General features: G+C 64.1%; 50 protein-coding genes and 2 pseudogenes (1 of these 52 only partly in view). 28 read left to right on the top strand and 24 right to left on the bottom strand.

The window, feature by feature from the left end; genetic code table 11:
* Positions 1–452 carry the 3' portion of a GFA family protein gene (locus BRA1253DRAFT_RS19265; RefSeq protein WP_007597039.1) on the top strand. Its footprint begins 52 nt before the window's first position, so the window shows 452 of its 504 coding nt (coding positions 53–504); its start codon lies beyond the left edge, outside the window; the stop codon is at positions 450–452.
* Between the two features lie 105 nt (positions 453–557).
* Positions 558–2,219 carry a thiamine pyrophosphate-binding protein gene (locus BRA1253DRAFT_RS19260; RefSeq protein WP_007597037.1) on the top strand — a complete coding sequence of 554 codons (1,662 nt, stop codon included), beginning with the start codon at positions 558–560 and terminating at the stop codon, positions 2,217–2,219.
* A gap of 161 nt (positions 2,220–2,380) precedes the next feature.
* On the opposite strand, the gene BRA1253DRAFT_RS19255 is transcribed toward BRA1253DRAFT_RS19260, so the two are convergent.
* The gene (locus BRA1253DRAFT_RS19255) at positions 2,381–3,760 is read right to left on the bottom strand and encodes an LLM class flavin-dependent oxidoreductase (protein WP_007597036.1); all 1,380 of its coding nucleotides are present in this window, start codon (positions 3,758–3,760) and stop codon (positions 2,381–2,383) included.
* Positions 3,761–4,001: 241 nt separating this feature from the next.
* On the opposite strand from BRA1253DRAFT_RS19255, the gene BRA1253DRAFT_RS19250 reads away from it, so the two are divergent.
* From BRA1253DRAFT_RS19250 to BRA1253DRAFT_RS19225, 6 genes are all read left to right on the top strand, one after another.
* Positions 4,002–5,411 carry a M20 family metallopeptidase gene (locus BRA1253DRAFT_RS19250; protein ID WP_007597034.1) on the top strand — a complete coding sequence of 470 codons (1,410 nt, stop codon included), beginning with the start codon at positions 4,002–4,004 and terminating at the stop codon, positions 5,409–5,411.
* 99 nt (positions 5,412–5,510) lie between these two features.
* Positions 5,511–6,422, top strand: a complete 912-nt coding sequence (locus BRA1253DRAFT_RS19245) for an amino acid ABC transporter substrate-binding protein (protein ID WP_035995282.1) — start codon at positions 5,511–5,513, stop codon at positions 6,420–6,422.
* A gap of 115 nt (positions 6,423–6,537) precedes the next feature.
* Complete coding sequence (locus tag BRA1253DRAFT_RS19240; RefSeq protein ID WP_007597031.1) at positions 6,538–7,269, top strand: amino acid ABC transporter permease; 732 nt, start codon at positions 6,538–6,540, stop codon at positions 7,267–7,269.
* 4 nt (positions 7,270–7,273) lie between these two features.
* Positions 7,274–7,966, top strand: coding sequence for an amino acid ABC transporter permease (locus BRA1253DRAFT_RS19235; RefSeq protein WP_007597029.1), 693 nt, complete (start codon positions 7,274–7,276; stop codon positions 7,964–7,966).
* An 8-nt stretch (positions 7,967–7,974) separates the two neighbouring features.
* Entirely contained in the window at positions 7,975–8,706 is a 732-nt protein-coding gene (locus BRA1253DRAFT_RS19230) for an amino acid ABC transporter ATP-binding protein (protein ID WP_007597027.1), read from the top strand.
* A gap of 187 nt (positions 8,707–8,893) precedes the next feature.
* The gene (locus tag BRA1253DRAFT_RS19225) at positions 8,894–9,754 is read left to right on the top strand and encodes a D-amino-acid transaminase (RefSeq protein ID WP_007597025.1); all 861 of its coding nucleotides are present in this window, start codon (positions 8,894–8,896) and stop codon (positions 9,752–9,754) included.
* Between the two features lie 156 nt (positions 9,755–9,910).
* Here the strand turns inward: BRA1253DRAFT_RS19225 and BRA1253DRAFT_RS19220 are convergent, their stop codons facing one another.
* From BRA1253DRAFT_RS19220 to BRA1253DRAFT_RS19210, 3 genes are all read right to left on the bottom strand, one after another.
* Complete coding sequence (locus BRA1253DRAFT_RS19220; RefSeq protein WP_007597023.1) at positions 9,911–10,372, bottom strand: carboxymuconolactone decarboxylase family protein; 462 nt, start codon at positions 10,370–10,372, stop codon at positions 9,911–9,913.
* A 29-nt stretch (positions 10,373–10,401) separates the two neighbouring features.
* Positions 10,402–12,021 (bottom strand): MDR family MFS transporter, encoded by a 1,620-nt coding sequence (locus BRA1253DRAFT_RS19215; protein WP_007597022.1) that lies wholly within the window; start codon positions 12,019–12,021, stop codon positions 10,402–10,404.
* A 117-nt stretch (positions 12,022–12,138) separates the two neighbouring features.
* A complete protein-coding gene (locus tag BRA1253DRAFT_RS19210; protein WP_007597019.1) occupies positions 12,139–13,320 on the bottom strand; it encodes an HlyD family secretion protein in 1,182 nt (393 codons plus the stop codon).
* Between the two features lie 274 nt (positions 13,321–13,594).
* Between BRA1253DRAFT_RS19210 and BRA1253DRAFT_RS19205 the strand changes: the two genes are divergently transcribed.
* Positions 13,595–14,506: a LysR family transcriptional regulator gene (locus BRA1253DRAFT_RS19205; RefSeq protein ID WP_007597018.1), complete on the top strand. Its 912-nt coding sequence runs from the start codon at positions 13,595–13,597 to the stop codon at positions 14,504–14,506.
* On the opposite strand, the gene iaaH is transcribed toward BRA1253DRAFT_RS19205, so the two are convergent.
* Together iaaH and BRA1253DRAFT_RS19195 are read right to left on the bottom strand one after the other, a co-directional pair.
* Entirely contained in the window at positions 14,501–15,925 is a 1,425-nt protein-coding gene (iaaH, locus tag BRA1253DRAFT_RS19200; RefSeq protein WP_007597017.1) for an indoleacetamide hydrolase, read from the bottom strand. The two genes, BRA1253DRAFT_RS19205 and iaaH, sit on opposite strands and share 6 nt — an antisense overlap.
* A 74-nt stretch (positions 15,926–15,999) precedes the next feature.
* Entirely contained in the window at positions 16,000–19,449 is a 3,450-nt protein-coding gene (locus BRA1253DRAFT_RS19195) for an indolepyruvate ferredoxin oxidoreductase family protein (RefSeq protein ID WP_007597015.1), read from the bottom strand.
* 152 nt (positions 19,450–19,601) lie between these two features.
* Here BRA1253DRAFT_RS19195 and BRA1253DRAFT_RS19190 point away from each other — a divergent pair, with 152 nt between their 5' ends.
* Entirely contained in the window at positions 19,602–20,057 is a 456-nt protein-coding gene (locus tag BRA1253DRAFT_RS19190; RefSeq protein WP_007597013.1) for an Lrp/AsnC family transcriptional regulator, read from the top strand.
* A gap of 154 nt (positions 20,058–20,211) precedes the next feature.
* On the opposite strand, the gene BRA1253DRAFT_RS19185 is transcribed toward BRA1253DRAFT_RS19190, so the two are convergent.
* From BRA1253DRAFT_RS19185 to BRA1253DRAFT_RS46230, 3 genes and pseudogenes are all read right to left on the bottom strand, one after another.
* On the bottom strand, positions 20,212–20,997 hold the full coding sequence (locus tag BRA1253DRAFT_RS19185) for a fumarylacetoacetate hydrolase family protein (protein ID WP_007597011.1): 786 nt from the start codon (positions 20,995–20,997) through the stop codon (positions 20,212–20,214).
* A gap of 15 nt (positions 20,998–21,012) precedes the next feature.
* Positions 21,013–22,380, bottom strand: a complete 1,368-nt coding sequence (locus tag BRA1253DRAFT_RS19180) for an LLM class flavin-dependent oxidoreductase (RefSeq protein ID WP_007597009.1) — start codon at positions 22,378–22,380, stop codon at positions 21,013–21,015.
* A 76-nt stretch (positions 22,381–22,456) separates the two neighbouring features.
* Positions 22,457–22,795 (bottom strand): annotated as a pseudogene (locus BRA1253DRAFT_RS46230) (Ldh family oxidoreductase); the annotation flags it as partial.
* Positions 22,796–23,088: 293 nt separating this feature from the next.
* Between BRA1253DRAFT_RS46230 and BRA1253DRAFT_RS19170 the strand changes: the two are divergent.
* The gene (locus BRA1253DRAFT_RS19170) at positions 23,089–27,204 is read left to right on the top strand and encodes a GAF domain-containing protein (RefSeq protein WP_007597008.1); all 4,116 of its coding nucleotides are present in this window, start codon (positions 23,089–23,091) and stop codon (positions 27,202–27,204) included.
* On the opposite strand, the gene BRA1253DRAFT_RS19165 is transcribed toward BRA1253DRAFT_RS19170, so the two are convergent.
* The 4 genes from BRA1253DRAFT_RS19165 to BRA1253DRAFT_RS19150 all read right to left on the bottom strand — a co-directional run bounded on the left by BRA1253DRAFT_RS19165 (position 27,178) and on the right by BRA1253DRAFT_RS19150 (position 32,068).
* Positions 27,178–27,519 (bottom strand): hypothetical protein, encoded by a 342-nt coding sequence (locus BRA1253DRAFT_RS19165; protein ID WP_007597007.1) that lies wholly within the window; start codon positions 27,517–27,519, stop codon positions 27,178–27,180. The two genes, BRA1253DRAFT_RS19170 and BRA1253DRAFT_RS19165, sit on opposite strands and share 27 nt — an antisense overlap.
* A gap of 282 nt (positions 27,520–27,801) precedes the next feature.
* The gene (locus BRA1253DRAFT_RS19160) at positions 27,802–28,608 is read right to left on the bottom strand and encodes a WecB/TagA/CpsF family glycosyltransferase (RefSeq protein ID WP_007597006.1); all 807 of its coding nucleotides are present in this window, start codon (positions 28,606–28,608) and stop codon (positions 27,802–27,804) included.
* Positions 28,601–30,976: an exopolysaccharide transport family protein gene (locus tag BRA1253DRAFT_RS19155; RefSeq protein WP_007597005.1), complete on the bottom strand. Its 2,376-nt coding sequence runs from the start codon at positions 30,974–30,976 to the stop codon at positions 28,601–28,603. Before BRA1253DRAFT_RS19155 ends, BRA1253DRAFT_RS19160 begins: the two co-directional genes overlap by 8 nt.
* Positions 30,977–31,267: 291 nt before the next feature.
* A complete protein-coding gene (locus BRA1253DRAFT_RS19150) occupies positions 31,268–32,068 on the bottom strand; it encodes a methyltransferase (RefSeq protein WP_007597004.1) in 801 nt (266 codons plus the stop codon).
* A gap of 390 nt (positions 32,069–32,458) precedes the next feature.
* Between BRA1253DRAFT_RS19150 and BRA1253DRAFT_RS19145 the strand changes: the two genes are divergently transcribed.
* Positions 32,459–33,487 (top strand): glycosyltransferase family 2 protein, encoded by a 1,029-nt coding sequence (locus BRA1253DRAFT_RS19145; protein WP_007597003.1) that lies wholly within the window; start codon positions 32,459–32,461, stop codon positions 33,485–33,487.
* Between the two features lie 15 nt (positions 33,488–33,502).
* On the opposite strand, the gene BRA1253DRAFT_RS19140 is transcribed toward BRA1253DRAFT_RS19145, so the two are convergent.
* A complete protein-coding gene (locus BRA1253DRAFT_RS19140) occupies positions 33,503–34,489 on the bottom strand; it encodes a glycosyltransferase (RefSeq protein WP_007597002.1) in 987 nt (328 codons plus the stop codon).
* Between the two features lie 248 nt (positions 34,490–34,737).
* On the opposite strand from BRA1253DRAFT_RS19140, the gene BRA1253DRAFT_RS19135 reads away from it, so the two are divergent.
* The 4 genes from BRA1253DRAFT_RS19135 to BRA1253DRAFT_RS19120 all read left to right on the top strand — a co-directional run bounded on the left by BRA1253DRAFT_RS19135 (position 34,738) and on the right by BRA1253DRAFT_RS19120 (position 39,411).
* Positions 34,738–35,805: a glycosyltransferase gene (locus BRA1253DRAFT_RS19135; protein ID WP_035995280.1), complete on the top strand. Its 1,068-nt coding sequence runs from the start codon at positions 34,738–34,740 to the stop codon at positions 35,803–35,805.
* A gap of 40 nt (positions 35,806–35,845) precedes the next feature.
* The gene (locus tag BRA1253DRAFT_RS19130) at positions 35,846–37,240 is read left to right on the top strand and encodes an O-antigen ligase (protein ID WP_007597000.1); all 1,395 of its coding nucleotides are present in this window, start codon (positions 35,846–35,848) and stop codon (positions 37,238–37,240) included.
* A 65-nt stretch (positions 37,241–37,305) separates the two neighbouring features.
* Positions 37,306–38,451 (top strand): GNAT family N-acetyltransferase, encoded by a 1,146-nt coding sequence (locus tag BRA1253DRAFT_RS44530; RefSeq protein ID WP_007596999.1) that lies wholly within the window; start codon positions 37,306–37,308, stop codon positions 38,449–38,451.
* A gap of 75 nt (positions 38,452–38,526) precedes the next feature.
* Complete coding sequence (locus BRA1253DRAFT_RS19120; RefSeq protein ID WP_007596998.1) at positions 38,527–39,411, top strand: protein-L-isoaspartate O-methyltransferase; 885 nt, start codon at positions 38,527–38,529, stop codon at positions 39,409–39,411.
* A gap of 255 nt (positions 39,412–39,666) precedes the next feature.
* On the opposite strand, the gene wrbA is transcribed toward BRA1253DRAFT_RS19120, so the two are convergent.
* The 3 genes from wrbA to BRA1253DRAFT_RS19105 form a co-directional block, all read right to left on the bottom strand.
* Positions 39,667–40,266 (bottom strand): NAD(P)H:quinone oxidoreductase, encoded by a 600-nt coding sequence (gene wrbA, locus BRA1253DRAFT_RS19115; RefSeq protein ID WP_007596996.1) that lies wholly within the window; start codon positions 40,264–40,266, stop codon positions 39,667–39,669.
* An 80-nt stretch (positions 40,267–40,346) separates the two neighbouring features.
* On the bottom strand, positions 40,347–41,045 hold the full coding sequence (locus BRA1253DRAFT_RS19110; RefSeq protein ID WP_007596995.1) for a pirin family protein: 699 nt from the start codon (positions 41,043–41,045) through the stop codon (positions 40,347–40,349).
* A 36-nt stretch (positions 41,046–41,081) separates the two neighbouring features.
* Entirely contained in the window at positions 41,082–41,834 is a 753-nt protein-coding gene (locus BRA1253DRAFT_RS19105; protein WP_007596994.1) for an SDR family NAD(P)-dependent oxidoreductase, read from the bottom strand.
* Between the two features lie 113 nt (positions 41,835–41,947).
* Here BRA1253DRAFT_RS19105 and BRA1253DRAFT_RS19100 point away from each other — a divergent pair, with 113 nt between their 5' ends.
* A complete protein-coding gene (locus BRA1253DRAFT_RS19100; protein WP_007596993.1) occupies positions 41,948–42,883 on the top strand; it encodes a LysR family transcriptional regulator in 936 nt (311 codons plus the stop codon).
* An 86-nt stretch (positions 42,884–42,969) separates the two neighbouring features.
* Positions 42,970–43,461, top strand: a pseudogene (locus tag BRA1253DRAFT_RS45295) (transposase).
* 104 nt (positions 43,462–43,565) lie between these two features.
* Here BRA1253DRAFT_RS45295 and BRA1253DRAFT_RS19090 read toward each other — a convergent pair.
* Positions 43,566–43,823, bottom strand: a complete 258-nt coding sequence (locus tag BRA1253DRAFT_RS19090; protein ID WP_007596992.1) for a hypothetical protein — start codon at positions 43,821–43,823, stop codon at positions 43,566–43,568.
* Positions 43,824–43,975: 152 nt separating this feature from the next.
* On the opposite strand from BRA1253DRAFT_RS19090, the gene BRA1253DRAFT_RS19085 reads away from it, so the two are divergent.
* A complete protein-coding gene (locus BRA1253DRAFT_RS19085) occupies positions 43,976–44,959 on the top strand; it encodes a tripartite tricarboxylate transporter substrate binding protein (RefSeq protein WP_007596990.1) in 984 nt (327 codons plus the stop codon).
* Between the two features lie 95 nt (positions 44,960–45,054).
* Positions 45,055–45,405, top strand: a complete 351-nt coding sequence (locus tag BRA1253DRAFT_RS19080; RefSeq protein WP_007596988.1) for a hypothetical protein — start codon at positions 45,055–45,057, stop codon at positions 45,403–45,405.
* Here BRA1253DRAFT_RS19080 and BRA1253DRAFT_RS19075 read toward each other — a convergent pair.
* The 3 genes from BRA1253DRAFT_RS19075 to BRA1253DRAFT_RS19065 form a co-directional block, all read right to left on the bottom strand.
* The gene (locus tag BRA1253DRAFT_RS19075; protein WP_007596986.1) at positions 45,402–45,878 is read right to left on the bottom strand and encodes a YbaK/EbsC family protein; all 477 of its coding nucleotides are present in this window, start codon (positions 45,876–45,878) and stop codon (positions 45,402–45,404) included. The two genes, BRA1253DRAFT_RS19080 and BRA1253DRAFT_RS19075, sit on opposite strands and share 4 nt — an antisense overlap.
* A gap of 41 nt (positions 45,879–45,919) precedes the next feature.
* Positions 45,920–46,651 (bottom strand): haloacid dehalogenase type II, encoded by a 732-nt coding sequence (locus BRA1253DRAFT_RS19070; protein ID WP_007596984.1) that lies wholly within the window; start codon positions 46,649–46,651, stop codon positions 45,920–45,922.
* A gap of 93 nt (positions 46,652–46,744) precedes the next feature.
* Complete coding sequence (locus BRA1253DRAFT_RS19065) at positions 46,745–47,755, bottom strand: NAD(P)-dependent alcohol dehydrogenase (RefSeq protein ID WP_007596983.1); 1,011 nt, start codon at positions 47,753–47,755, stop codon at positions 46,745–46,747.
* 84 nt (positions 47,756–47,839) lie between these two features.
* On the opposite strand from BRA1253DRAFT_RS19065, the gene BRA1253DRAFT_RS19060 reads away from it, so the two are divergent.
* Positions 47,840–48,187: a MerR family transcriptional regulator gene (locus BRA1253DRAFT_RS19060; protein ID WP_007596982.1), complete on the top strand. Its 348-nt coding sequence runs from the start codon at positions 47,840–47,842 to the stop codon at positions 48,185–48,187.
* Between the two features lie 172 nt (positions 48,188–48,359).
* Here the strand turns inward: BRA1253DRAFT_RS19060 and BRA1253DRAFT_RS19055 are convergent, their stop codons facing one another.
* On the bottom strand, positions 48,360–49,244 hold the full coding sequence (locus BRA1253DRAFT_RS19055; protein WP_007596981.1) for a 4-hydroxyphenyl-beta-ketoacyl-CoA hydrolase: 885 nt from the start codon (positions 49,242–49,244) through the stop codon (positions 48,360–48,362).
* 323 nt (positions 49,245–49,567) lie between these two features.
* Between BRA1253DRAFT_RS19055 and ykgO the strand changes: the two genes are divergently transcribed.
* The 3 genes from ykgO to BRA1253DRAFT_RS19040 all read left to right on the top strand — a co-directional run bounded on the left by ykgO (position 49,568) and on the right by BRA1253DRAFT_RS19040 (position 50,827).
* The gene (gene ykgO / locus BRA1253DRAFT_RS19050; RefSeq protein WP_006611362.1) at positions 49,568–49,693 is read left to right on the top strand and encodes a type B 50S ribosomal protein L36; all 126 of its coding nucleotides are present in this window, start codon (positions 49,568–49,570) and stop codon (positions 49,691–49,693) included.
* 107 nt (positions 49,694–49,800) lie between these two features.
* The gene (locus tag BRA1253DRAFT_RS19045; RefSeq protein ID WP_007596972.1) at positions 49,801–50,442 is read left to right on the top strand and encodes a tetratricopeptide repeat protein; all 642 of its coding nucleotides are present in this window, start codon (positions 49,801–49,803) and stop codon (positions 50,440–50,442) included.
* A 124-nt stretch (positions 50,443–50,566) separates the two neighbouring features.
* Positions 50,567–50,827, top strand: a complete 261-nt coding sequence (locus BRA1253DRAFT_RS19040) for a hypothetical protein (protein ID WP_007596971.1) — start codon at positions 50,567–50,569, stop codon at positions 50,825–50,827.
* 12 nt (positions 50,828–50,839) lie between these two features.
* Here BRA1253DRAFT_RS19040 and BRA1253DRAFT_RS19035 read toward each other — a convergent pair whose 3' ends face one another.
* Positions 50,840–51,022, bottom strand: coding sequence for a hypothetical protein (locus tag BRA1253DRAFT_RS19035; RefSeq protein ID WP_007596968.1), 183 nt, complete (start codon positions 51,020–51,022; stop codon positions 50,840–50,842).
* Positions 51,023–51,348: 326 nt separating this feature from the next.
* On the opposite strand from BRA1253DRAFT_RS19035, the gene BRA1253DRAFT_RS19030 reads away from it, so the two are divergent.
* Complete coding sequence (locus tag BRA1253DRAFT_RS19030) at positions 51,349–52,305, top strand: alpha/beta fold hydrolase (RefSeq protein ID WP_007596967.1); 957 nt, start codon at positions 51,349–51,351, stop codon at positions 52,303–52,305.
* An 18-nt stretch (positions 52,306–52,323) separates the two neighbouring features.
* Here BRA1253DRAFT_RS19030 and cycA read toward each other — a convergent pair whose 3' ends face one another.
* The gene (gene cycA, locus BRA1253DRAFT_RS19025) at positions 52,324–52,719 is read right to left on the bottom strand and encodes a cytochrome c-550 CycA (protein ID WP_007596966.1); all 396 of its coding nucleotides are present in this window, start codon (positions 52,717–52,719) and stop codon (positions 52,324–52,326) included.
* Between the two features lie 273 nt (positions 52,720–52,992).
* On the opposite strand from cycA, the gene BRA1253DRAFT_RS19020 reads away from it, so the two are divergent.
* The 3 genes from BRA1253DRAFT_RS19020 to BRA1253DRAFT_RS19010 form a co-directional block, all read left to right on the top strand.
* The gene (locus tag BRA1253DRAFT_RS19020; protein ID WP_007596965.1) at positions 52,993–54,486 is read left to right on the top strand and encodes an FAD-linked oxidase C-terminal domain-containing protein; all 1,494 of its coding nucleotides are present in this window, start codon (positions 52,993–52,995) and stop codon (positions 54,484–54,486) included.
* A gap of 63 nt (positions 54,487–54,549) precedes the next feature.
* Positions 54,550–55,788 (top strand): FAD-binding protein, encoded by a 1,239-nt coding sequence (locus BRA1253DRAFT_RS19015; protein WP_007596964.1) that lies wholly within the window; start codon positions 54,550–54,552, stop codon positions 55,786–55,788.
* A partial coding sequence (locus BRA1253DRAFT_RS19010) for a 4Fe-4S dicluster domain-containing protein (RefSeq protein WP_007603760.1) occupies positions 55,785–56,237 on the top strand: 453 nt, incomplete at its 3' end. The genes BRA1253DRAFT_RS19015 and BRA1253DRAFT_RS19010, both read left to right, overlap by 4 nt.

Below are 56,237 nucleotides of genomic sequence, written 5' to 3'. Positions count from 1 at the left end.
GCAAGGTCACCTTCGAGATCGACGTGCCCGCACGCTGGGCCTGGCACGATCACTCCGCCGCCAGCCGTCGCGCCCACGGCGCCGCCTATGCAACCTATGTCGGAAGCTGGAAGAAGCGGTTTCGCATCACCGCAGGCAAGACGGCGCTGACCCGCTACGAGGACAAGGCAACGAAGACCGCGCGCAGCTTCTGCGCGCATTGCGGCACGCCGATCACGTACGAGCGCCCGCGCGGGCCGCATATGGTCAACATCCCCCGTGCGCTGTTCAGGGAACGCACCGGCCGCCAGCCGCTCTATCACATCGCCATCGAAGAGCTGCAGGAATGGGCCTATACCGGCGAGCCGCTGGTGCCGTTGAAAGGTTTTCCCGGTGTGGTCTGGCAGCGCTCGAAAAAGAAGAAGCGGGCGGGCGGGGAGGATCCGTTCGAGCTGGGGCGCGAGGAGATGTAGCGCCCGCCCACGCAACGCAGCCATGACTGCGCTTCCTTGCGCGCCTCCCGCGATTTCGGCCATCATGCGCCCGTCCTTGCGGCAACGTCCGCCTCTGGAGGAAGCATGAAGAACAAGATCACCGGCCGCTCCGCCTTTCTCGCGTTGCTCAAGGACGAGGGCATCACGCATCTGTTCGGCAATCCCGGCACCACCGAGCTACCGATCATGCATGCGCTGAAGGACCATCCTGATCTCACCTATGTGATGGCGATGCAGGAGAGTCTGGTGGTGGCGATCGCGGATGGCTACAGCCGCGCCTCCGGAAAGCTCGTCGCCTGCAACGTCCATGTTGCGCCCGGCCTCGGCAACGCGATGGGCTCGCTCTACAACGCCCAGTTCACGGGCACGCCGATGATCCTGACCGCGGGTCAGCAGGAGCAGGGCCACGGCCTGATGGAGCCGGTGCTGTACGGACCGCTGGTCCGCATGGCCGAGCCGCTGGTGAAATGGGCGGTCGAGGTGACGCGCCTCGAGGATCTGCCGCGCATCGTGCGCCGCGCCGCCAAAGTCGCGACCACGCCGCCGACCGGGCCGGTGTTCATTTCGTTGCCCGGCGACATCCTCAACAGCGAGGCCGGGATCGATCTCGGCCGCTCCACCCGCATTGATGCCCGCACAAGGCCATCGGATGAGGCACTAAACGCGTTCGCCGCGCGGCTGCTCAGGGCCGAGCGTCCCGTGATCGTCACCATGGACGAGGTGGTGAAGAGCGACGCGCTGAAGGAGGCCGCCGAACTCGCCGAGGTGCTCGGTGCGGCTGCCTACCAATCCTCGACGCCCTATGGCTCGCACTTCCTCTCGGAGAGCCCGAGCTTCGTCGGCACGTTGGCACGTGTCCAGAAAGTCGCGCGCGACACACTTGCGGCCTACGACCTCTTGATCGCGCTCGGCGGCGATCCCTTGCGAATGTCGGTCTACAGCGAGGTCGATGCGCTGCCGGAGGGCCTTGGCATCGTGCAGATCGGCCTCGGCGATTGGGAGATCGCCAAGAATTACGGTGCCGAGATCGCGCTGAAGGCGGATTTGAAGGAAACGCTGCGCGCGCTGATCCCGGTGCTGAAGGAGATGGGCGGCGCTGCCCTGGCGCAACGTGCGAAGCAACGTCTCGCCGAGCTTGCGCCGAAGAACTGGACCGCGCGGCGCACCGCGCTGGTCGAGCAGATCGGCAAGGCCGCGGACCGCAGCCCCATCGATCCGGACTGGCTGGTGCTGCAAATGGTGGAGGCCATGCCCGCCAATGCCATCCTCGTCGACGAAGGCCTCACCTCGAGCCGCCAGATCACGGCGCTCCGTGCGCACCGCGACCGCTTTGGCTATCATGGCCTTGCCTCGGGCGGCATTGGCTGGGGCCTGCCGGCCTCCGTCGGCGCCAGCATCGCCAATCCCGATCGCCCCGTGGTCTGCTTCTCCGGCGACGGCAGCGCGATGTATTCAATCCAGTCGCTGTGGACGGCAGCGCATCACAAGCTGCCGCTCAATGTGGTCATTGCCAACAATGGCGGCTATCGCATCATCAAGCAGCGTCTGCTCGCCTTCCATGGCGACGACAATTACGTCGGCATGGATTTTGTCGATCCGCCGGTGGATTTCGCGGGCGTGGCGAAGGCACTGGGATGCGAGGCGATCAAGGTCAGCGATCCCCGCGAGTTGAAGGCGACGCTGGCGTCGGCGTTTGGCCGGCCGGGGACGAAACTGATCGAGGTGATGGTGGACGGGAAGGTGTGAGGCAGCGTCACTTGCGGCGCTGATGCCCGCCACGTTCTCAGTCGTCATCACCCGCGAAGGCGGGTGATCCAGTATTCCAGAGGCGGCGGTGATTGAGTCGAGACGCTGCGGCGTACTGGATGCCCCGGTCAAGCCGGGGCATGACAGCGTACCTTAAGACGCTACCCCTTCCTCCCCACCCTGAACCCCGCCGCCGGATGCGGCGCCCCCAGCCTTGCACGCCCGTCACCGAACAGCTTCTCGCGCAGTGTGCCCGGCGCGTACTCCGCCTTGTACCGCCCACGGCGCGTCAGCTCCGGCACCAGCATATCGGCGATGTCCTCGAAATCGCCAGGTGAGATCGCGAAGGCGACGTTGAGACCGTCGACATCGGTCGCCTCGAACCACGCCTCGATCTTGTCCGCGACCATCTCCGGCGTGCCGACCACGACGGGGCCGGCGCCGCCGACGCCGACATGCTCGATGACGTCGCGCACGGTCCAGACGCGATCGGGATCGGCGCGGGTGACGTTATCGAGTGCGCTGCGACCGGCGTCGTTCTGGACATGACGCACCTGCTGGTCGAGCTCGTAGCCGGAGAAGTCGATTCCGGTCCATCCCGACATCAGCGCCAGCGCGCCCTCCGGGCTGATGTGGCGGCGATAGTCGGCATATTTTTCGTTCGCCTCGGCCTCCGTCCGCCCGAGGATGATCGTCATCATCGAGAACATCAGGATTTCCGCCGGATTGCGGCCGAACGCGGCGGCCTCCTGACGGATCGCCGACACGCGCGGCGCGATCACCTTGGCCGACGGTCCCGACATGAACACGCATTCGGCGTGCTGTGCTGCGAACTTCCGTCCGCGCGGCGAGGTGCCGGCCTGGTACAGCACCGGCGTGCGCTGCGGCGACGGTTCGCTGAGATGAATGGTGTTGTTGATGCGCCAGTTCGCGCCCTCGTGGTTGACGCGATGAACTTTTGAGGGATCGGTGAAGATGCCGCGCGTGCGGTCGCGCAGCACGGCGTCGTCTTCCCAGCTCCCTTCCCAGAGCTTGTAGACGACCTCCATATATTCGTCCGCGATCTCGTAGCGGTCGTCGTGCCCGATCTGCTTGTCCTTGCCGGCGCCGCGCGCGGCGCTGTCGAGATAGCCGGTGACGACATTCCAGCCGATACGTCCCTCGGTGAGATGATCGAGCGTCGACATCCGCCGCGCGAACGGATAGGGCGGCTCGAAGGAGAGATTGCTGGTGACGCCGAAGCCGAGATTCTGCGTCACCGCAGCCATTGCCGACAGCAGCAGCAGCGGATCGTTCGAGGGCGACTGGGCCGCGTTGCGCAAGGCTGCGTCAGGACTGTTGCCGTAGACGTCATAGACGCCGAGCACGTCGGCCAGGAACAGCCCGTCGAAACGGCCGCGCTCCAGCGTTTTGGCAAGATCGATCCAGTAGGGCAGGCGGGTATATTCGGCAGTGCGGTCGCGCGGATGGGTCCAAAGGCCCGGTGACTGGTGCGCGACGCAATTCATCGCAAATGCATTGAGCCTGATCTGCTTGGCCATGATGGTCCCCCGGCGCCCTGTACCGGGCACTCTTCGAATGATAGAGCTGCGCCCGAACTTGGCGAAGTTCTTGCATATAGCGCGACGTTGGCAAGGCCAAAATCAGCGGCGCTGCCGCGCTTGGCAAGCCAATCTCAAGAGAGCAAGAACGAAATCCCAAGACTATCGAAGTCCCCGCCACTTTCGGAGGCCTGCCCGTATCGGGTATGCTCCTTCGTCTCGCAACCTAAAAAAGAAAATAATGACCAGAGCCGATGCCATCGCCCGCGCCCGTGACGATTTCAAATCCGGCGCGTTCCTCGCTGAACTCGACCGTCGCGTCGCCTATCGGACCGAGAGCCAGAATCCGAACCGGAGCGTCGAGCTGCGCGCCTATCTGGAACAGGAGATGGTGCCCGCTTTCGCCGCGCTCGATTTCGAAAGCCGGATGATCGAATCTCCCAGCGGCAAGGCGCCGTTCCTGTTCGCCGAACACCGCGAGAGCGAGACGGCGCCGACCGTGCTGATCTACGGCCATGGCGACGTCGTCGACGGCATGGAAGGCGAGTGGCGTGATGGCCGCGATCCCTGGCGCACCACGGTTTCGGGCACGCGTCTTTACGGTCGCGGCACCGCCGACAACAAGGGCCAGCACAGTATCAACATGGCCGCACTCCGCGCGGTGCGCGAGGCCCGCGGCGGCAAGCTCGGCTTCAACGCCAAGTTCATCCTCGAGATGGGCGAGGAGATCGGCTCGCCGGATCTCGGCAAGGTCTGCGATCTCAATCGCGATGCGCTCAAGGCCGATCTGTTCATGGCCTCCGACGGGCCGCGCCTGTCCGCCGACCGTCCGACCCTGTTCCTCGGCTGCCGTGGCGGCATCCGCATTCATCTCGATGTGAACCTTCGCGACGGCGGCCATCACTCCGGCAATTGGGGCGGCGTGCTCGCCAACCCCGCGACCATTCTGGTCAACGCGATCTCGACGCTGGTCGACGGCCACGGCCGCCTTCAGCTGGACGCGCTGAAGCCGCCGCGCCTCACCAACCAGATCCGCAGCTATCTTGCGGACGTGCAGGTGGTGCCGACCGAGGACGAGCCGGCGTTAGCCGAGAACTGGGGCGAGGAGGGTCTTTCGGCGGCCGAGCGGCTCTATGCCTGGAACACGCTCGAAGTGCTGGCGATGTCGTCGGGCAATATCGAGAAGCCGGCCAACGCCATTCCCGGCCACGCCAATGCCGTGCTGCAACTGCGTTTCGTGGTCGGCACCAAGATCGATGGGCTGATCGAGGCGGTTCGCGCGCACCTGGTGCAGAAGGGCTTTCCGATGGTCGAGGTCCGGGCGGCGCAGAGCTTTGCCGCCTCGCGCACGGATTTCGACAGCCCTTGGATCACATGGGCGGCGGATTCGGTGCGCCAGACCACCGGCAAAGCGCCGGCGGTGCTGCCGAATTTCGGCGGCTCGTTGCCCAACGACGTGTTCTCCGAGATATTGGGCCTGCCGACGATCTGGGTGCCGCACTCCTATCCCGGCTGCTCCCAGCATGCGCCCAATGAGCACATCCTGCTGCCATTGACCGAAGAGGCCTTGACGGTGATGGCCGGCCTGTTCTGGGATCTCGGGGAATTGCCAAGCGCGCTAACAAGACCGCTAACGCGCCCGCCGGCCTGAGCCGTTAACCGGAGCCGCGATCCAGCCAAAAGTCACATTCTATTCCAACCCAATTTGTGCTTGCATCCCGCCGGCATCATCCTGAAAGGGGACCAAAAAGTGAAACATTTCCGTAGCATCGGCCTCGCGCTCGCCGCGACCTTCGCTGTCAGCCAGGCCGGGGCCGAGGAGCTCACCGGCACGCTGAAGAACATCAAGGACACCGGCGCCATTACGCTCGGCTTCCGCGACTCCTCGATCCCGTTCTCCTATCTCGACGACAACCAGAAGCCCATCGGGTTCGCGATGGACATCTGCTACAAGATCGTCGACGCCGTGAAGAAGGAGCTCAAGCTCGACAAGCTCGAGGTCAAGCTCAACCCGGTGACTTCGGCGACCCGTATTCCGCTGATGGCGAACGGCACCATCGACCTCGAATGCGGTTCGACCACCAACAACGCCGAGCGCCAGAAGCAGGTCGCCTTCACCAACACCCATTATTTGACCGCCAGCCGCTACGTCTTCAAGAAGTCGAGCGGCCTGAAGTCGATCGACGATCTCAAGGGCAAGACCGTGGTCTCGACCGCCGGCACCACCAACATCAAACAGCTCACCGAAGCCAATGTTGCGAAAGGCCTCGGCGCCAACATCATCCCGGCCAAGGACCACGCCGAATCCTTCCTGATGGTCGAGACCGATCGTGCCGTCGCCTTCGTGATGGACGACATCCTGCTCGCGAGCCTCGTAGCCGGCTCGAAGTCGCCCGACGACTACGTCATCTCCAAGGACGCGTTCTCCAAGCCTGAGCCCTACGGCATCATGCTGCGCAAGGACGACGCGCCGTTCAAGAAGGTGGTCGATGCGGCGACCGCCGCGCTCTACACCTCTGGCGAAGGCCAGAAGATCTACGACAAGTGGTTTACCCAGAAGATCCCGCCGAAGGGTCTGAATCTCAACACCCCGATCTCGGCCGAGCTGAAGAACGAGTTCGCCAAGCCAACCGACTCGCCGAACCCGGACGATTATAAGTAAGCTATAACCGCGATCTTTCGATCCGGATCGTGTCCGGCCATCTTGACTCCAAGGTGGCCGGACATTTGCATAGGCGCCGGGACATCCATGACTGGCGCGTTCGCGCGGGGGACACGTGAACTACCACTGGAACTGGGGAATTTTCTTCGAGCCCAACCCGATGGGGACCGGCACCTATCTCGACATGCTGTTGTCGGGCCTGGTGCTGACCCTCAAGACGGGTGCGCTCGCATGGATCATCGCGCTGATCATGGGCTCGATCGTCGGCGTGATGCGCACGCTGCCGTCGAAGGGAGCGTACTGGTTCGGCTTTGCTTATGTCGAATTCTTCCGCAACATGCCGCTGCTGGTGCAGCTCTTCCTGTGGTTCTTCGTGCTGCCGGAACTGCTGCCGAGATCTGCCGGCCTCTGGCTGAAGCAGCTGCCCAATGCGCCGTTCTGGACGGCGGCGATCGGCATCGGCTTCTTCATGTCGGCGCGCGTCGCCGTGCAGTTGCAGGCCGGCATCGGATCGCTCCCGCGCGGCCAGAAGATGGCGGCGACCGCGCTCGGCCTGACGACCTTGCAGGCTTATCGCTACATTTTGCTGCCGATGGCGTTCCGCATCATCCTGCCGCCGCTGACGTCCGAGTTCCTCAACACCATCAAGAACACGGCTGTGGCCATCACCATCGGCTTGCTTGAGTTGACCGGGCAGGCGCGCTCCATGCAGGAATTCTCGTTCCAGGTGTTCGAGGCCTTCACCGCCGCGACCCTTCTCTATCTCCTCGTCAACGCCGTCGTCGTGACCGCAATGCGCTTCCTCGAGCGCTACGTCGCGATCCCCGGCTACATCACGGGGAAATAACACCATGTTCAGCAATTTCGATTTCGAGGTCATCCGTCGCGCACTGCCCTATCTGTTTTACGAGGGCATGACGTTCACGCTGATGCTTACGGGTCTTGCGGCGCTCGGCGGCCTGATCTTTGGCACGGCCATCGCGCTGATGCGGCTGTCTGGCTTCAAGATCCTGGGCCGAATCGCCGGGGTCTATGTCGACTTCATGCGATCGCTGCCGCTGGTGCTGGTGATCTTCTGGTTCTACTTCCTGGTGCCCTATATCGGGCAGTGGGTGACCGGCGCGTCGCGCCCGATCAGCGTCGGCGCGTTCGCATCCTCGCTCATCACCTTCATCATGTTCGAGGCCGCGTACTTCTCCGAGATCATGCGTGCCGGCATCCAGTCGATCTCGCGCGGCCAGCCGGCCGCAGCCAACGCCCTTGGCCTGACTTACGCCCAGACCATGCGCTACGTCGTGCTGCCGCAGGCCTTCCGTAACATGCTGCCGGTGCTGATCACGCAGACCATAGTGCTGTTCCAGGACACCTCCCTGGTCTACGTGCTGTCGATCACCGATTTCCTCGGTGCGGCAAGCAAGGTCGCGCAGCGCGACGGCCGTCTGGTCGAAATGTATCTGTTCGCAGCAATCGTCTACTTCACCATTTCCTGTGTTGCGTCCTTCGGCGTTCGCCGCCTGCAGGCGCGCATCGCCATCATTCGATAGAGTCTGTCATGATCGAGATCAGCCACGTCGACAAATGGTACAGCCCGAGCTTCCAGGTGCTGACCGACTGCACCACCAGCGTCACCAAGGGCGAGGTGGTCGTGGTCTGCGGCCCGTCGGGATCAGGTAAGTCGACGCTGATCAAATGCGTCAACGCCCTGGAGCCGTTCCAGAAAGGCGACATCAGCGTCGATGGCACCAAGGTCAACGATCCCAAGACCAATCTGCCCAAGCTGCGCTCGCGTGTCGGCATGGTGTTTCAGCACTTCGAGCTGTTTCCGCATCTGAAGATCATCGACAATCTCTGCCTCGCACAGCAGAAGGTGCTCGACCGGTCGCGCGACAAGGCGATGGCGAAAGGCATGCAGCTGCTGGAGCGCGTCGGCCTGAAGGAACAGGCGCAAAAGTATCCCGCGAACCTGTCCGGTGGCCAGCAGCAGCGGGTGGCGATCGCTCGCGCGCTCGCGATGGATCCCATTGTCATGCTGTTCGACGAGCCGACCTCGGCGCTCGACCCCGAAATGGTGAGCGAGGTGCTCGACGTCATGGTGGACCTCGCCCATGAGGGCATGACCATGATGGTCGTGACGCACGAGATGGGCTTTGCCCGCAAGGTTGCCAACCGCGTGATCTTCATGGATCGCGGCGAGATCGTCGAGGACGCCCCGAAGGACGATTTCTTCGGCAAGCCCCGCAGCGACCGCGCGCAGAAGTTCTTGTCGAAGATTCTCTCCCACTAACTCCGCCGTCATTCCGGGGCGCGACGTAGTCGCGAGCCCGGAATCCATCGGGCGGCATTGTACGAGGCGAAATGGATTCCGGGCTCATTCGCTGCGCGAATGCCCCGGAATGACGAATAGAGGGGTGATCGCCGCCCCCATTTCACGTATAAGCGCGCCAAATCCCTTCCTCCCCAGGAGACCTGCCTTGGATCCGATCGCCTATGTCAACGGCTCATTCGTCCCGCTCTCGGACGCCAAAATTTCGGTCCTCGATCGCGGCTTCCTGTTCGCCGACGGCATCTATGAGGTCTCGGCCGTGCTCGACGGCAAGCTGATCGACAATGCCTCGCATCTGGCGCGGCTGGAGCGCTCGGTCGGCGAGATCCAGCTGAAGCTGCCCGAGACGGTCGAGCGTATCACCGAGCTCCAGAAAGAGCTGATCGCGCGCAACCAGGTCGAGAACGGTCTCGTCTATCTCCAGGTCACCCGCGGCGCCGACAAGGGCCGCGATTTCGCCTTCCCCAAGGGCGACGTCAAGTCGAGCCTGGTGATGTTCACGTCGGAGAAGGACATCATCAACGCCGCCTCGGCCAAGACCGGCATCAACGTGATCACCGTGCCCGACATCCGCTGGGAGCGGCGCGACATCAAGAGCGTCGCACTGCTCGCGCAAGTGCTGGCAAAGCAGGCCGCGGCCGAGGCCGGCGCGGGCGAAGCCTGGATGCTCGAAGACGGCTACGTCACCGAAGGCGGTTCGTCCTCGGCGTTCATCCTCACCCAGGACGACGTCATCGTGACCCGCAAGAACTCCAACGCGATCCTGCCGGGCTGCACCCGGAAGGCGGTGGTGGCGCTGGCGGAAGAGCGCCAGCTCCGCGTCGAAGAGCGTTCCTTCACGGTCGCCGAGGCGCTCGCCGCCAAGGAAGCCTTTGCCACTTCGGCGTCGTTGTTCGTCCAGCCGGTGGTTGCGATCGACGGTAAGAAGGTCGGCGACGGCAAGCCCGGCCCGCTTGCCGCGCGGTTGCGCGAGATCTACGTGGAGTTCGCCAAGGCGACGGCGGTTTAGCCGTCCACCGCCGTCATCGCCCGGCTTGACCGGGCGATCCAGTACGCCGTGACGGGAGTGCTTGACTCGAGAAGCCGCGGCGTACTGGATGCCCCGGTCAAGCCGGGGCATGACAGTCGAATGCATGGAGGCAGTTTGGCCTCATGCGTCAGCACCTCAGGCCACCGACGCCTTCACCTTCACCGGGTGAACCGCGCGGAATGCGATTGCGATCCTGTTCCAGGCATTGATGGCGCCGATCAGCATGGTCAGGTTCACCGTCTCCGCATCGGAGAATTGCGCGCGGACCTGCTCGTAGACGTCATCGGGCGCGTGCGTCTCGGAGATCAGCGTCACCGACTCGGTCCAGGCCAGTGCGGCGCGCTCGCGGTCGGTGTAGAGCGGGGATTCGCGCCAGGCGTTGAGCAGATAGATGCGCTGCTCGGTCTCGCCGCGCTTGCGCGCGTCCTCGGTGTGCATGTTGATGCAGAAGGCACATCCGTTGATCTGTGACGCGCGGATCTTGACGAGCTCGATCAGCGATTTCTCAAGGCCCGTCGACTGGATCTGCTCTTCCAGCCCCATCAGGGCCTTCATCGTGTCGGGTGCGGCCTGGTAGAAATTCATGCGGGGTTTCATGGTCGTTCTCCTTGGTTGCCGGGTTGATGTCAGTGGGCGCCGCCGGCCGAGGCATGGCCGGGCTTCTTCAAGAACAGGACGGCGGCGAGCGCCACGATCAGCGCCATGCCGAGCAGATAGAAGGTGTCGCTGAAGGCGAAGATGTAAGCCTGCTTCTGGACGATGTGACCGATCGCGACATAGGCGCGATGCGCGGCATCCGCACGGTCGAGCACGCCGTGATTGATGAAATATTGCGTGAGCTGTTCCAGTCTCGTGCGGGTGGACTGCTCGAATACCGAGACCGACTGCATCAGCACGTTGGAGTGATACTGCTCGCGTTTGGTCAGCAGGGTCTGCAACAGCGCGATGCCGACGGCGCCGCCGAGATTGCGCATCATGTTGAACAGGCCGGACGCCGAGCCCGCATTCTCCGCCTCGATGCCGGCCGTGGCCACCGCGGACAGCGGCGCCATCACCAGCGCCTGGCCGATCGCGCGGACCACATTGGGCCAGAGCAATTGATCGGCGGCATAGTTGCCGGTCATATAGATATTCATGAAGTTGGAGGCCGCGAACAGGACGAAGCCGACGCCGATGATGAGCCGCGCATCGAGCGTCTGCATCAGCCGCGGCACCAGCGGGATCAGCAGAAGTTGCGGCAGGCCGGTCCAGGCCAGCACCATGCCGATCTGCTCGGCATTGTAGCCCTGGATGCGGGCCAGATATTGCGGCAGGATGAACACCGAGCCGTAGAGTGCGATCCCCAGCAGGAAGTTCGCGAGCATGCCGAAGCCGAAGTTGCGGCGGACCAGCAGACGCAGGTTGAGGAGCGGCTTCTTCACCGTGAGCTCGATGATCAGGAAGGCGATCAGGGCCACGGCCGCGATGACGGACAGCTTGACGATGAAGGGCGAGCCGAACCAGTCGTCCTTGTTGCCTTCCTCGAGCACTGTCTGCAGCGCCGACAGTCCGATCGCCATGGTGATGATGCCGGCCCAGTCGCCGTCGCGCAGCAGCGACAGCTTCATGGGCTTTGCATCGAGGGCGTACCAGAGCATGCCGACCATGATCCCGCCCGGGACGACGTTGACGTAGAAGATGTACTGCCAGCCAAAATTCTCGGTGAGATAGCCGCCGATGGTGGGGCCAATCGCGGGCGCGAACGTCGCCGACAGCGCGAACAGCGCGAGGCCGACCGGCTGCTTTCCGCGCGGCAGCAATGTGATGATGAGCGTGAACGCCATCGGAATCAGCACGCCGCCGGTAAAACCTTGCACCGCCCGCAGCACGATCATCTGCGGCAGGTCCTGCGCCAACGCGCAGGCGGCCGATAGGACCAGGAAGAGGACCGCGTTGGTGAGGAGATAGATGCGGATCGAGAACACCTGCGCCAGCCAGCCCGAGAGCGGGATCACCACGATCTCCGCGATCAGATAAGAGGTCGAGATCCAGCCGCCATCGTCGATGCCGGCGCCGATCGCGCCCTGGATGTCGGCGAGCGACGCGTTGACGATCTGAATGTTCAGCACCGCCATGAAGGCGCCGAGCGTCGCGCCGATCACGGCAATCCAGGTCTTGGTCGACACGGCAGGCGTTATGGGGGCCGCGACTGAAGCGGGGATTTTGGCGGCGGAGGCGGCGTTGACGGTCGTTTGGAGCGTGCTCATGGAGGCCTCGTCTCGGTTACGGAGACAGGATGGATCAAGCAGTTGGTTTCGATAATCGGAGAAGCGCAGGAAGGATCATCCGGCAGGATTTGAAAATCCCACGGGACCCTCCCGGCTTCAGCCGCCGTTAGGACGGGCCGCGTTGTCGGCGAGATGCTTTGCCGTCTCGCGCTCGGCCATGACGGCCTGTTTGGTGTCGACGGTCGGCACCGCGGACATGCCGGGGCGCAGCAGGCCGGTCAGGCTGTGGTCGTCGAGCACGATCTTCACCGGCACCCGTTGCACGATCTTGGTGAAATTGCCCGTGGCGTTGTCGGGCGGCAGCAGCGCGAATTCAAGGCCGCTCGCCGGCGACAGGCTGTCGACATGGCCGCGCAGGGTCTGGTTGCGGAAGCTGTCGACGTGCAGCTCGACCGGCTGGCCGGAGCGGACATGGGTGAGTTGCGTCTCCTTGAAATTTGCCACGACATAGACCGCATCGAGCGGCACTACCGCCATCAATTGCGTGCCGGCCTGCACGAACTGTCCCACGCGCAATGAGCGGGCGCCGACCGTGCCGTCGACCGGAGCGGTAATCTCGGTGTAGGAGAGATTCAGCGTCGCCTGCTCCGCGACCGCGCGCGCATGTTCGAGTTGGGCCGTAGCCTGCGCGCGCTGGGTGGTGAGCACGTCGACCTTGCGTTGCGCGGCCACGAGGCCCGACCTGGCATGTTGCAGCTGTGCATTGCTGGCGCGCAACGCAGCGTCAGTCTGTTGTGCGCGCTGAATCGTGCCGGAGCCCGACTTCATCAAATCGTCGTAGCGGGCGCGCTCCTCCTGCGCAAATTTCAGATTCGCGTCCGCAGCAGCGACATCGGCCGTGCTCTGCTCGATGATCGGCTGCTGGAGTTCGAGCTGGGCGTCGAGGTTGCGCACCGATGCTTCCGCCGCAGCGACATCAGCGCGGGCCTGGTCGAGCGCCGCCTTGAAGTCGCGGTCGTCGATCTTCGCCAGCACCTGGCCCGCTTTGACCTTTTCGTTGTCGCTGACCAGCACCTTGGCGATGTAGCCCGAGACTTTTGGCGCGACGATCGTGGAGTCGGCCTTCACATAGGCGTCGTCGGTTGTCTCGAGATAACGGCCGTTGACCCAGTAGTCGTGTCCGTAATGGACAATCGCTGCTGTGCCCGCGAGGAACGCGAGCGCCAACGCCGCCCGCCGGACCATATTCCGGGTCGGACCACGCACCGGCACCGGCGGAGAAGCTTGCAGTATCTCAGTCGCTTGCTGGAAGTTTTCGGTGCGGGGCATCTCGGACATGGCAGTCTCCTGTCTGGTGGCTGAGACTATCGGTCTTCTTCGCTCGATCGATAATCGGCGAAATACCGGAAGGATTATCCGCTGAGAGTGGATAGTCCGGGGACCCGCCTTCGCGTATGGTCTACCGAGCCGGAGGTGCGACTGCCCCAGAGCGATTGCCGCCTCTGTCGAGCGATTGCGGCTAACCCGTCCGCCATCCGCGCGCGAGACGATCTGATGGATAATCGGACAGAATTTCTTGCGATTATCGACCAAGAGCGGATAATCAGTCGGTATGGACCGATTGACAAGTCTCGAAGTCTTCAGCCGGGTGGCCGAGGCCGGCGGCTTCTCTGCAGCAGCCCGCAAGCTCAACATGTCGACCACCATGGTGAGCAATCACGTCCAGGCGTTGGAAGACCGCCTCGGGGTGAGGCTGCTTCAGCGCACCACGCGCAAGGTCAGCCTCACCGACATCGGCAAGGCCTATTACGACCGCTGCATCCAGATACTCGCCGAAATCAAACAGGCCGACGACATCGCGAGCGAATTGCAGTCGGTGCCGCGCGGCACGCTACGGATCCACGTCGCCACGCATATGGTGCCGTTCGTCGCGCCCGTGGTGGCGAGGCTCCTGTCGACCTATCCGGAGCTCAAGATCGATCTGCGCATGGGCGAGGCCGACATCGATCTCATCGAAGAAGGTTATGACGTTGCTCTGCGCATGACCGCGCCGCCGGATTCGAGCCTGATCGTCCGCAGCCTGGCCACCTGGCGCCACGTCCTGTGCTGCTCGCACGACTATCTCGACAAGCACGGTCGCGTGCAGAAGCTCGACGAGCTCGCCGCGCACAATTGCGGGCGCCATTTGAATTATCCGTTCGGCGACGATTGGCGCTTCTTCGATCGCAAGGGCGCGCCGGCATCGGTGCGCATCTCCGGCAGCTTCATCACCAACAGCGGTGAGGCCTTGCGAAAGGTGGCGCTGGAAGGCGCTGCCGTCTGCCTGATGGCCGGATTTCTGATCCGCGACGATCTCGAGGCCGGTCGGCTCGTGCGCCTCTTGCCCGAATATCGTCCAGTCGAGATGTCGATGAATGCCGTCTATCCACACCGCCATCATCTGTCGGCAAAGGTCAGGACCTTCATCGACATGCTCGTGCATCATAGCGCTGAGCAGCAGAAGCTGATCAATCCCTATTCATGATCGGGACGGCGCCGGCAGCCGTCCGAACACTTTTTCAAGTGCCATCCCGACCGCAAGTAGGCGGCGATCGCTTCCGGACGGGCCATCCAGCTCGAGCCCGATCGGGAGCTTGCTGACCGGGCCGAGCGCAATCGGGATCTGGATTCCGGGAATTCCGGCATTGCTGCCTGGATCGGTGTTCTGGATGAACAGGCCGAAATTTTCGAGGCTGCTGGAATCGGGATTGGAGGCAATGGCGACGCGCGGCGTGGTCGGGAAGGCGATGGCATCGAGCCGGTTGTCGGCGAAAGTCCTGCTGTAGAGCGCCTGAAGCGCGGGGCGCGCTGTGTTGATCGCGGCGTCGTAGATCGGCTTGGCGTCAATCAGCGTGCCATCGGGGGCGGGCAGTTTGCGCGGGATCACCAGCCCATCATAGGTACCCTTGACGTCTGCGCTGGATATCTCCGCTGCCAGCGCCGCGATGCTGAGGCCGGTACCGGTGTGTCTGAGATACGCGACCATGTCGTCATAGGCCTCATACAGCACGACGGGAAAGCTCACTTGGCCGTTGAGTTCGGCGAGCAGCGGCATCTCGATTTCGATGACGGTGACGCCCTGCGCCTTCATTTTCGTGACGGCCGCCTCGAATGCGGCGTCGGTGTCGGCGTCGAGATTGCTCAGCATCGCCTTTACGATGCCGATCCGCACCAGCTTCAGATCGGCCGGCGCGATGGCATCGCCGCCTGCAATGACGCGGTCGAGCAGCGCGACATCCGCCATGGTCGCGGCCATGGGACCCGCGGTGTCGCGGGTGTGCGAGAGCGGCGCAATTCCAGCTTGCGGATAGCGTCCGATGGTCGGGCGCAGCGAGGCGCATCCATTCAGCGCAGCCGGCACCCGGACCGATCCGCCGGTGTCGGTGCCGAGCCCGCCTGCCACGATGCGCGCGCCGATCGCGGTACCGGTCCCGGAGGAAGAGCCGCCGGCGATCAGGGCGCGGTCATAGGCGTTGCGCACGCCGAACTCGGCAGCGGTCTTGAATGCGGTGTTGTAGCCGGAGATGCCGAAGGCGAGCTCGTGCATGCTGGTCTTGCCGATGATGACCGCGCCTGCGGCCCGCAGTTTTGCCGCAACTGGCGCGTCGGCCGTGGGAACGTAATCCTTCAGGGCCGGCGTGCCCGCGCTACAGGGCAGCCCGGCAACCTCGATGTTGTCCTTGATCACGATGGGCACGCCGCCAAGCGGTTTTGTCCGGTCGCCCGTCGCGTCGAATGCGGCAGCAACCTTCAGGGCGCCGGCCTGGTCCAGGGTGACGAAGGCATTGAGGTCGGCATTGGCTTTGGCGCGGGCAAGCGCTTCCGTCGTGAGTGCTGTGCTCGTCACCTTGCCGGCGCGGAGGTCGGCGGCGGCCTGGGTCAGGGTCAACTGATCGAAATCCATGATGCGTCACCCGCTTGCCCGGCTCCATCATGGAGCCCTCGAATTCGGGAGGCTGAAGCCTCGCCGGCATCACGTCAACCGTGGGCGCGCAACTTTGCCTGCGACGCTGCGATCACATCGGCGAGAAGCCGTTCGACCGCCGGCTTCACCTTCGCGATCGCGATGTCCTTCACCGGCCCGTAACCGCGGATCTCCATCGGCGCCTTGGCGATCACGACGAGATCGGGCAGGCGCGCCGCATCGAGTTCGCCGAGCATCCGTTCGATCACGCCCTCATACCAGGCGATCAGGTTTCGCTCGGTGCGGCGTTCGACGGTGTAGCCGAACGGATCGAATACTGTCCCGCGCAACCCTTTCAGTCGCGCGAGCGCGGCGAGCGGCAGCTGGATCCACTGGCCGAAGGCGCGCTTGCGCGGCCGGCCGCGGGCGTCGCGCTCGGACGGCAGGAAGGGCGGAGCGAGATGGTATTTGACGCTGAAGCCGTCCTCGAACTCGCGCTTCAGCTCGTCGAGGAAGCCGCTCTGCATGTGCAGGCGCGCCACCTCGTACTCATCCTTGTAGGCCATCAGCTTGAACAGGGCGCGCGCAACCGCCTCGGTCAACTTCTCGCTATTCAGGTTGGCTTCCGCATTGCGAACGTTTGCAACGCGTGCTCGATAGCGCGCTGCATAGGCATCGTTCTGATAAGCCGCGAGGAAGTCGGCGCGGCGGTCGATCAGCTGGTCGAGCGTCTCGGCCTTGGGCGCTTCGTCCACCTTCGGCAAGAAGTCAGGGTCGGCCGCTGCAATCCGGCCCCAGGCGAAAGCCTGCTTGTTGCTTTCGACCGCGACGCCGTTGAGCTCGATCGCGCGCAACAGCGCCGACAGCGAGACCGGCAACAGCCCGCGCTGCCAGGCAAAGCCCAGCATGACGATGTTGGCATAGACGGCATCGCCGAGCAGACGCTCCGCCAGTGCGTTGGCGTTGATGGTGTCGAGATTGCCGTCGCCGATCACCTGGCCGATCGCGCGCAGGCGGGCGGGTGAGGCGAGATCCGCGTCGCGGAAGCGGACGACCTCGCCGGTCGGCATCTCCGCGGTGTTGACCGCGGCTCGCGTGCCTTTCCGATAGGTGCCGGACGCCTTCGGCGAGGAGCTGACGACGAGGTCGCAACCGATGAGCGCATCGGCCGCGCCCTGGTCGATACGGACCTGATGCAATGCGTCGGGGGACGCGGCCAACCGGATGTAGCTCAGCACCGGCCCGAATTTCTGCGCAAAGCCGGTAAAATCCAGCACCGAGACGCCGTTTCGTTCGAGATGCGCCGCCATGCCGATCAGCGCGCCGACCGTGATCACGCCGGTGCCGCCGACGCCGGTGACGAGCAGATCATAGGGACGGTCGAGCGTTGCGAGAGTGGGCAGGGGAAGTGTGGCCGCGTGGCCGACCGCGTCGGTCCGGCTTGCGCCCTTCTTCCGGCGCGTCGCGTCCTCAACGGTGACGAAGCTCGGGCAAAACCCGTTGAGGCAGGAAAAGTCCTTGTTGCAGGACGAGAGATTGATCCGCCGCTTCCGGCCGAAGGGTGTCTCCTTGGGCTCGACGCTGAGGCAGTTGGATTCGACCGAGCAGTCGCCGCAGCCTTCGCAGACGAGATCGCTGATATAGGCGAAGCGTTTGGGATCGATCATCTGCCCACGCTTGCGACGACGCCGCTTCTCTGTCGCGCAGGTCTGCTGATAGATCAGAACCGAGACGCCGGGAATCTCGCGCAGCTCGCGCTGTACATCGTCCATCTCTTCGCGCGGATGGATGGACACGCCGACCGGCAGGTCGCCTGGCGAAAATTGCGCTGGATCGTCCGACACCAACGCGATGCGCGCAACGCCCTCGGCGCGGACGCTGTGCGCGATGGCGTGGACGCTGATCGGGCCGTCGACGGGTTGGCCGCCGGTCATGGCGACGGCATCGTTGAACAGGATCTTGTAGGTGATGTTGGCTTTGGCCGCGATCGCCTGCCGGATCGCCATCGAGCCCGAATGATAATAGGTGCCTTCGCCGAGATTCTGGAACACGTGCTTGTTGCCGGTGAAGCGTGACGAGGCGGCCCAGTTCACGCCTTCGCCGCCCATCTGGATCAGGGACGATGTCTCGCGGTCCATCCAGCTCGCCATGAAATGACAGCCGATGCCGGCCAGCGCCTTCGACCCCTCCGGCACTTTTGTCGATGTGTTGTGCGGGCATCCGGAGCAGAAATACGGCGTGCGCGTCGCACCGCTGACGTTGATCGTGCGCGCAGCCTCAGGCATCAAGCCGGCTGCGCGCGCGGCGAGATTAAGGCTTGGGAACATCGGATCGAGACGGCGTGCAAGCACCCCAGCGAGCGCGCGCGGCGACAATTCGCCGATCCAGGAGATCAGCCGCGCGCCGGTTTCGTCGTGCTTACCGACCATGCGCTCGGGTTTTTCGCCCGGATAATCGTAAAAATATTCCTTGAACTGGCTTTCGATGATACCGCGCTTCTCCTCGACCACGAGGATCTCGCGCTTGCCCTTCACGAAGGCCATCGCGTCATGCAGCGCCAGCGGCCAGACCATGCCAACCTTGTAGATGTCGATGCCGATGCTGCGGCAGGCCGCTTCGTCGAGATCCATCAACCGCAACGCTTCCATCAGATCGAGATGGGCTTTGCCTGTGGTGACGATGCCGTAGGTAGCGCCCGGGATATCGTAGATGTGACGATCGATCGGATTGGCCTTTGCGAAGGCGTAGACCGCGTGCTTCTTCGCCTCCAGCCGCTCCTCGATCTGCGGCCCCGGCAGATCGGGCCAGCGATAGTGCAAGCCGCCGGGTGGCGGCGTGACGTCCGGAGTGTGGAAGGCGCGCGGCGGGCGCAGCGCGACGGAGGCGCCGGATTCCACGATCTCCGAGATCGCCTTGAAGCCGACCCACATGCCGGTGAAGCGGCTCAGCGCATAGCCATATTCACCGAATTCGAGATACTCGCTGACGCTTGCGGGGTGGAGCGTCGGCATGAACCAGCTCATGAAAGCGACGTCGGACTGGTGCGGCATCGAGGACGAGACGCAGCCATGGTCGTCGCCAGCGACCACCAGAACGCCGCCATGCGGTGAGGAGCCGTAGGCATTGCCGTGTTTCAGCGCATCGCCGGAGCGATCGACGCCGGGACCCTTGCCGTACCAGAGCCCGAACACACCATCGACCTCGCGGTCAGCTTGCGTCTCGACCTGCTGCGACCCGAGCACCGCCGTCGCGGCAAGGTCTTCGTTCACCGCGGGGAGGAATTCGATGCGGTCCCGCTTCAGCCGCTCCTGGATGCGCCACAGTTCGAGATCGATGCCGCCGAGCGGCGAGCCGCGATAGCCCGAGATGAAGCCCGCCGTGTTCAGCCCGGCGGCACGGTCGCGCCGCACCTGGTCGAGCGCGATGCGGACGATGGCCTGCGTGCCGGTGAGGAAGACGCGGCCTTCTTCGCGATCGTAGCGGTCGGAAAGCTGGTAGGCGTCGAGTGAGGAAATGGCGTCCATGCGGACCTCCCGCGGCATCCTTGCCGGATGGGAGAAGGGTAGGCCTCGGCAACTGGTAGGTCCTACCTATTTTCCCGAATAGGATATCCATTGTGGTAGAATTGTCCGTTATAATCTACAAAGCGGTAGAGTAATCCATTTTGGTGCTTTCCATGATCGAAGACCAAGACGCGCGGATTCTCGCCTATCTCCAGAAGGACGGCCGCGCCACCAACCAGCAGCTCGCCGACGCGGTCGGCATGTCCACCTCGGCCTGCTGGCGCCGGGTGCGCGCGCTGGAGGAGAGCGGTGCCATCCAGGGCTATGCGGCCCTGGTCGCGCGCGAGCAGGCCGGCTTCGCGATGTCCGCGATCCTCCACGTCTCGCTGGAACGGCACGACGCAAAATTCGTCGACGAGTTCGTCGCGCGGGTGACCACGCGGCGTGAGGTGCTGGAGTGCTTTGCGACCACGGGCGATGCCGATTACCATTTGCGCGTCGTCGTGCAGGACATGACGGCCTACAACAAATTTCTCGACGAGTTCATGTTCCGCATTCCCGGCATTCGCTATGTCAGAAGCAATGTGGTGCTGAAGGAGATCAAGACCAGCGTGATCCTACCGTTTTGAGAGGCAGCGCTTCGTCGTCCCGGCGAAGGCCGGGACCCATAACCACGAATGCCAATTGCCTTGCGAAGCCGTAACGACGAGTCCTAATCAAAACATCTGCTGCGGCGCATGGGTCCCGGCTTTCGCCGGGACGACACTGTTGGTGCAACGTGGGCTACCGCTCCTCCCGCACGAATCTATTCCGCAACGTGCCGATGCCGGTGATGTCGATCTCCACGACATCGCCGTGCTTGATGTCGGGCGACGCACCGTCGGTGCCCATCCAGATCATGTCGCCGGGCCATAACGTAAAGTATTTGGATAGCTCGACAAGGAACGGCACCACGCCGAAGATCATGTCGTTGGTGCGGAAGCGGTTGGTTTCCTCGCCGTTGACGCGAACGATGGTCTCCATACGGGCGAGGTCGACTTCGGTCTCGATCCACGGGCCCATCGGCTTGAACGTGTCGGCGTTCTTCGACCGCCACAGGCTGCGGTCGGCTTTCTGCCAGCTTCGTTCGCTGACGTCGTTGCCGATGGTGTAGCCGAACACGCAATCCATCGCATTCTGCTTCGTGAGATGCTTGACCTTCTTGCCGATGATGACGACGAGTTCGCCTTCGTAGTGGATCTTGTCCGTCGCAAAGGACGGGATCACGACGTCCTCGTCATGTGCGATCAGCGCATTCTGAGCGCGATAGCCGATCTCTGGTCTGTCCGGCACTGCCGGCACTTCGCCCCGCTTGTCGGCGGCCTCTTTCAGGTGCTTCAGATAGTTCAGGCCGACGCAGTAGAAGGTGCGCGGAATCAGCGGAAGCTCGATTCTGACCTGCGACAGCGGATGCGTGCGCGAGGTCCGCTGCCATTCGCCGAAGGGATCGCCGTCGACCGCAATCACTTGGTCACCCTCGACGAATCCCCAGGACGTCTTGTCCGCGGCCGTGAATGTCAGCCAGCGCATGCCGTGTCTCCGTTGTTATTCCGCGGCATCGCGCGGCTGCACTTTCCAGTCGCCGGCCGCCGGCCGCTTCAGCCCGAGATTTTCCCGCAGCGTCTTGCCGCGATATTCCTTCTGGAACAATCCGCGCCGCTGCAATTCCGGGACGATATATTGCACGAAATCCGCATAGGAGCCGGGCACATAGGTCGCGGCGATGACAAAACCGTCGCAGCCGTGCTCGACGAACATTTCTTCGAGCTTGTCCGCGATCTCCTTGGGGCCGCCAACCATCGCATCCTGGACCTGACCGCGGCCGGAGAAGGTGACGAAGTCGCGCGCGCTCGGATTGCTTTTACCGGAGTTCTTGAGCACGCCGTCCCGGATGCCCAGAATGCCCTGCATGCTCTTCAACTCCTCAGTCGTCAGCGGCTCGTCGAGATCCTTGGAGGCGAAGTCGTAGTTGAGTGCTTCGGCCAGCAGCGACAGCGCATCGATCTGCAGCGGCAGCTTGTTGATCAGCGCCATCTTATCTTCGGCCTCGGCTTTGGTCGCGGCGCAAACCGGCGTCGTCAGGTTGCAGAGGAACATCGCCTCCGGATCGCGGCCGACTTTCGCGGCCTCGTTACGCACCGCCGCATAGCCGTCCTTGGCGGCGGAGAGGTTACGTGCAGCGGTAAAGATTACTTCGCCCCATCGTCCTGCAAAGCGCTGCCCGCGTCCGGACGCGCCGGCCTGGATGATCACGGGATGGCCCTGATCCGAGCGCGGCACGGTGAAGGGACCGCGCGACTTGTAGAATGGGCCCTTGTGATCGAGCCGCTTCACCTTGGCTGGATCGGCGAAGCGGCCGCTCGTCTTGTCCATGATGAGCGCGCCGTCCTCCCAAGTGTCCCAATGGCCGAGCACGACCTCCATGAATTCGTCGGCCTTGTCGTAGCGGGAATCATGTTCGGGATGAGAGTCGCGCCCCATGTTGTGTGCCTCGCCGTCGTTGAGCGAGGTGACGACGTTCCACCCGGCGCGTCCGCCGGACATCAGGTCGAGTGTTGCGAAGCGGCGGGCGATGTCGAAAGGTTCGAAATAAGTCGTCGAGCCGGTCGCCCCCAACCCGAGCTTCTCCGTAACCATGCCCATCGTGGTCAGCACGATCAGCGGATCCATCTTCACGCAGCGGATGCCGTATTCGACGGTGTGGGCGTGATCGTTGCCGTAGCGGTCCGGCATCGCCAACCGGTCGTCGAAGAACGCCATGTGGAACTTGCCGGCTTCGAGGATTTTGGCGATCTCCTGATAATAGTCCGCCGACATCGAATCGTCGCGCGAGTCCGGATGCCGCCACGAGCTAGGCAAATTCGTGCAGTTCTGGGCCTGAAGGAAGCCGACCAGTACCATCTGCCGCGTCATGCTGCTGTTCTCCGAATTGCGTCAGGCCGAAATCCGTCAGGCCAGGTCGAGGATCGTATCGAGCCTGTACTCGCGCGCCAGCGCGCGCCGCAGAGGTCGCCATGTCCAGGTAGAACGGCGCATCGAGGTCGGACGGCACCGCAATCGAGATCGGATGGTGCCGAGCCGTGCCTCCTTGCCGCCGAAGGCCGCCACGTGCTTCCGCGAGCGGCCGGAATCCGCCGTCGCGATCCCGATCATGCCTTCGCGCATCGCCATCAGCGGAAACAGCGATCACGCCGTGGGAATCGTGGCCGGCGAGATTGGCGTTGACGCAGTCGCATGCGATCGCGTCGGCCTCTTCCGCGGAAGCTCCGGCGGCACGAAGCAGCGCGGCGCTGATGCGCGTGAGGCGGTCGGCCTGGACGATCGGCATGGCGTTTCCTCAGGTCTCGCCCTTGGCGGGCTGTGCCTGTTGGAAGCCATCGTCTCAAAGCACCGGTGCGATATCAATCTCCCGTAAACCAATACAGGGCTGCAAATTCGTAAAGGGAGCGCGTCTGTGGCTGAAACCGCCATCCAGTATAGCGATTTTGACAGGTTCGCGACAGCTGTTTGCAGCTCGTTCACTTTGATCGACGGTTTGCGGGAACCAATAACCACCACTTAGGCCATCGCCCTCATAAGCTACCCGGGAGAAAATGGCAGAAATGCCGGGGAGTTGAGATCGTGCAGACGACCCTCGCGCGCACACTTGCAGCGTTGAGCGACATCAACGAAGCCATCCTTTACGCGAAGTCGCCGGACGAGCTGTACCAGAAGGTCTGCGACGCCGGGTTTTCGAGTGGGGACTTCATGGCCGTCGCCGTGTTCCTGGCGGAGCCGGATGGCCAGCGGCTCCGATTTGCGGCCGGCTGCGGCGACGACGTTGCGCGGCTGCGTGCGATCACGATCACCACGGAGGCCGGCACGCCGGAGGGGTCGGGCGTCGGCGGCGAAGCCTTTCGCAGCCAGGGGATTTGCATCAGTAACGATTATCTGAACGATCCGCGCTCGCTCGCGTGGCGCGAAGGCGCTGCCGGAGCGGGTGTCGGGGCAGCCGCGGCGCTTCCCCTGATCTGTGGCGGTCGCAGCATCGGCGTGTTGTATGTGACGCGCTCGGGGGCAGGCACGCTCGACGAGGCGATGGTCTCGCTCTTCGAGCGGATGTCGAGCAATATCTCACATGCGCTGGAGAATTTCGCGCGCGAGACAGCGCGCCTGGATGGCGAGCGGGCAGTGCGGCGGCTCAACCGCATGTTCGGCGCCCTCACTGCGACCAACGAAGCAATCCTTCACGCCAGCACTGAGCAGGATCTATACCAGCGGGTCTGCGACGCCGCTGTGCATAGCGGCAAATCGCTTGCCACTTTCGTTCTGCTGCGCGAGCCGGATTCCGAATGGCTGACGCCGGTGGCAGCGACCGGACAAAATCTGGATCTGATCAGACGCACGCGCTACTCGATCGATGCGGAGAGTCCCTATGGCAAGGGCATCTCCGGCCAGGTGTTCCGGACTCAGAAAGCGATCGTCGAGGACGACCTCCTCAATCGTACCAAGGGGACGACCTGGGAGCAAACCAACGTCGATGCCGGCGCCGTCGCCTGCGTGGCTGCTCCCTTGATCAAGCGTGGCACCAGCATCGGCGTGCTGTTTTTCTTCGTGAGCAAAGCCTGGGCAAAAGACGAAGGCATCGTCGCACTGTTGCTGCGCATGACCGAAACCGTATGCTTTGCGCTCGAGAACTTTGACCGCGACAAGGAGAAGGCCCAGATCGCGCTGGAGGAGGAAGGGCTGGCGCGCATGTACGCGGCGCTAAGCGCGACCAACGAGGCCATTCTGCGGGCAAGATCCCGCAGCGAACTGTTTGACCTGGTTTGCGAAGCCACGGCGCAGGGCGCGAAGTTCGCCTCGACCTCGATTGCGTTGCTCGACCGCGACGCGGGACTGCTTCGCGTTGTCGCATCCTTTGGACCGAACGCCGCTGAGGTACGAACCTTCAGATTGCGGGTCAGCGACAAGGTGCCGGAGGGACGTGGGTTGACCGGCACTGCGTTCCGGACCCGGAAGGCTTGCATTAGCAACGACATCCTGGCAGACGCCCGCCTCGAGCCTTGGCACGCCAGCGCGCGTCGCAACGGCATTGCGTCGTCAACCGCGCTGCCGCTGTTCAATGGCGACAAGGTCGAAGGCGTATTCCTGTTCAACTCGCGCGAGCGCGGCACTTTCACGGACGAGTTCGTCGAGCTCCTGCGTAAGCTCCAGGCCAACGTCGCCTTTGCGCTCGAGAGTTTCGATCGAGCCGACGAAAAAGCGCGGGCCGACAAGCAGCGCGATCGCCTGAGTGGCATGTTCGAGGCGCTGAGCGCGACCAACGAAGCCATCATGCGCGCCAAGACGCGCGAGGAGCTGTTCGAGGTCGCGTGCCAGGCCGCCGTGCTCGGCGGGGTGTTCGCCTCCGCGACAATCGCCACTTTGGACGACAAACGTGAACTTGTCCGGGTCGTCGCCGTGAAGGGACGCCTGCAGGAACGAATGGTGGGACGCACCTGCCTTGTTTCCGCCGACCATCCTGAAGGCCAGGGAATCATAGGGATGTCGCTGCGGACCCGCCGGGCCAGTGTCATCAACGATTATCTGAATGATCCGCGATCGGTGTACTGGCATTCCAAGGCGATCGAGGATGGAACCCGGGCTGCTGCCAGCTTCCCGCTGCTGCGGGGCGGCCAGGAGCCGATTGGCATCCTGCTTTTCCTCGCACCGGAAGAGAATACGTTCACACCCGATTTGGTCGAGCTGCTCGGACGTCTGGCTGAAAACGTCTCTTTCGCCCTCGACAATTTCGATCGTGCCGAGGAGAAGGCCCGCACCGAAGCGCAGAAGGAACGCCTGACGCGGATGTTTGCGTCGCTGAGCGCCACCAACGAGGCGATCATGCGGGCGAAGTCGCGCGCCGAACTGTTCGACCTCGTCTGCCTTGCTGCTTCGAATGGCGCAAAATTCACCTCCACCACCATCGCGCTCGCGAGCGCCGAGAGCGACCAGCTGGAAATCGTCGCCAGCGCCGGACCCGCGGCCGGCACCACGCGCACCGTCCGCCTCTCCATCGACCCCGATTGCCCGGAAGGTCGTGGGATGAGCGGCACGGCATTCCGCACGCGCCAGCCTTGCATCAGCAACGATTATCTCAACGACGATCGCGTCCGCGCCTTCCACGCCATCGTCCGCGGCGACGGCGCGCGCTCGGGAGCGGCATTCCCGCTGGTCGCCCACGACCAGGCAGTTGGCGTCATGATCTACTTGTCGGCGGAGCCTGCCGCCTTTACCGACGAGTTCGTCGAGCTGCTGCAGCGTCTCGCCGAAAACGTCTCCTTCGCGATGGAGAATTTCGATCGCGCCGACGAGAAGAACAAGGCCGACGAACGGATCGAGTATCTCGCCTCCTATGACAGCCTGACCAACCTGCCCAACCGCGAGACATTCAGTGCCGTGTTGCGCGCGGCAATCGATGCGGCGGAGCGCCATGTCCATCGTTTCGCGGTGCTGTTCATCGATCTCGACCGGTTCAAGGTCATCAACGATTCGCTCGGCCACGAGGCGGGCGATTTGCTCCTGCTCGAAGTCGCCGACCGGTTGCGCAGCGCGCTGCGAGCGAGCGACGTGGTGGCGCGCCTCGGAGGCGACGAGTTCGTGGTTATCCTCGACCAGTGCGGCGAGATCGACGACGTCCAGCGCATCGCGACGGAACTGCTCCGCGTGCTCGCGAAGCCAATGGAGCTGGCCGGCCACGAGTGCCACACCACCGCCTCCATCGGCATTGCGATGTATCCGGCCAACGGTGCCGACGCGCTGACGCTGACCAAGAATGCCGACATGGCGATGTATCTCGCCAAGGAAGACGGCAAGAACGGCTATCGCTTCTTCTCCAAGGAAGTGAACACGCAGTCGATCGAGCGGCTGTCGCTGGAGAGCGCGCTGCGCCGGGCGCTGGAGCGGGATCAGTTCACTTTGAACTACCAGCCCAAGGTGGACATGGTGACCGGCCAGATCACCGGCGTGGAAGCGCTATTGCGCTGGACGCATCCCGATCTCGGCAATATCTCGCCGGCGCAGTTCATTCCGCTGGCGGAGGAGACCGGATTGATCGTGCCGATCGGCCGCTGGGTGATGAAGGAGGCCTGCGCGCAGGCCATGGCCTGGCAGCGGCGCGGCCTCTTGCCGGTATCCATGGCGGTGAACCTGTCGCCGCGCCAGTTCGTCGACGAGCATCTCTTGCAGGACGTCGACGAAGCGCTCGCCGCAAGCGGCATGTCGCCGGTGCTGCTCCAGCTCGAAGTCACCGAGAGTATGATGATGCGCAATGTCGGACGTGCGATCAAGGTGCTCGACGCCATCCAGAGCCGCGGCATTCGCTTGGCGATCGACGATTTCGGCACCGGATATTCGTCGATGTCGCTGATGAAGCATTTTCCGATCGACACCATCAAGATCGACCGCTCCTTCGTGCGCGACCTGCCGCAGGATGCGGAGGATCAGGCGATCGCGCAGGCCATCATCAGCATGGGCAAGGCGCTCGGTATGACCGTGGTGGCGGAAGGCGTCGAGAACGCTGAACAGGAGGCGTTCCTGCGCGCCCATGGCTGCGACGAGATGCAGGGCTTCCTGATCTCCAAGCCGGTGCCGGCGCGGCAGATGGCCGAGCTGCTACGGCCGACGGAGCCGCCTGTCGCGCCGCCGCTCCAGCCGGAGCCGGACCATGCCGCCACCGCGGCCGCGGCGCTACGGTTGAAAAGCGCTGTCGTCTGATGGCTGCGGGTGGAGCTCGCGGACGTCCTCTTCCCTGATCTCCGCCTTGCGTGGAAAATCATCCGGCCACGGAAGCGAGGTTTGTTCGGCGAAGAGCGCGATAAGGACATGCGCTCCATCGGCAAAGCTCGACCCGTCGCCAAGGCCGAGCTCACGACACCAGGCCTGTCGCATCGGCTCGTGCGTGTCGAATACCGCCATCGCCGGACCCCACCACCAGGCCGGCGCCGGCGATCGTTCGTCCTCCGGCACGGCATGCCAGAGGATGAGCTCGTTCATCATGCGCTCGAATTGCAGGCTTGCGGCCTGATGCATTCGTTCCGTGCTCCCTTGGGTCGCGCCTGAAAGCAGGCCGATGCGCGGACTCGATCGTGGCCTTCGCTGTGAAAAGCTGGCTCGCGCTATTGGCTGAGCCGATTGTGCCGCTTGTGTCGGCGGCCATACAAAAACATGCGGCGGCCGCGAAAGTTGCCGGCGCCGACTGTGACAGTCTCTTTAGCCGCTTATGAGCCCGACCCGCAAGGCGCAATACCGGCGCCGCCGGCGTTGAAACAGCGCAGGCGGGGCTGATAACCGGCGGCGGTCATGTCGTTCTACTCAGCGATTAAGGGGCCGATTGCGGCTGAACAGCAGATAGATCGCGCGAGGATTGGTGGTCAAATAACGCCAGAACAGGCGGCGGGGCTCGAGCAAGGTGCGCCAGGCCCATTCCAGGCCGATCTTCTGCATCCATCGCGGCGCGCGGGCGCGGCTTCCCGACAAGAAGTTGAACAGGCCGCCGGATGTCTTGATGACGCCGACATTGGTGAGATGCGGCGTGAATTCCTCGACGAAAGCCTGCTCGTTTGGCACGCCCAGCGCAACCCAGAGATAATCCGGTGCTAGCGCGTTGATCTCGTCGACCTTCGCGCGCAGTGCATCGCCACGGAGATAGCCGTGGCTGTAGCCGACGATCTTGAGGTTTGGATACATCTTCCGGACGTTCTCGACCGCAGCGGCGTTCTCGTCCTCGCTCGCGCCGAACATGTAGAAGGTGCGGCCGACCGCTTCGGCCTTGCGCGCGACGACGTGAAACAGATCCGTCGTGGCGACGCGCTCGGGCAGCGGAAACCAGGATTGCAGCCTCGACGCCGCCACCAGCGGCTGGCCATCGGCGTTGATGAGGTCGGCGCCGCGGAACAGGCGCTCGGTCTCCGGTTCGGTCGAGCACCGCGCCAGCACCTCGCCGTTGGCCGAGGTCAGGTGCAGCGGACGGCCGATGCGATGGCGCGGATCGGTCGCCTCGATCATGAAATCCGCGGTCGCTTCCAGGTCGAGTGCGGCCATACGAAGGCCGCCGATGGTGATCCGCGGCACGTCGGCAGTTGCGGTCCGGCCATCGAGATTGATGCGGCGCTCAAGCATATTGTCTGCCTCGTTGGCGAGCTTGGGCCATAGGGGTGAGTTCGTCGAGCACGACGCCGACGAGCTTGCGCTCGGCGCGGCCGAGCGTGCTCAATATCTCTTCGAGGCCGTCGTTGATGTCGAGGCTGGTCGGCAGCACCGCCACCAGCGCGTCGGCATCATCGAGCAGCTTGCGGCTGCCGGTCGTGAGTGGCGCCGCGGGACCGTCGAGGATCACGAGGTCATAACCGCCGGCGGAGCGCGCCTGCTCGATGGCCTTGCGGATGGCGTCAGTGGCCTTGCCTGCGTCGCGTTCGGCGGCCGGCAATACCGAGATGCCGTTGAGTGTCTTGATCTCGCGCGCGGCCTTGCTGCCGATCGAAAGCCATCCAACCTTGCTCGGCTCACTCTTGCCGGGACGGTTGACCTTGTTCGAGAGCGAGTGGGCCTGGTGGTCGGCATCGATCATCAGTACCCGAGCGCCGTCGCGCGCGGCCGCGAGCGCGAAATTCAGCGCGGTCACGCTGCGCCCGGTGGTCTCACTGGCACCGACGAGCGCGATAACAGGCATTGTCTTTCCGCCGGCGCGCCGGGCCGCCGTAGCGCGCATGTCGCGCCAGGCGTTGAGCAGCGTCGTCAGGGGAAAGCCGGGGCGCAGCGTCGGCCAGCCCAGCCGGGTGAGGTCGATGCCGCCGCCGGTGGCGAGAATGGCACCGAGCGTGTGGATGACGTCGGCCTCCTGGAGGCGCGCGATCAGCGGCTTTTCGATCAGGGGCTTCTCGACCATCGAAGGTTGCAGCGGCGGGGCTGTGAGTTCCGGCAGTGCCTGCGCGATTTCCGGGGCTCGCGAGGCCGGGTGGGGCCGGGCGGTCTCCGCCGTTCGCGAAGGCTCTGAAGCTCGCGGAGCTTGCGGCAACGGAGTGCGATTGGGCCGGGCCGGCGCCGGCGCCGGCGCGAATGCGCCGGCGAACAGCAGTTCGGCCGCGACGAACCAGCTCGATGCAGCGATCGCGCCGAAGATGAAGCCGATCATGGCGAACAGGCTCATCGCCGGCGGGAACGAGCGCCGCTGCGGCACCGTCGCTTCGCCGATGATTCGGGCCGCCGAGGTGTTCAGCGTCTCCTGCTCCTCGGTCTCGCGCGAACGCTTGAGGAAGGATTGATAGACGTCACGGCTGGCATCGGCTTCGCGCTCGAGCTCGCGCAAGCGCACGGCGGCCTGGCTGAGCTGGACGCTCTGCCGCTTCTGTGCCTCCAGCGCCCGGCTGAGCGAGGCTTCAAAGTCGCGGGCACGCGTCAAATCGTTCTTGGCGGACTGCGCGAAGCGGTCGATCTCTTCGTTGATGGTGCGCTTGAGATCTTCGACCTGCTTCTCGGTCTGGCGCAGCGCCGGATGACGTGGGCCGAGCTCGCCGGCCTGCTCCGCATATTTCTTGCGCGCGTCGGCATATTGCGCGCGCAGGTTCGCGATGGTCGGCGATTGCAGCGCTTCGGAGTTCGCGCCCGCATCTGCCGTGGTGCGCCGGCTCGCCTCAATCTGATCGAGGCGCGCCTGCGCGTCCATGGTCGCGGCGCGGGCGGCGGAAAGCCGCTGGTTGCTGGCGGAAAGCTGCTGGTCGCTGATCAGCGCATCCTGGGTACCGACGAAATTGTTCTGGGCCTTGTAGGTCGCAAGCACGGTCTCGGCGTTGCGCAGCCGCTCGCGCAACTCCTTCAAGCGGCCGGAGAGATCGTTGGTGGCGCGCCGCGCGGCTGACGCCTGCGAGTTGCGGGATTCCGCGAGGTAGGCACTGGTCAGCGTGTTGGCGAGCATCGCCGCTTTCGCCGGATCGGTCGACCAGACCTCGATGTCGACGATGAAGCTCTTCTCGGTCTTGCGGATCGTGATGTGCCGGTTCAGCGCCTCGAGGGCGGCGAGCTGCACTTCCCTCTTCTCCGTGGCGGAGGGCGCGCGGGGCTGAAGGCCGATCAGACCGAGCAGCGAGGACATCACGCCTTTGCCGTCGGCGCCGCCGCCGAATTCGGGATCCTTGTCCAGATCAGCCTGCTGGATCACCTGGAGCAGCACGCTGTTGGAGGTGATCAGGCGCGCCTGGCTCTCGACCACCATCGACATGCCGGAGACGTCCTGCGCGCGAGGCGTTAGCTCGCGATCGACGAGCTGAAGCTCGCGCGGGTCGACATAGAGTTGGGCGGTGGCGGTGTAGCGGGGCGTCAGGCTCTTGCCCACGGTGACGGCGGCCGTTGCACCGAGCAGCGCGGCAACGGCAATCGCGACCTTCCGCCGCCAGAGCAGATTGACCAGCTCCAGCACGTTGAAGCCAACCCGAGGCCGCTGCTGCGGGGCCTCCGGTCCGGCCCGATCTATCCGCTGGTTATAGTCAAGCATGATCCCCAGCTTTCATTCCAAGTGCCGCGAGCTGAGGGGGTACTCTTCGCTCTACGCCACGCACCTCAGATATAGGTGCCCACTCAACGCAACAGGGAAAATTAACCATACTCATTGAGGGACTATTCACCGAAATGGCAAACAAAGCGTTTAAGCGCATGCCACTCTTCGACGCGTCGCCGTGACGCATGCGATGGCGCGGTCCTTCAGAGATTAACGGTTCGTTACCGCGTGCATCGTGGCCGCGAGGCTTCGCTGGTCTTGCGATCGGCTGCGCGCGCACCATGGCCGTCAGCTTTTCCGCAGGATGACGTGATAATCGCCGCGGCGGACGTCGGTCCCGCGCGGGAGCATGGCGTTGAGCACGGCGGCGCCGGCGTCGACCAGGGCTGCGAACAGCGGCTTGCGCCGGCGCATCTCGGGATAGCGCGGGCTCTCGACCTCACGGCGGTAGATCATCTCGAGGCCATTGGCGGCGGCGAACGCTTCGAGCCTCGGTAGCGACACCAGGGGATGGAAGAAGGTCGGGAACGGCGGCTCGCCCGGCAAGCCGGCATCCTTGATGCCTCGAATGTGCCGGTAGAACCAGACGTGGAACCAGTGCGGCGAGTATTTGGTGACGACCCCGGACAACGAGCGCGGATTGGGCGCGCCGATCAGGATCATCCCGCCGCGCTTGAGCGCATCTCGGAAATTCAGGAGTGCGGCGTCGACGTTGGGAAGATGTTCGATCACGTTGTAGCAGATCACCAGATCGAAGGTCTCGCGCCCGAAGCGGTAGGTCTGGACATCGCCGAGGATCGCTTCGTCCGCGTAGCTGTTGTTGCGGACCTGGTCCTCGTCGATATCGACGACGGTGACCTTGCTGCGGCTCAGCAATTCCGGTGGCAGGACGCTGCACGAGCCGCCTCCGGCTTCGTAGGTGGCGAGCTGGCCCTGCGGCAGTCCGCGGCGCAGTACGTCGTGGACGGCGAGCAGGCTGTCGCGGGCTTCACCGGGGACGAGATCGTGCAGCGCCTGAGTGCGTGCCATGGCCGCGGGAATTTGGACCGCCGTGGCTGTCGCGAAATCGATCGTGGCTGGCTTGTTCATATTTTCTGACCGCGCTTGTTCGACTTAAATTTACAGGAAAAATCTCGTGTGCCCGTAGAGCAAATCCGATACCGCGACGCTTCACCCGTCGCGGTACTTACGATCGGGTTAATGAGCATGTGCGTTAACTACGGTATCGTCCACGCCAGCCATCGGCACGGTGGACCGCGAATTGCAGCATCACTGCGCGCAAGGCTTCGCAGCAGAAACACCCGAAATCAGTTAAGTGCATGGATGGCGGAAAATCGGCGGCGTGGCGCCGTCGCGAGGCTCAAACCGGCCGTTCATTTTGGGACGTGCCTGTCCCGCGGCGATGTGCCGTCGCGGGACGGCGCTGATGCCCGGATCGAAGCAGGGCTTTTTCAATCTATCTCGGACATCTAGAACGTCATGACATTGATCCCGACAGACCTGTCCGCCACGCGTATCTCGGATGCCGTGCGCGATCCCGACCGGGAGATCGCGTCCAGCTCCCGGATTATCGACCTGTCGGTTGGGATCGTCGTCTGCATTCCCTGCTTCCGCCGCCCGCAGCATCTGCGGTCGACGCTGGACTCGCTCGTCAGTCAGCGCACCCCGCGCTCCTTCGCCGTCGTCATGGTCGAGAACGATGCGGTCCGGCGTGAAAGCGCGCCGGTGGCCGCGGAATATCTCGCCGATGGCAGGCTCCAGGGTGTCTGCCTGGTTGAGAAACGGCAAGGCAACGTCCAGGCGATCAACGCCGCGTTCGAGACGGCGCTGGCGCTGTTTCCCGCCGCGACCCGGTTCCTGATGATCGACGACGACGAGATCGCCTCGCCCGATTGGCTCGAGCTGATGGTTCGCACCGCGGAGGCGACCGGCGCCGATCTGGTCGGCGGGCCGGTGCTGCCGGTCTTCGAGGATCGCAGCATGCCCTGGCTTTCGCGCCACCCCGTTTTCTGCCCCGCCTATGATTACAGCGGCGCTGTGCCCCTGATCTACGGCTGCGGCAATTGCCTGATCACGCGTGCGGCGTTCGAGAGGTTCGCCCGTCCGGCCTTCGACCCGCGCTTCAACTTCCTCGGGGGCGGCGACTGCGATTTCTTCGTGCGCTGCCGCAATGCCGGCATGACGTTCCACTGGACGGCGGAGGCAGTCATCACCGAGACGGTGCCGCAAAGCCGCACCAGTTTCGGCTGGATCGTGAAGCGAGGCCTGCGCATCGGCGCGATCAATTATCGTGTGCAGTCCAAGGCCGCGCAGGGCGCCGCGGCGCGAGTGTGGGTGTTTGCGCAGATGCTCGGGAGGTTGCCGCTGTCGCTGGTGCGCGCGGCCGCTCTGCTGAAAACGTCGAAGGTCGTCGTCGCGATGCACCCCGTGATGGTCGCGCTCGGCTCGGCGCTCGCCGCGTTCGGCATCGAGCCGAAACCCTATAAGGCCTCGAAGATCGCGTCCTGACGCCGAGGTCGCGGTCTAAATACCGAAGCAGGCGAGGGCGACCCTAACCGCGGAACGCGGCAGCGATTTGAGCGAGCGGCGCCCGACCATCCCGAGATAGGCGAAGGCCTGGCGATATCTGCCGAAGCGGACCGCTTGCATCGCCGAATACGTGACGAGATGAACCTCGGCGGCCCGGCGCAGCCCGGCTGCCATGCCCGCGGGCAGTCGCGCCATGATCAACCCGTCGTCGAATATTCGTGCGATCGCCGGAAAGAAATCCTGTGGCGTCCGCACCGCCGCGTTCATGGTGTTGGCCGTGTGCAGGCGGTAGTCGAGCAGAAGGTTTGGCGCAAATTCGAATTCGCCGATCGCGGCAAGGCGGCACCAGCAGTGCCAGTCTTCGCAATATCTGAGCGAGACGTCGAAGCCGCCGATAGCGCGGAAGGCCTCTGCACGTGCCAGCGCAATGCCGCCATTGACGATGAAGTTTCCGGCCGCGAGCCGCGCCAGCACGTCGCCGGACGGTTTGCGGCGTCCTTTCAGCAGATCCCGGCGGCCGATCTGCCGTCCCTCGCTGTCGATCGTGTTGTAGTCGCCGTAGACAAGAACCGCTCGCGGCGCGGCACGCGCAGTGGCCAGCAGGGCCGCGACCGCGCCGGGCCGCAGGCGATCGTCGGCATCGAGGAAGAGCAGCCATTGGCTGCTCGCATGTTGTGCGCCGAGATTGCGCGCTGCCGATACGCCAGCGGCGCCGTTGGTCATCAGGCGCAGTCGCGGGTCACGAATGGCACGGACGATCGCGGTGGTGCTGTCGGTCGAGCCGTCGTCCACGACGATCACTTCGGTGACCTCGGCTTGCGCCAGTGCGCTGGCGAGGGTTTCGCCGACATAGGCCGCAACATTCTTGGCCGGAATGACGACGGATACCGACGTCGTTGAGCCGACCTGCAGCGGGACGCGTGCCGCCGGAACGACGCGCGATGTCGCCGGCAATTCGAGAATTTCTTCCGCGGTGATCAAGATACGACTCGCCTTTAACCGTCTGTTAACCAGGGCGCATCTGCGAGTTGGCAACGCGATCGATCGGAACCTTGGCCGTCGCGAATGATACTCGCATTGGGGAAAAAAGCGTCGCCACGAAGGCTGCCGCAGCGTTGGTTTCGTCAATTAGCGTTAAGCCGCCGGCATTAAGCCTGTGGCAAATTTGGAAGAGTGCGACAGCCGGTCCCATGCGAGAATGGGCAACCTGGCTGCCGCGGATGGACCCAGTGCCCGCAAAGACATTCGACTACGATCCCGACGACATGGTCCTCAACCTGTTCTACGAGGACAAGGACGATCGCTGGTTTCCCGGCGATCGGCATCTGCGGCGCATGGCGCGTCGCATGCTGCTCGGCGAGCCGCGCATGAGCGGGCAGCTCCGCGTGTTCCTCAATCTCTGTGCAGGGCTCGATCGGCTCGGTATCCGCTATCGCGTCAACGACTATGGCTACATCGCGCGGCATCCGCGCGAACTCGCCTGCATCATCGGCCGCACCTTCCTGCTCGACAAGTTCGCCTGGAAAAATCCGATCCTGCTCGGCGTTGCCGCCCACAATCATCCGCTCGACGATCCCGACCTGTTCAAGCGCCTGCCGGTCAAGAAGGTCGTGGTGCCCGGCCCGTGGTACGCCGACATGTATCGGCCGCATTGGCCCGACACGGAGGCTTGGCCGATCGGCATCGACACGGATCTCTGGGCACCGTCGCCGACCTCGCAAAAGAGTGTCGACGTCCTGATCTACGACAAGGTGCATTGGGACCGCGATCGCTACGCGGCGGAGCTGATCGAACCCGTCCGCGCCCGGCTCACGAGGGAAGGCCGCTCGTTCACCGAGCTGCGTTACGGCAGCTACAAGGAAGAGGACTATCGGGCCGCGCTCGCGCGATCGCGTGCGATGATCTTCCTCTGCCAGAACGAGAGCCAGGGCATCGCCTATCAGCAGGCATTGTCTTGCGGCGTCCCGGTGCTCGCCTGGGATCCCGGCGGCCCCTGGCGGGACCCCGATTATTATCCGCATCGCGTCCAGTTCGCCCCGGTCTCGTCGGTGCCGTACTGGGACGATCGTTGCGGCGCCAAGTTCGTCGACATCGCCGGGTTCGAGGCGGGCTGGGATGATTTCTGGGCCGGGTGCGCCGCCGATACGTTCGATCCGCGCGGCTTCGTGCTCGACAACCTCACGCTGGAACAGCGCGCGCTTCAATATTACGAAATCGCGCGGAGCATCGTGCGGCCGCAGGCGGTGCCGCAGAGCCCCGTTGGACTGGTTGACGAATGCTTAACAGGGATCGGCTAACTCTTGGAGCTTCCCCCGGCTTCACCACTACTCTCGAGCCATGGATCGCAGCGCCACTGATATGACCGACGTCGAGGCCCGATCGTTCGGCGGCGTCCTGCGCGATGGGCTTGCGGGGATCGACGCCGTGCGGGCGGCGCGCTGCCTCGTCGCAGTCGCAGCCCTGCTCCTGGTGCTGGTGACGCTCGATCCGTTTCCTGACCTGCGCAACGAGGATGTCACCACCGTCGTCGGCGGACGGATGGCGCTCACTTATGTCTCCTGGGGCTTGCTGGCGGCGGTCGCGGTACTGTTGGTCGCCGCAACGGATGCGCCCGCGCTGAAGACGCTGGTGACGCCGCTGCATCTCTGCCTGGTCGGATGGCTGTTGATCAACATCGTCTTCTCCGAGAATCGCGGAGTCTCGATGCAGCGCTTCGTGCTCGCAGCCAGCGTGATGTCGCTCGCGGTGCTTTTGCCGTTGCTGCCGCCGACGCAGCGCAGCTTCAACCTGTGTCTCGGCGGCGCCGCGCTCGTATTGCTTACCCTCTGCTATCTCGGCGTCTTCCTGGCGCCGCAATACTCGATGCACACCGCACTCGACGTCACCGAGCCGCAGTTGGCCGGCGACTGGCGCGGCAGCTTTGGTCACAAGAACATCGCTTCGCCGGTGATGACCATCCTGATCTATGTCGGCATTTATCTGTCCGCCGTCGGCTCCTTCGTGATGGGGCCGGCCATCGCCGCGCTGGCCGGAATCTTCCTGATCTTCACCGGCGGCAAGACGTCGTCGGTGCTGTGTCTTGCGATCTACGCGCTCGCCTCGCTGGTCTGCGTCACGCCGAGCCTGTGGCTGAGGCGGATGATCTGCTTCGTGCCGCTGATCGTGATGAACCTGCTGACAGTCGGCAGCGTCCTGAGCCCGGCGCTCGGGGCGATGACGCGGCTGCTTCCGCTCGATCCCACCTTCACCGGCCGTTCTGCCATCTGGGAGTTCGCGCTCGCAGCCGTCGCCGAGAAGCCGACCATTGGTCACGGCTACGCCGCGTTCTGGGACGACGTGACGGCACGGCAGACCGTCCAGGGCGCCGAATGGGCAACGAGCGCCGCGCACAGCCACAACAGCTATCTCGACCTCGCGGTCACCATCGGCCTTCCGGGGTTGTTGCTGGTGATCCTCGTCTTCGTGCTCGCGCCGCTCGGCAATTTCCAGACGGCCCGAACTCACAACCGCAGCGGTGCGTTGGCAAAGCTGTTCCTGACCGTGTGGCTGTTCGGCCTGTACTACGGGGCCACCGAGACCTTCCTGCTCGAACGGCAGAATCCGATCTGGTTCATGTTCGCTGTTGCCGTGGCCGGCCTGCACTTCCTGGCCAGGTTCCAATGCGTCGCGGAAACGGATGACTTGTCGCAGCCGGTGCTGCCGCAGTGGCATCGGCTTAACGATAAGCGGTGAGGTCACTTGTGGCCGCGACAAAACATAATCTATCTGGAAACACCCAGTAATCGCATGTCCCGCGGATGACGATCCTCAGCGTCGAGCAACCAGATGATCTTGTGTCCAGCGCGTCGGGAATCGCGGTCGATTTCGTGCGTGACTGGAAGCAGGCCGCATCGCGCCTGAACGCTGGCCATCGCACTGCATTCCAGCATGGCTATTGGCTTAGCGCCTGGTACGAGGCGTTCCACGATCTCTCGCCGCTGATTGCATTGATCTCCGATGCCACGACTGGCAAGGACATCGCAATGGTGCCGATGATCAGCCATCTCAGGCGCGGCATCCGCATCGTCGAATTCGCCGATCTCGGCGTCTCCGACAACAACGCGCCGATTCTGGCGCTCGATGCCGCGCTGGACGCGGCGGCGGCGGATGCGATCGGCAAGGCGTTGATCGACGCATTGCGCGCATTGCCGGACCGCTTCGATTTGCTGCGCCTGAAGAAGATGCCGGCCCAGATTGGCAGCAACCCGAACCCGCTGGTGTCGCTCGGCCGGATCGGATCCTGCTCGCTCAACGGCAACCTCGTGCTGACCGGCGACGACTATGAAGATTACCGGGCCTCGATCAAGCGCATGCAGATGCCACGCTGCTGGCGCGTCTTCAGCCGTCACGCCGGCGCGCGATTCGAGATCGCCACCGATGTCGCGCGTGCGCGCGAGCTGCTGGACGTGATGGATGCCCAGCAGCAGGCGCGCATGCGAAAGCTCGGCTCGCGCTTCGTCCTCAACGACGAAACCCATGCGCAGTTCTATCGCGAGGTCGCCCGCCAGGGTGCTGCGGACGGTTACGCCGTCATTTCGGCGCTGGTCTGCGACGAGGCCGTCGTTGCCACCACGCTCGGCGTCAGGTCTGGTGCGACCTATTTCCTGCTGCGCATCAGCCACGCCGGCGATTCCTGGTCGAACTGCTCGCCGGGGCTGCTCGTGACCGAGCGCACCATGGCGGCGCTGCATGCCGACGGCGTGCGCCGTTTCGACCTCAGCATCGGCAACCAGGACTACAAGCGCCGCTTCGGCGCCGAGCCGGTGCCGCTGACCGATGTCAGCGTCGCGCTGTCCTGGCGCGGCATGCTCTTCGCGTGGCGTGACCATGTCGCGCAGGGCCTGCGCCGTCACCCCAGGCTCGCCGCCTTTGCGGCGCAGGCGATGGGCAAGGGGACGCGCTGACGCGCTGCCCTGGATTGCAGGGTCACGCGATTATCGCAATCGTTGTGTTATCGTCGCCTGTTTCCCGGAGGCGACATGAAAGATCGTTCGGCAAAATATCGCGCATTCTATGCGCAGTTGATCTGCGCCGCGGCGAGGGCCGCGGACCCCCGTATCGAGGAAGCCTATCGCACCGTCAGGCGCGAGCCGTTCGCCGGACCCGGGCCGTGGTCGATCTCGGTTGGCGGACACCCCTATGTCGTGACGCCCGACGATGATCCCGCCTTCCTCTACCAGAACACGCTGCTCGCGCTCGACAGCGCGCGGGGTCTCAATATCGGGATGCCCGGCGCGCACGCCTATTGGCTCAGCGGTTGCGCGGTGAAGCAAGGCGAGATCGTGATCCAGATCGGCGCGGGGAGCGGCTACTACACGGCGATCCTCGCGCATCTCGTCGGCCCCGGCGGCCGCGTCCATGCCTACGAGATCGACGAACGTCTGGCAGGGCTCGCGCGCGAGAATCTGAAGGACATCGACCATGTGGATGTGTGGGATCGTTCGGGCATCGCGTCCGATCTGCCCAGAGCCGACGTGATCTATGTCTGCGCGGGTGCGGCGCAGCCGGCTGCCGAATGGCTCGATGCCTTGCTGCCCGGTGGGCGGCTGGTGTTTCCGCTCGCGCCTGAAGGCATGCTCGGCGGCATGCTGATGATCACGCGCCCGGACGAGGGTGCAGCCTGGCCCGCCAAATTCCTCGGGCGTGCCCAATTCATCGGCTGCGCGGGATTGCAGGATGCGGATGCTGCCCGGCGACTGGCGGAGGCGTTCGCAAGGGGATGGGAGGGCGTGCAGTCGTTGCGGAGAGAGGGCGCTCCCGACGAGACGTGCTGGTTCGGCGGTGACGGCTGGTGGCTCTCGACGGCACCGGCGCCTGTCGCGACTGCGCCCATCAAGCCCAACGCGGACATCACGCAGGCCTAGCCGGTCACGCCTTCGTGCAGCCGGCACAATGAAAGCGGCCGCGCGAGGCGCGGAACAGGCTTCGGCAATACCATCGCCGCGCCAGCGCCTGAGCGGGCCTGCGGATCATCTGCGCGATCAACAAGAGTTCGAAAGCCATTCGTATCGCTTTTGGTGAAATATCCTGACCACAGAGATGGGGCGGCATCCCCCGAAGAGAATGCCGCCCAGATCGCACCTGCCATGCAGTGGTTCAGGCGTAAAGCTTAACCGCGCTCAGCCGTGCAGCTTCCTGGCCGTCTCCGCGATCTGGCGGCCCTGATAGCGTGCGCCGGCGAGCTCGTTGGCGCTGGGCTGCCGGCTGCCGTCGCCGCCGGTGATCGTGGTGGCGCCATAGGGCGCGCCGCCGGTGACCTCGTCGAGCTTCATCTGGCCGGCAAAGCCGTAGTTCAGGCCGACCACGACCATGCCGAAATGCAAGAGGTTGGTGATGATCGAGAACAGCGTCGTCTCCTGGCCGCCATGCTGGGTCGCGGTCGCCGTGAAGGCGCCGCCGACCTTGCCGTGCAGCGCGCCCTTGGCCCAGAGACCACCGGCCTGGTCGAGGAAGTTCGCCATCTGCGAGGCCATGCGGCCGAAGCGGGTGCCGGTGCCGACGATGATCGCATCGTAATTGGCGAGGTCCTCGATTTTGGCGATCGGGGCGGTCTGGTCGACCTTGTAATAGGAGGCTTTCGCGACCTCGGCCGGCACCAGCTCGGGCACGCGCTTGATGTCGACGGTGGCGCCGGCTTCGCGCGCGCCCTCGGCGACGGCATTGGCCATCGCTTCGATGTGGCCATAGGCGGAATAATAAAGGACGAGAACTTTGGTCATGATGATCTCCGTTGGATGCAGATTTGATGGTGGGTGTCGGGAGCGTCATGCCGGGACAAGCCGGCATGACGAATGCGTTTCTAAGCCGCGTCGACGAGCACGATCTCGGAATCTTCCAATGCCGTGATCTTCAGACTGTCTTCGTCGCGGATCGCGGCGCCGTCGCGGGCGTTGACGCGCACGCCGTTGATCTCGACCGACCCCGCCGCGGGCACGAGATAGAGGTGCCGCGACTTGTGCGGCACGTACTCCGCGCTCTCGCCTGCCTTCAGCGTGGTGGCGAGCACCCGCGCATCGGCGCGGATCGGCAGCGCGTCCGTGTCTTGCTCGAAGCCGCTCGCGATGGTGACGAGCTTGCCGGAGCGGTCTCCTTTCGGAAACGGCTTCGAGCCCCAGGTCGGCTGTCCGCCACGCGCGGTCGGCTCGATCCAGATCTGGAAGATCCGGGTCTTGCTCGGCTCCAGATTGTACTCGGAGTGGCGGATGCCGCTGCCGGCGCTCATCACTTGCACGTCTCCCGCTTCGGTGCGTCCCTCGTTGCCGAGGCTGTCCTGATGGGTGATCGCGCCCTCGCGCACATAGGTGATGATTTCCATATTGGCGTGGGGATGGGCTGGAAAGCCGGTGTTCGGCGCGATCTCGTCGTCGTTCCACACCCGCAAGGCGCCGTGACCCATGTTGTCGGGGTCATAATGGCTTGCGAAGGAGAAATGATGCTTGGCGTTGAGCCAACCGTGATCGGCGCCGCCGAGCTTTGCGAAAGGTCTGAGTTCGATCATCTGCGTAATTCCTTGTTTTGGCGGGTGGCGCCTTGATCAGGCGCCGAAACCGCCGTCGACGTTGAGCACCGCGCCGGTGACGAAGGAGGCTTCCGGGCTTGCGAGGAAGACGATTCCGGCGGCGACTTCCTCGGGACGGCCGAAGCGCTGCAGCGCGTGCTGCTTGCGCTGGGTCTCGGCGAACTCGCCGCCGTCCTTCGGATTCATGTCGGTGTCGATCGAGCCGGGCTGCACCACGTTCACGGTGATGCCGCGCGGGCCGAGGTCGCGGGCTGCGCCCTTGGTGTAACCGACCACGGCCGCCTTGGTGGCGACGTAGTCGGCAAGGCCCGGGAACGAGGCGCGGTCGGCAAGCATCGAACCGACGGTGACGATGCGGCCGCCCTCGCCCATCAATTGCGAAGCGGCGCGGATCGCCGCGATCACGCCATGCACGTTGACCGCGTCCTGGCGGGCGAGCGCTTCGGTGTCGGCATTGGCATCGTCGATCGCGCCGCCGCTCGCGACGCCGGCATTGTTGACGAGGATGTCGAGATGGCCGAACTCCTTCGCGACGGCCTTGACGAGCTGCGTCACGTCCTTGGCCGAGGCCTGGTCGGCCTTGAAGGCGCGGGCCTTGACGCCCCGGGCCTTCAACTCGGTGACGACCGCTTCCGCCTTTTCGGGAGAGGCAACGTAGCTGATGGCGACATCAGCACCTTCATCGGCGAGTGCGCGGGCAGAGGCCGCGCCGATACCGCGCGAGCCGCCGGTGACGAGGGCAACCTTGCCTGAGAGCTTCTTGGTCATTGGATTTCTCCAGTCCTGAATGTCTGATGACCCTTGGATAAGCCTCCGCCTGTGGTTATAAATAGAAACTGTTGAAACGTATTGTTTCCAAAAACATCCCGATCGGACCCGCCATGGCCAAACTTCCCGATTTCGAGGCACTCGCGATTTTCGCAAAAGTTGTGGAATTACGGTCGTTTGCGGGGGCCGCGAGCGAGCTCGCGATGTCCAAGGCGACGGTGTCCAAAGCGGTCACGCGCCTCGAAGAGCGGCTCGGCGCCCGGCTGTTCAACCGCACCTCACGCCGGCTCGCGCTGACCGATGCTGGCCATAAGCTCGCCGAGCGTGCGACGCGCCTGCTGTCCGATGGCGAAGCCGCGGAGAACGAGGCGCTGGCGCAGTCGGTCGCGCCGCGGGGCCTGGTGCGGCTCGCCGTGCCCATGACATTCGGGATCAAGGCGGTGGCGCCGCTGCTGCCGGAGTTCTTCGAAACCTATCCCGAAGTCTCGGTAGACCTGCATCTGAGCGATGCGACCATCGATTTGATCGGCGAGGGCTTTGACATGGCTGTGCGGATCGCGCGGCTGCCGGATTCCTCGTTGATCGCGCGGCGCCTCTTCACCATGCCGCGTTTCACTGTGGCCGCGCCGTCCTATCTGAAGCGCGAGGGACGACCGACGCATCCGATGCATCTGGCCGCGCACAAATGCTTCAGCTACGCCTATCTCTCGACGCCGAACGTCTGGCACTACACCAATGCGGCCGGCGAGCAGGCCAGCGTGCGTCCGGGCGGACAGCTCCGTGCCAACAACGGCGACGCGGTGATGCCGGCGCTGATCGCCGGCCTCGGCATCGCCGACCTTCCAGAATTCATCGTCGGCGACGCCATCTCCTCCGGCGAGGTCGAAGTGATCCTGAAGGACTGGAAGCAGGTCGAAGGCGCCGTGCATCTGGTGACGCCACCCGGCGGCCCGCGCCCCGCACGCGTCGAGGCGCTCGGCGATTTTCTCGCAGCGAAACTGCCGGGTACGTGCAAACGGCGGGTGAAGAAGAGCGAGCGAACAGCGTAGGTGCCGTAGGGTGGGCAAAGCGAAGCGTGCCCACCAATTCACGCGAGGAATCGCAAGTGCCTCAGTACCGCCGAGCGCAAGGCAACATGTTCTTCTTCACCGTCGTGCTAGCTGATCGGTCAAGTACGCTACTCGTCGACCAGGTTGATCGCCTACGCCAGATTTACCGAACGGTCGTGCAACGCCGGCCGTTCGGGACCGTCGCGATTTGTATCTTGCCTGACCACCTCCATGCGATCTGGGCGTTGCCTTAGGATGACGCCGACTTTTCGTCGCGATGGAATCTGATCAAGGGTGGGTTTTCGCGGCGGCTGGAGGCCGGCGAGCGTTCAATCAGCAAGTCGAGGAAGCGCGAGAAGGGCATCTGGCAGCGCCGCTTCTGGGAGCACTCAATTCGCGACGATGCTGACTTGGAGCGGCACGTTGATTACATACACTTCAATCCCGTGAAGCATGGCCTCGTCGCGCGTGTGCGCGATTGGCCTCACAGCAGCTTCCATCGCTATGTCGAGCAGGGCACCCTTCCCGTGGATTGGGGAGGGGATATGCGGGACGTTGCCAGGCAATTCGGCGAATGATGGTGGGCACGGCGCGCGAAGAGCGCGCCTTTGCCCACCCTACGGCACCTCGCCGCACAGCTATCGTAGGGTGGGCAAAGCGAAGCGTGCCCACCAATCTTCGACTACGATACCTTCACGCCGTCGATCGCGACCACGCGCAAGGCCGGCCGCAACGTCCCCTCCAGCTGTGTCTTCAATTCGTGCACGCGCGGATCGCTCGAGCGTGCCGCACACACCGCGTATTGATGCACGGATTGCGCCAATGCGCGTTGCGCTTCCGGCGTTCGTGTCACGTCAGGCTTTGAAAGCCGCAACACGATAGCGGCGAGATTCACCAGCATCTCGTCCAGCGCCACGTCAATGGTCTGAAGTCTATTCATCGCTCCACTCCCTGGGAGGCAACGGGAGGGTCCAGGGGACGTTCCTGACCGGGCGGAACATGGATAATGCTTCGTTAATCCCGCCGCGCGGCTTGTTCTTGCGGAGGGGCACGCTAGGCTGGCGACACAAAAAAACAGGGGGGAAGTCTGCCATGGATCGACGCGATGTCCTGCGCGCCGCTGCCGCATTGCCGTTGTTGCCTGCGTTGTCGAGCGCGGCTTTCGCGCAAGCCTATCCCACTCGCAACGTCACCATGATCGTGCCGTTTCCAGCCGGCGGCCAGGCGGATCTCGCGGCGCGCCCCGTCGCACAGGCGCTGGAGCGAATCCTCGGCAAAGCGGTCATCGTCGACAACCGCGCCGGCGGTGGCGGTGGATCCGTTGGCAACGCCGCGGCGGCGCGCGCCGAGCCTGACGGCTACACGCTGCTGATGACGCTGTCCTCGCTCGCGGTGCTGCCCGAGGCCGACCGGCTGTTCGACCGTCCGGTCGCCTACGAGCTCTCGCAGTTCATGCCGATCGCGCGGGTGCTGGCCGATCCCACGCTGCTCGCGGTACCGGCCTCGGCGCCGTGGAAGACCGCGCAGGATTTTGTCGAGGATGCCAGGAAGCGTCCCGGCCAGATCACCTATGGCTCGTCGGGGCCTTACGGCACGTTGCATGTGGCGATGGAGATGTTTGCGAGCAGCGCCGACATCAAGCTGCTCCATGTGCCGTTTCGCGGCGCCGGACCGGCACTCACCGCGCTGCTCGGCGGCACCGTGCAGGCGATCGCCGCCGCACCGGGAACGCTGAAGCCGCAAGTGGAGGACGGCAAGCTGCGCGTGCTCGGCAATTGCGGCGCCAAGCGCATCGCAAGCTTCCCCGATGTGCCGACCTTCCAGGAGCTCGGCTACAAGGACGTCGAGATGTACATCTGGGCCGGACTCTTTGCCCAGAATGCTCTTCCTGCCCCGATCGCGACTCGCCTGCGCGAGGCAATGGCGCAGGTGATGACGAGCCCCGACGTGCTCAAGGCCTTCGAAACGTCGGGCAGTCTCGTTGCCTATCAGGACGCGCCGGCGTTTGCCGAGTTCGTGGCGGTCGACAGCGCGCGGCTGATTGCGGCGGTGAAGAAGATCGGCAAGGTCGAATAGGTTCCTGGCCCGTTTTCACAATTTTTTGTTGGTCCAGAACCTCCCCGCGTCTCATTGATTCAGCAGAATTCGAGAGACTCGCGAAGGAATCGGACATGCGAACAGAGCGGATTGCGCTGGGTGTGGCGCTTGCGATCGGCGGCATCGCCGCGCAGGGCGTTGCATCCGCTGAAGAGTATCGCGGAACCATGGAGCAGCAGATGGCCTGCACGCCGGATGTATGGCGGCTGTGCAGCGACCAGATCCCTGATGTGAGCCGCATTACGGCCTGCTTGCGGCAGAATACGCCCCAGCTCTCCAGCGGTTGTCGCGCGGTGTTCCAGTCCAACAACCAGATGCCGCCGCAGCAGCAGGTTCCGGGCAATCGCGCCGCGCCGGCGCCACGATACAATGCTGCGCCGCCGCCTCCGGCGACCCAGCCCCGGCCTTACGACGAGGATGATTAGCGCGCTTCGGATCTGGTCTCGCAGACATCGACCCATTCCGCCGCGGTCAGCTCGGCCATCCGCTCCGGCGTGATCCGTACCGCGCTATGGGTCGAGCCGGCAGCCGGCACCACCACGTCGAACGCTTTCAGCGAGATGTCGCAATAGACCGGCAGCGGAGCCTTCAGTCCGAACGGGCAGACGCCGCCGACCTCGTGGCCCGTGACCTCCGCGACCTCTTCCAGCCCCAGCATCTTCGGCTTGCCGCCGAACGCCGCCTTCACCTTCTTGTTGTCCATGCGCGAGGTGCCGGCCGCGACGATCAGGATCACGCGCTCGCCGATCCGTAACGACAGCGTCTTGGCGATGCGTCCGGGCTCGACGCCATAAGCCTCGGCGGCCAACGGCACGGTCGCGGAGCTGATCGGGGATTCGATGACTGATATGTCGGGGGCTTTTTCAGCGAAAAAATCGCGAACGGATTGAAGGCTCATTCAGATCGGCTCATTCCAGACTTATGGGCGGGCGGCGATGCCTAAACAATCCTTGGCAGCTCCGAGAGCGCCCGGACGCGATGATCCGGCGCAAAGCCGAGCTCGTCCATTTGGGTGCGGATCGCCTTGAACATCGTCAGCGGTGCCACGAGTTCGTTCTCGACGCAAGCCAGGGCCATCGCTTCCGGCGTCACCCGTTCGATCCAGGCAACGTTCAGCCCGAATGCTTTCGCGCCCGCGACATCCCAGGGATTGGAGGAGACGAACAGCACCTCGTCCGGCGCGGTGCCGAGCACCTCGCCGATCAGCTCATAGGCCTCCGCGCTCGGCTTGAAGATCTTCTTCGCGTCGACGCTGATCGTGGCATCGAGCAGGGCGTCGAGACCGGAGTTGCGCACGAGCGCATTCAGCATGTCCGGACTGCCGTTGGAGAGGATGGCGAGTTTTCGCGGTTTCAGAGCCGTGAGCGCTGCCGTCGCATCCGGATAGAGATCGAGATGCAGGTACTTCTCGATCACGCGCTCGAATGCCTCGTTCTCGTAAGCGAGCCCGAGCACGCGCAACGTATAGGCGAGCGAGTCGCGCGTGATGGCTGCAAAGTCCTGGTAGCGCCGCATCAGCGAGCGCAGCCAGGTGTATTCGAGCTGCTTGAGCCGCCAGATCTGCGTGATGATCTCACCGTAGCCGGGAAACGCATCCTCGGTGATCTCCGCGACCGATTGGATATCGTAAAGCGTTCCGTAGGCGTCGAAGACAACGGCTTTGAGACTCAATTCACCTGTCCCCCGGGATCGTTGCGGTCCACGGACTATACAAGGCGCAGCGAAATCGGTCCAAGAGGCAATCGCGACTTGGGCCTCTGGTTTCTAAAGCCTGATCACGACCTTGCCGAAATGTGAGCCGGTCCGCAGGTGCGCATATGCTTCGGGAACCTCGTCGAAGTCGTAGACCCGATCGACGATCGGGTGGATCGCATGCTCGGTCAGGAAGCGATTCATCGCGACAAAGTGTTCGGCCGATCCGACGGTGACACCGATGATGTCGGCATTCTCCCACTGCAGGCGTGCGAGGTCGGGCTTGGGACCGAACCCCGTCAAAACCCCAATCTGAACGATCTTGCCACCCGAAGCGACCGATCGCAGCGATCGGTCATAGGTGCCGGGACCGCCGAGTTCGAGGATATGACTGGCGCCGGCGCCATTCGTCGCCTTCATCAGGGCGACATCCCAGTCCGGCGTGTCGCGGTAGTTGATGAGGATCGAACCGCCCAGCGCCTTGGCGCGGGCGAGTTTTTCGTCCGAGGATGATATCACGATCGCGCGCGCGCCCAGCGCCGCTGCGAATTGAAGCCCGAACAGCGCGACGCCGCCTGTTCCCTGGACCAGCAGCGTGTCGCCTTTGCGCATCCCGCCGCGTGCGATGAGGCCATGAAAAGCCGTGACGCCGGCGCAGGGCAGGGTCGCTGCCTCCACCGCGGACAGATGCGCCGGCACCGAGACCAGCGCGGTCGCCGGCAGCACGACATACTCAGCCAGCATTCCGTCCATCGTGTTGCCACCGAGGGATAACGGAATATAGCTGGACTTGAACGGCCCCGAGATCCAATCGCGGAAGAACGATGCAGCGACGCGGTCCCCGAGCCGCCATTGCGCGACGCCGGCGCCGATGGCGTCAACGACACCCGCACCGTCGGAGAGTGGAACGCGTCCGTTGAGCTCGCCTTGGCCTGCACGGTCGAGGACCAGGAGGTCGCGGTAATTCAGACTTGCCGCTTCGACCCGAATGCGGACCTCGCCATTGGCGGGTTCGGGTTTGCCGACGTCGACGCACGCAAGGCGGCCAGCACCAGCATGGCCATTCAAATGGTAGGCTTTCATCGTTGCTCCCTTCACAAGTGGCATTCACTTGGACGAGCGAAGTCTGTAAGGTCTGACAGCGCTGTGAGGGTCAAGAGGCTTCAGATGAAAATCGGTGAACTCTCCCGACGGACGGGGGTCAGCGTCCGAATGCTGCGCTACTACGAAGGCGAAGGACTGCTTGCGCCGCTGCGGACGAACTCCGGCTATCGCGACTATGGCACGGCCGAAGAGGAAACCGTACGGCGCATCAAGATGCTTGGCGGTGCGGGGATGACGCTCGAAACCATCAAGCGGTTGCTCCCCTGCGTCAGGAACAACGATCCGGCTTTCACGCCGTGCAACGAGCTGCGAAAAATACTCATGCAGCAGGTCGGCCTGATCGATGAACGTATCGAGACGCTCAGCCAAAGCCGGACAATCCTGGCCGGCTTCCTCGCAAGCGTGAACTGATCGGACGCAACGCCGCCATCGGATTCACCGCGCCAAGGCCGCCATCCGCAACTTGGGCCGCAGCTGGGTGCTGGACCTGCGCGGCGCGAGCATCGGCCTTGAGCCTTGAGGACCTGAGCGTGAGGGCTTCGATAGCAGCGTCGAAGCCCTCAATGCGCTGACGAGTGCGCCCCTAGATCCCCAACAGCTTCCTTGCGTTCGCCTTCAGCACCTTCGGCCGGATCTCATCGCGGATGTCGATCTTGGCGAAATCCGACAGCCAGCGGTCCGGCGTGATCACCGGCCAGTCCGAGCCGAACAGCATCTTGTCCTGCAGGATCGAGTTGATGTAGCGCACCAGGATCGGCGGGAAATATTTCGGCGACCAGCCCGAGAGGTCGATGTAGACGTTGGGCTTATGGGTCGCGACCGACAGTGCTTCCTCCTGCCAGGGGAAAGAGGGATGCGCGAGGATGATCTTGAGGTCGGGGAAATCGGCCGCGACGTCGTCCATGTACATCGGGTTGGAATATTTCAGCCGCATGCCCATGCCGCCGGGCATGCCCGAGCCGACGCCGGTCTGGCCGGTGTGGAACAGCGCGATCGCGCCGCCATTGTTGATCTCTTCATAGAGCGGATAGGCCATGCGGTCGTTGGCGTAGAAGCCCTGCATGGTCGGGTGGAATTTGAAGCCGCGAACGCCGTATTCCTCGATCAGCTTGCGCGCCTCGCGCACCCCGAGCTTGCCCTTGTGCGGGTCGATCGAGACGAAGGGGATGAGAACGTCGAGATGGTCGGAGGCGATCTCCAGCATCTCCTCGTTCTTGTAGCGGCGGAAGCCGGTCTCGCGCTCGGCGTCGACCGGAAAGATCACCGCGGCGATGTTCTTGGATCGATAGTAGGCGGCAGTCTCCGGCACGGTCGGCGGATGCTTGTGCGGCGACTTGAAATAGTCGGCCATCTGCGCCTGGAAATCGTCATAGCCGTCGTCGGGATGGGTGCCGCAGGGCTCCTCGGCGTGGGTGTGGATATCGATGGCGACGACGTCGTCGATATTGGGCAGCTTCAGCTTCGGCATGGGTTTCCTCCCGACGGGTTGTCGAATTGATTATATGATATAACGAATTTGGCAAGGCATTGTGGGACAAGGCGTCGTGGGACAGGCGTCGCCCGAGATGCTGATTGGGCCGATCCGGCCGCTTCTACTTTGCATGGGGTTGTTTTCCTGAATTTGCTGGGTGGGATCGGGCCAGTTAACATTGACATCCGGTCCTCCCATGCCTTAAGAACCGCCCCGTCCCGGGCGGTCGGTCCGCCAGCGGGAAAATCTCATTTTGCCTCATTCGCGCGTGCCGAAACGGTAGTGCCGAACACGGCCTTTCGAACGTTCAGGATTCTGCCATGAAGGTCCGTAACTCGCTGAAATCGCTGCGCGGTCGCCATCGCGCCAACCGCCTGGTCCGCCGCAAGGGCCGGGTCTATGTGATCAACAAAGTGCAGCGCCGCTTCAAGGCACGTCAGGGCTGATTTCGCCCTGCCGGACGCTCGCGAGCGCCCCGCAAGACCACGGTCTCACACGAGTTTGACGCCGCCCCTGCTTTGCAAGGGCGGCTTTGCGCGTTTAGACTTCGGCCATGGCAGTGAGATTCTTCGTTGCGCGCACCCTGTGTCTGGCTCTTGTGCTGGGAGCCGCCGGACTCGCTCCGGCGCTGGCGCAGCAGATTGATCCACCGACCCCGCCCGGCAAGCAGAAGAAACTTCCGGAAGCGCCGGCCAAGCTGCCCAAGGTCGACCGCACCAAGAATCTCGATTTCCTGTTCGGCGCGCTGAAAGCTGCGCCCGACGAGGCCAGCGCCAAGCACGTCGAGGCGCGGATCTGGGCGATCTGGATCCAGACCCCGAGCGACACCGCGGCGCTGCTGATGGCGCGGGCCAAGACCGCGGTCGACGCAAAGAAGATCGAGGTCGCGATCAAGCTGCTGGATTCGGTCGTCAAGCTCAGGCCCGACTATATCGAGGCCTGGAATCGTCGCGCGACGCTCTACTACATGCAGAACGATTATGGCCGTTCGCTCGCCGACATTCGCGAGGTGTTGATCCGTGAGCCCCGCCATTTCGGCGCGCTCGCAGGCCTCGGCATGATCATGCAGGAGGTCGGCGACGAAAAGCGCGCACTCGAGGCCTACCGCAAGGCGCTCGCCGTCAATCCGCACCTCGAGAAGATCCCCGATCAGGTCAAGGCGCTGACCGAGAAGGTCGAAGGCCGCGATATTTAGCGGACAAGTCGATCATTGCTCGAGCGAATGCAACGCAGGCGGATTAACCACGATGACACGCGCTGCGTCACGAGGGGTGTGGGTGGCACCGCCGCAGGCCTACCTTCATGGCGGGAGCACAGCCATGAAGCGTTTGATCTTTGCAGGTACATTGCTGTTGGCGTCGGGCACGGCGAGCCTCGCCGACGGACTGTTCTGGGTGGTCGGCAATCGCGCCACCGGAAAATGCAACATCGTGACCAGCAATCCCGTGATCATCGGCGACGTCTGGTTCGGTGACGGTCCTTACAAATCGAAGGCCGACGCCAAGCTTGCCCGTTCGACCATCCGCGCCTGTCCCGCACCCACGCCTGACGAGGAAAAGGACGAGGACAGCACGAACTAGGTCGACAGCGACCTAGTGCAAAACGCTGCCCTCGCGCTCGGCGAGGCCGCGATCGACTGCTGCGGCGTAGGCCTTTGCAAGCTCCGTCTCGAGGTGCTCGTTGATCAGCAGCAGCGCGCGCACAGCACCGCGCAGGTCGCCGTGGCAGCTTGCCACGATCTCGTCGATCGCAGTATCTTTGGATCTCAGGCTCATCGAAATTCTCCGGTTCAAATCAGGATAAATCCTGCCGGTCTTTCCCGCATCCCCGAGGGTTGCGAGCAGGATCGGCGCCCACCTGCGTCTAAATGGCGGAACCGACCGTGGCGATTATATGGACGCCGCGATGACGACTGCATGAACCTGTTTCGAGGCTTGCGTGCTGCGGGGAGTAGCATTGATTTCGTTGCGTTTTTACCGCTTGAATTATGCACATATCCACAGCCCCGGTATTTCAAGTGGAGCGCGGGGGCTCCCCGGGCGAAACTGCCGCCCGCAAGCCACGTAACTGCCCTGTGCCCTGGATCGCCCGGATTCCATCCATGATCGTGATGTCAGTCGTGACCGCGCTGGTTGTGCTGGCGCTGGTCACGCAGGCCGGCGTCCTCGCTGTGCAACGCGCCTTTCCACCGCAAGGCCGGATGATCGAGGTCGATGGCGCCGTGCTTCACCTCGTCGATATCGGCCCGCGCGATTCGGGCCTGCCGATCGTGATGCTGCACGGCGCGAGCTCCAACCTCGAGGCGATGCGGCGGCCGCTCGGCGATCTCCTCGCCAGGGATCATCGCGTCATCCTGATCGACCGTCCCGGTCATGGCTGGAGCACGCGGGCGCGGCGGCAGGATTCGACCCCGGAGGTGCAGGCGCGGATGATCGATGAGGCGCTCGGCAAACTCGGGATCGATCGCGCGGTCTTCGTGGTGCATTCCTGGAGCGGCGCGCTTGGCGCGCGGCTGGCGCTCGATCATCCTGGCCGCGTCGCGGGCCTTGTGATGCTCGCGCCCGTCACCCATCCCTGGCGCGGCGGCGTCGGCCGCTACAACGAGATCATAGCAACGCCCGTGATCGGCCCGCTGCTCGCCTACACCATAACCCTGCCGCTGGGCTATTTCCTGAGCGAGCCCGGCGCGCGCAACGTCTTCCTGCCGCAAATGATGCCGGATGGTTTCGTGCGGGACTCCGCGACGCCGCTGCTGCTGCGCCCGCGCGAGTTCATCGCCAATGCCTATGATCTGGTGAGGCTGAAGGAAGCGGTCGCCGTGCAGGTCGTCCGCTACGGCGAGATATCGGCGCCAGTCACGATCATCGCCGGCGAACCCGACAAGACGGTGAAGACCGACATTCACGCGCGCCCGTTCGCTGCCACCGTGCAGAATGCCAAGCTGATCGTGCTGCCTGATCTCGGCCACATGGTGCAGAACGCGGTGCCCGATCTCGTCAAGACGGAGATCGAGACGATGATCGGAAACATCGTCCCGGCGCAGGCGGCCGCCGATTAGCGGCCGCCGCTTACGCGCTTACTGCTTGATCTTGCCGTCCTTGTCGAACTGCGACACATAGGCCCAGAGATTGTTGATCTCGTTCTCGTTCTTGATGCCGGCGAACGCCATCTTGGTGCCGGGGATCTTGGCCTTCGGGTCCTTGATGTATTCCTTGAACTGCGCCTCGTTCCAGGTGATGCCGGAATTCTTGTTGGCGTCGGAATAATTGTAGTCCGGCGCGGTGCCGGACTTGCGGCCGTCGAGGCCGTTGAGCTCGGGGCCGACCTTGTTCTTGGCGCCTTCGCCGATCGCGTGACAGGCCAGGCATTTGTTGAACGAAGACTTGCCGGCCGCGGCATCCTGCGCCATCGCGGCAGGTGCGGTGGCAATCGCGGTGAGGATGGTCAGTGCGCCAAAAATCAGTTTTGTCATCGGGTGCTCTTCGTCTCTTCCCTGGGGTCTGGTCAGTTGCATGCCTGATCGGCAATGGTCGGACCTGCCGGTTTTGGCAGGCCTGTCCGGATTGGACAAGCCGCCAAACCATGGCAGGTTTCACGATTTCCTACTTGTCCCAGAGCGAACTCGTGCAAGATCGTCGATCCGACTTTCGGATGGCCTACCCAAACCACCGCGGACGTGGTTGATTTGCCGCGACAATTCGATCGTGCGGCCTCGGCCGGAAGGATACGCCATGAAGGAAATGTTATGGCCATCATGATGCCTGCGAGCGACCAGGCCGTGCTCGCGCGCCGCGCCGAGATCGTGGCTGCATTGCGCGCAATCGTCCCAGGCGAAGGCGTGATCGATACGCCTGCCGAGATGCGGGCCTATGAATCCGACGGATTGACGGCCTATCGGCAGCCGCCGATGGTCGTGGTGCTGCCCGACACGACCGAGCAGGTTTCGCTCGTCCTGAAATATTGTGCCGGACAAGGCATCAAGGTGGTGCCGCGCGGCTCGGGCACCTCGCTCTCCGGCGGCGCGCTGCCGCTGGAAGACGGCGTGCTCCTGGGCCTCGGCAAGTTCAAGCGCATCCGCGAGATCGATTTCGACAACCGCGCCGTCGTCACCGAACCCGGCGTCACCAACCTCGCGATCAGCCAGGCCGTCGCCCATGCCGGGTTCTACTACGCGCCGGATCCGTCCTCGCAGATCGCCTGCTCGATCGGCGGCAATGTTGCGGAGAATTCCGGCGGCGTGCACTGCCTGAAATACGGCATGACCACCAACAACGTGCTCGGCTGCGAGATCGTGCTGATGAGCGGCGAGATCCTGCGCATCGGCGGCAAATCGGCGGAGAACTCCGGCTACGACCTCATGGGCGTCATCACCGGCTCGGAAGGCCTGCTCGGTGTCATCACCGAGATCACGGTGCGCATCCTGCAAAAGCCGGAGACGGCGCGTGCGCTGATGGTCGGATTCGCGCAAGTCGAGGCGGCCGGCGAATGCGTGGCGCGCATCATCGGCGCCGGCATCATTCCAGGCGGCATGGAGATGATGGACAAGCCTGCGATCCACGCCGCGGAAGCCTTCGTCCATGCCGGCTATCCGCTCGATGTCGAGGCCCTCCTCATCATCGAGCTCGACGGTCCCAAGATCGAGGTCGATGAGCTGATCACGCGGGTCGAGACGATTGCGAACGCTTGCGGCTCGACCACCTGCCAGATCTCGACCTCGGAGGCCGAGCGCAATCTGTTTTGGGCCGGCCGGAAAGCCGCGTTCCCCGCCGTCGGCCGCATCTCGCCGGACTATCTCTGCATGGACGGCACCATCCCACGCGGTGCGCTGCCGAAGGCGCTGGCGCGCATCCGCGAGCTATCCGAAAAATACCAGCTCGGTTGCGCCAACGTGTTCCATGCCGGCGACGGCAATCTGCATCCGCTGATCCTCTATGACGCCAACAAGCCCGGCGAGATCGAGCGCGCCGAAGCCTTCGGCGCCGACATCTTGCGCGCCTGCGTCGAGTTCGGCGGCGTGCTCACCGGCGAGCACGGCGTCGGCATCGAGAAGCGCGATCTGATGCCGGAGATGTTCAGCGAGATCGACCTCAACCAGCAGCAGCGCCTGAAATGCGCCTTCGACGCGCAGGGCCTGCTCAATCCCGGAAAGGTGTTTCCGACCCTGCACCGCTGCGCCGAGCTCGGTCGCATGCACGTCCATGCCGGCAAGCTGGCGTTTCCCGACATTCCGCGGTTCTAGAGCCGCCTCGCTGCAACGCGCCAAATTTGATTTTCGCTGCAAACTTCGGTACCCGCTACAGGCGTGGATACGCTCAAGGTACGAGACGCCAAAGACGTCGAAGAGGTGGTGCGCGCGGCGATTGCCAATGAGCAGCCGCTCGAGATCATCGGCCATGGCTCCAAGCGTGCCATCGGTCATGCGATGGCGACCAACGCCGTGCTCGACGTCTCCGCGCTGAATGCCATCACCGCCTATGAGCCCAACGAACTCATTGTCACGCTCCAGGCCGGGGCGCCGCTGGCCGACGTGCTGTCGCTGATCGATGCCAAGAACCAGCAATTCGCCTTCGAGCCGATGAACACCGCGCCGCTGCTCGGCACGCCCGCGCTCGGCACCATCGGCGGCATGATCGCGGCTGGCCTGGCCGGTCCGCGCCGGATCAAGGCGGGCGGGGCGCGCGACCATCTGCTTGGGGCGCAGGCTGTCTCCGGTTTCGGCGACAGCTTCAAGACCGGCGGCAAGGTGGTGAAGAACGTCACTGGCTACGACCTCTGTAAGCTTCTCGCGGGTTCCTGGGGCACGCTGTCGATCATGACCGAGGTCACGCTGAAGGTGATGCCGAAGCCGGAGGCGGAGCGGACGCTGTTGCTGCGCGGGCTCGACGATGCCGCCGCGAACAAGGCGATGACGGCGGCGCTCGGCTCGCCCTTCGACGTCTCCGGGGCCGCGCATCTGCCGACATCGGCGTTCCGGACCAAGATCGAAGGTCTCGGCGATATCGCAGGCCAAAGCGAGGCGCTGACCGTGCTGCGGCTCGAGGGCATTACCGCCTCGGCCGCTCACCGTGCCGGCTCGCTGCGCGAATTGCTGGCGCCGTTCGGAACCGCAACTCTCGTCGAGGACACGGTGTCAGCGGCGCTGTGGACCACGATCCGCGACGTCCTGCCGTTCGCGGCTGACGGCGCGCTGGGGGCGTGGCCGGTCTGGCGGATCGTCTGTCCGCCGGCGTCGGGCGCGGCGCTCGGGACGCTGCTGGCGCGCGAGACCGGCGGCGAATTGATCTACGATTGGGGTGGTGGACTGATCTGGGCGGCGTTGCCACCGAAGCCGGACGCGCATGCCGCGGCCGTGCGCGAACGTGCAAATGCGGCCGGCGGGCACGCTACGCTGATCCGGGCGGCCGAGGACATCAGGCGCACGATCGATGTATTCCACCCCCAATGCCCTGGCCTTGCCGCCTTGAGCGAGCGGGTCCGCGCCAGCTTCGATCCGAAGACCATCCTCAACCGGGGCCGGCTGTTGCGGGGCGTTGCGGCATGAAGACCGAATTCTCACTCGCGCAGCTCGCCGATCCCGACATCGCGGAAGCCGACAAGATCCTGCGCGCCTGCGTCCATTGCGGCTTCTGCACCGCAACCTGCCCGACCTATGTGCTGCTTGGCGACGAGCTCGATAGCCCGCGCGGCCGCATCTATCTGATCAAGGAGATGCTGGAGAAGGACCAGACGCCGACCGCCGAAGTGGTCAAACATGTCGACCGCTGCCTGTCGTGCTTGGCTTGCATGACGACCTGCCCCTCGGGGGTGAATTACATGCATCTGGTCGATCAGGCCCGGGTCAGGATCGAGCAGCGTTACGAGCGGCCGCTGGCCGAGCGGCTGCTGCGCCGGGTGCTGGCCTTCGTCCTGCCGGACCCGCAGCGTTTCCGCGCCAGCATGGTGCTGGCGCGGCTGGCCCGCCCGCTGGCCGCGTTCCTGCCGACGCCCCGG

The sequence above is a fragment of the Bradyrhizobium sp. WSM1253 genome (assembly GCF_000244935.1).
Taxonomy (GTDB): domain Bacteria; phylum Pseudomonadota; class Alphaproteobacteria; order Rhizobiales; family Xanthobacteraceae; genus Bradyrhizobium; species Bradyrhizobium canariense.
This window is presented reverse-complemented; position numbering and strand designations above follow the sequence as displayed.

Coding starts and splice junctions, on each gene's coding strand:
- BRA1253DRAFT_RS19235 (WP_007597029.1), top strand. CDS start 7,274: ATGTTCAGCAATTTCGATTTCGAGGTCATCCGTCGCGCACTGCCCTAT.
- BRA1253DRAFT_RS19030 (WP_007596967.1), top strand. CDS start 51,349: ATGATCGTGATGTCAGTCGTGACCGCGCTGGTTGTGCTGGCGCTGGTC.
- BRA1253DRAFT_RS19150 (WP_007597004.1), bottom strand. CDS start 32,068: ATGAACAAGCCAGCCACGATCGATTTCGCGACAGCCACGGCGGTCCAA.
- BRA1253DRAFT_RS19220 (WP_007597023.1), bottom strand. CDS start 10,372: ATGAAACCCCGCATGAATTTCTACCAGGCCGCACCCGACACGATGAAG.
- BRA1253DRAFT_RS19075 (WP_007596986.1), bottom strand. CDS start 45,878: ATGAGCCTTCAATCCGTTCGCGATTTTTTCGCTGAAAAAGCCCCCGAC.
- BRA1253DRAFT_RS19065 (WP_007596983.1), bottom strand. CDS start 47,755: ATGAAAGCCTACCATTTGAATGGCCATGCTGGTGCTGGCCGCCTTGCG.
- iaaH (WP_007597017.1), bottom strand. CDS start 15,925: ATGGATTTCGATCAGTTGACCCTGACCCAGGCCGCCGCCGACCTCCGC.
- BRA1253DRAFT_RS19055 (WP_007596981.1), bottom strand. CDS start 49,244: ATGCCGAAGCTGAAGCTGCCCAATATCGACGACGTCGTCGCCATCGAT.
- BRA1253DRAFT_RS44530 (WP_007596999.1), top strand. CDS start 37,306: ATGACGATCCTCAGCGTCGAGCAACCAGATGATCTTGTGTCCAGCGCG.
- BRA1253DRAFT_RS19145 (WP_007597003.1), top strand. CDS start 32,459: ATGACATTGATCCCGACAGACCTGTCCGCCACGCGTATCTCGGATGCC.
- BRA1253DRAFT_RS19120 (WP_007596998.1), top strand. CDS start 38,527: ATGAAAGATCGTTCGGCAAAATATCGCGCATTCTATGCGCAGTTGATC.
- BRA1253DRAFT_RS19100 (WP_007596993.1), top strand. CDS start 41,948: ATGGCCAAACTTCCCGATTTCGAGGCACTCGCGATTTTCGCAAAAGTT.
- BRA1253DRAFT_RS19040 (WP_007596971.1), top strand. CDS start 50,567: ATGAAGCGTTTGATCTTTGCAGGTACATTGCTGTTGGCGTCGGGCACG.
- BRA1253DRAFT_RS19035 (WP_007596968.1), bottom strand. CDS start 51,022: ATGAGCCTGAGATCCAAAGATACTGCGATCGACGAGATCGTGGCAAGC.
- BRA1253DRAFT_RS19255 (WP_007597036.1), bottom strand. CDS start 3,760: ATGGCCAAGCAGATCAGGCTCAATGCATTTGCGATGAATTGCGTCGCG.
- BRA1253DRAFT_RS19250 (WP_007597034.1), top strand. CDS start 4,002: ATGACCAGAGCCGATGCCATCGCCCGCGCCCGTGACGATTTCAAATCC.
- BRA1253DRAFT_RS19210 (WP_007597019.1), bottom strand. CDS start 13,320: ATGTCCGAGATGCCCCGCACCGAAAACTTCCAGCAAGCGACTGAGATA.
- BRA1253DRAFT_RS19060 (WP_007596982.1), top strand. CDS start 47,840: ATGAAAATCGGTGAACTCTCCCGACGGACGGGGGTCAGCGTCCGAATG.
- BRA1253DRAFT_RS19180 (WP_007597009.1), bottom strand. CDS start 22,380: ATGACGCGGCAGATGGTACTGGTCGGCTTCCTTCAGGCCCAGAACTGC.
- BRA1253DRAFT_RS19085 (WP_007596990.1), top strand. CDS start 43,976: ATGGATCGACGCGATGTCCTGCGCGCCGCTGCCGCATTGCCGTTGTTG.
- BRA1253DRAFT_RS19190 (WP_007597013.1), top strand. CDS start 19,602: ATGATCGAAGACCAAGACGCGCGGATTCTCGCCTATCTCCAGAAGGAC.
- BRA1253DRAFT_RS19080 (WP_007596988.1), top strand. CDS start 45,055: ATGCGAACAGAGCGGATTGCGCTGGGTGTGGCGCTTGCGATCGGCGGC.
- BRA1253DRAFT_RS19230 (WP_007597027.1), top strand. CDS start 7,975: ATGATCGAGATCAGCCACGTCGACAAATGGTACAGCCCGAGCTTCCAG.
- BRA1253DRAFT_RS19105 (WP_007596994.1), bottom strand. CDS start 41,834: ATGACCAAGAAGCTCTCAGGCAAGGTTGCCCTCGTCACCGGCGGCTCG.
- cycA (WP_007596966.1), bottom strand. CDS start 52,719: ATGACAAAACTGATTTTTGGCGCACTGACCATCCTCACCGCGATTGCC.
- BRA1253DRAFT_RS19215 (WP_007597022.1), bottom strand. CDS start 12,021: ATGAGCACGCTCCAAACGACCGTCAACGCCGCCTCCGCCGCCAAAATC.
- BRA1253DRAFT_RS19020 (WP_007596965.1), top strand. CDS start 52,993: ATGGCCATCATGATGCCTGCGAGCGACCAGGCCGTGCTCGCGCGCCGC.
- BRA1253DRAFT_RS19260 (WP_007597037.1), top strand. CDS start 558: ATGAAGAACAAGATCACCGGCCGCTCCGCCTTTCTCGCGTTGCTCAAG.
- BRA1253DRAFT_RS19130 (WP_007597000.1), top strand. CDS start 35,846: ATGGATCGCAGCGCCACTGATATGACCGACGTCGAGGCCCGATCGTTC.
- BRA1253DRAFT_RS19045 (WP_007596972.1), top strand. CDS start 49,801: ATGGCAGTGAGATTCTTCGTTGCGCGCACCCTGTGTCTGGCTCTTGTG.
- BRA1253DRAFT_RS19205 (WP_007597018.1), top strand. CDS start 13,595: ATGGACCGATTGACAAGTCTCGAAGTCTTCAGCCGGGTGGCCGAGGCC.
- BRA1253DRAFT_RS19195 (WP_007597015.1), bottom strand. CDS start 19,449: ATGGACGCCATTTCCTCACTCGACGCCTACCAGCTTTCCGACCGCTAC.
- BRA1253DRAFT_RS19110 (WP_007596995.1), bottom strand. CDS start 41,045: ATGATCGAACTCAGACCTTTCGCAAAGCTCGGCGGCGCCGATCACGGT.
- BRA1253DRAFT_RS19165 (WP_007597007.1), bottom strand. CDS start 27,519: ATGCATCAGGCCGCAAGCCTGCAATTCGAGCGCATGATGAACGAGCTC.
- BRA1253DRAFT_RS19185 (WP_007597011.1), bottom strand. CDS start 20,997: ATGCGCTGGCTGACATTCACGGCCGCGGACAAGACGTCCTGGGGATTC.
- BRA1253DRAFT_RS19160 (WP_007597006.1), bottom strand. CDS start 28,608: ATGCTTGAGCGCCGCATCAATCTCGATGGCCGGACCGCAACTGCCGAC.
- BRA1253DRAFT_RS19155 (WP_007597005.1), bottom strand. CDS start 30,976: ATGCTTGACTATAACCAGCGGATAGATCGGGCCGGACCGGAGGCCCCG.
- wrbA (WP_007596996.1), bottom strand. CDS start 40,266: ATGACCAAAGTTCTCGTCCTTTATTATTCCGCCTATGGCCACATCGAA.
- BRA1253DRAFT_RS19090 (WP_007596992.1), bottom strand. CDS start 43,823: ATGAATAGACTTCAGACCATTGACGTGGCGCTGGACGAGATGCTGGTG.
- ykgO (WP_006611362.1), top strand. CDS start 49,568: ATGAAGGTCCGTAACTCGCTGAAATCGCTGCGCGGTCGCCATCGCGCC.